Origin of the sequence: Micromonospora sp. NPDC000089 (genome assembly GCF_042899365.1) — a bacterium.
In the GTDB taxonomy this organism is placed as follows: Bacteria; Actinomycetota; Actinomycetes; order Mycobacteriales; family Micromonosporaceae; genus Micromonospora.
In genome coordinates this window covers 112,536-168,163 of sequence record NZ_JBIAZT010000002.1, presented here as the reverse complement: position 1 = coordinate 168,163, position 55,628 = coordinate 112,536, and the positions used below count along the sequence as shown (strand labels likewise).

Genomic DNA, 55,628 nt, shown 5'->3' with positions numbered 1-55,628 from the left:
TCCCGGGCCGCGCCCAGCGCCGTGTCGAACCGGGCCGCCGCGGCCCGCAGGTCCCCCTCGGCCAGGTCGAGAAGGCCGAGCGCGGTGCCGGCCACCGCCACCGGGTCGGCGTCCTCCCCGGCGCCCGAGCGCGGGTCGTCGTCGCCGGGGCCGGCCGGGCGGGTGTCCAGCAGTCGGGCGGCGGTCCGGCGTACCTCCGGGTGGTCGCCGGCCAGCCGGGCCAGGGTGAGCTCCACCGCGGTGGCCAGCCGGCGGAAGCGGTCCCGGCGCGGCGCGGGCAGTCCCGCGGCCAGGCCCACCGCCTGCCGCAGCAGCCCGGCCGCCGCGTCGGCGTCACCGGCGTACGCCCGCTCGGCCGCCGCGGCCAGCGCCAGCTCCGGATCGGCGCGGACCACCTCCGGCGGGGGCGCGGCCGGCGCCGGGCCGGGCGGTGCCTCCCGGTCGTACGGGGTCAGCTCCGGCCAGGCGGTGAGCAGCAGCTGGGTCGCCCGCTCCCACCGCCCGGCGGCGAGCGCGTGCCGCAGCGCCTCGGCCGGCCGGTCGTTTACGGCGTACCAGTCGGCGGCCCGTAGGTGCAGGTCGCGCCGCTGCGCCTCGGGCAGGTCGGTGAACTCCGCGCGCAGCAGGTCGGCCAGCAGCGGCTGGCAGCGGTACCACGGCGGGTCGCTGTCGTCCGGGTGCACCAGGCCGCTGTCCCGGACCAGCGCGGCCAGCACCGGGGTGCCGTCGCCGCGCCCGGTCAACGCGTCGGCCAGGTCGGCGCGGACGGCGGGCGCCACCGCGGTCCGTCGCAACAGGTCCCGGGTCGCCGCCGGCAGCCCGTCCAGCACCTCGGTCCGCAGGTACGCGGCGACCTCCGCCTGGTCCCCGCCGAACCGCTCGGCCCAGCGTTCCGGGTCGGGCCGGTCCCGGGCGGCCAGCGCGGCGAACCGCAGCGCCGCCGGCCAGCCCCCGGTCCGCTCCCCCAGTCGGGCCACCGCCGCGGCCGGCAGCGGCACCCCGTGCGCGACCAGCAGGTCGGCCACCTCGTCGGTGGTGAACGCCAACTCCCGCGGGCCGATCTCGGTCAGCCCGCCGGCCAGCCGCAGCCGGTGCAGCGCCATCGGCAGCTCGCTGCGGGCGCCGGCGACCAGCCGCAGCCGCTGGTCGGTGTGGCGCAGCAGGAACTCCAGCCCGGTGAGCGCCGCCGGGTCGGTGATCCGGTGCAGGTCGTCCAGGACCAGCAGCACCGGCCGCTCCCGGGCGGCCAGCCCGGCGGCGAGCAGCTCCAGCTGGTCGGGCCGGGGCGGGCCGGCGGGCAGCGGCGGGTCGTCCGCCGGCTCGCCGCCGGCCGGGTCGCGCAGCGCCGCCGCCAGGTACGCCCAGAGCCGCTCCCCGGTGTCACCCGCCTCCACCTGCACCCAGGACGGCCCGGGCTGCGCCGCCGCGCGCGCCCAGGAGGCGAGCAGCGTGGTCTTGCCCCAGCCGGCCGGGGCGCGGACCAGGGTGACCGGCCCGGTCACCCCGTCGTCCAGCCGACCCGCCAGCCGGGGGCGCAGCAGCACCGGCTCCGGCAGCGGAGGTGGCGCGAGCCGGGACGTCAGCAGCGGCGCCGGTCCGACCGCCGCCTCGGCGATCCCGTCGCGGCGCGGCTGCTGCGGCATCCACCCACCTCCGTCGGCGCGTCCTCCCCCGGACGCCGGCGGTTACCCGGCGGGAGCCCGTTCACCCCTTCGGGACGAGCCCACTTCACCCCGGCCGTGGCGAGGCTGGGCGGACGTGGTCCAGCGGGTGACGGCAGCCGAGGGGCAGGTGGTACGGATGCGACGCCCGAATGGCGGCGGGGTGACGCTCGCCCTGGCCGCGCGGGGTGCGGCCGCGCTGCGCGCGCGGGTCGTACCCCGGCGGGGTGGTTGGCCGCGCGCGGCCGGCGCCGACCCGCGGCCAGGGCGGTGGCAGGTGGTGACGGTGGCCCGGTCGCCCGCGGAGCTGCTGCCCGGCGGGGTGTGGCCGGAGCCGCTGCGGCCGCTGGACGGCGCGGTCGAGCTGTACCTGCGCCCGGCGCCCGGCGGGCGCGGCACCGAGCTGGCCGTCCGGCCGCTGGGTGGGGTGCAAACCCTGCCCGGAATGGCCGCCCACCTGGTCGGCGACGACCCCGGGCTGTTCCTGCGGGACGTGCTGCGCCAGGTCAAGACGCTCGCCGAGACCGGCGAGGTGCTGCGCGCCGACCGCTCGCCCGCGGACGGGCCGGCGGCATGAGGGCGCTGTGCTGGGCGGGCGCCGACACCCTGGAGGTACGCCAGGTGCCCGACCCGGAGCTGCGCAACGCGCACGACATGATCGTGCGGGTACGCCGCAGCGCCACCTGCGGCGCGGACCTGCCGCTGGTGGCGGGGCGGCTGCCGTTCCTGGCCGACGGGGACGTGCTCGGCCACGAGTTCCTCGGCGAGGTGGCCGAGGTCGGCCCGGCGGTACGCGGCCACCGGGTCGGCGACCGGGTGGTGGTCTCCGCCGTGGTCGCCTGCGGCAGCTGCTGGCACTGCGCGCAGGGACGGCACGGCTGCTGCGACAACTCCGGCACCGGCCCGGCGGTCACCGAGGCGGCCTGGGGCCAGCCCACCGGCGGCTGCTACGGCCACCCCCGGGCGATGGGCGGCTTCGCCGGCAGCCACGCGGAGTACGTGCGGGTGCCGTACGCGGACGTCGGCGCGTTCAGCGTCCCCGACCCGGTCAGCGACGACCGGGCGGTGTTCGCCTCGGACGCCGCCCCGGCCGGCTGGATGGGCGCCGAGCTGGGCGAGGTACGCCCCGGCGACGTGGTCGCGGTGTGGGGCGCCGGCGCGGTGGGCCAGCTGACCGCGCAGGCCGCGGCGCTGCTCGGCGCGGACCGGGTGATCGTGATCGACCGGCACGAGGAGCGGCTGCGGATGACCGAGCGGCACACCGGCGCGGAGACGCTCAACTTCGAGCGCACCGACGTCCCCGCCGAGCTGCGCGAGCGCAGCGGCGGCCGGGGGCCGGACGTCTGCGTGGAGGCGGTCGGCGCCACCGCCGAGCCACCGCCGCCGGTCGCCCGGTTCGCCGGGCGGCGCGGGCCGGCCGAGGACCCGTTCGCGGTACGCGAGGCGGTGCACGCCTGCCGTAAGGGCGGGACGGTCTTCGTCTCCGGCACCTTCACCGGCTTCGTCGACACCTTCCCGCTCGGCGCGATCATGAACAAGGGGCTGACCCTGCGCAGCGCCCGCCAACACGGCCGGCGGTGGATCCCGATGCTCCTGGACCGGATGGCCCGCGACGAGCTGCGCACCGAGCACCTGGCCACCCACCGGCTGCCGCTGGAGCAGGCGCCGGCCGGGTACGCGCTGTTCCGGGACCGCGCCGACGGCTGCGTACGGGCGGTCTTCACCCCGCACGGCTGAGGGGTGGCACACTCGGCGGATGCGCGACGACCGCCCGTACGACCTCGTCCTGTTCGGCGCCACCGGGTTCACCGGCGGGCTGACCGCCGAATACCTGGCCCGGCACGCCCCCACCGGGCTGCGCTGGGCGCTCGCCGGCCGCAACCCCGGCAAGCTGGCCGCCGTCCGCGACCGGCTGGCCGACATCGACCCCGCGCTGGCCGAGCTGCCGCTACTCACCGCCGACGTCACCGACGCCGCGTCGCTCCAGGCGGTCGCCGAGGCCGCCCGGGTGGTGGCCAGCACCGTCGGCCCGTACGTGCACCACGGGGAGCCGCTGGTCGCCGCCTGCGCCGCCGCCGGCACCGACTACCTGGACATCACCGGCGAGCCGGAGTTCGTCGACCTGATGTACGTCCGGCACCACGCCGAGGCCGTCCGCACCGGGGCGCGCCTGGTGCACACCTGCGGCTTCGACTCGATCCCGCACGACCTGGGCGCCTTCTACACGGTCAGGCAGCTGCCGGCGGACGGGCCGATCACCGTGGACGGTTTCGTCCGGGCCGGCGGGAAGTTCTCCGCCGGGACGTACCACTCGGCGCTGACCGCGTTCTCCCGTACCGGTGAGGCGGGCCGCGCCGCGAAGGCCCGCCGGGCGGTCGAACCCCGGCCGGAGGGCCGCCGGGTCCGCGCGGTGCCGGGCCGGGTGGAGCGCTCGAAGGAGCTGGGCCGCTGGGCCGTCCCGCTGCCGACCATCGACCCCCAGGTGGTACGCCGGTCGGCGGCGGCCCGCCCGGAGTACGGCCCGGACTTCCGCTACCGGCACTTCGCCGCGGTGAAGCGGCTGCCCACGGTGCTGGCCGCCGGGGCCGGCCTGGCCGGGATCGTGGGACTGGTGAAGCTGCCGCCGACCCGGCGGTGGCTGCTCGGCCGGCTCGCCTCCGGCCAGGGCCCGAGCGCCGAGCAGCGGGCGAAGTCCTGGTTCAAGGTCGTCTTCGTCGGCTCCGGCGGCGGCCGGACCGTGCTGACCGAGGTGTCCGGCGGCGACCCCGGCTACGACGAGACCGCCAAGATGCTCGCCGAGTCCGCGCTCTGTCTCGCGCTGGACGACCTGCCGGCCACCGCCGGCCAGGTCACCCCGGTGACCGCGATGGGCGACGCGCTGCTCGACCGGCTGGTCAGGGCCGGCATGACCTTCCGGGTGCTGCGCACCGACGGCGGGGTCGACGGTCACGCTTGACCCTCGACCTGGTTGAGGCGACACGATTCGAGCTGTGGAGAGCGAGCTGCGCAGCATCGGCGAGCTGGCCCGGGCCAGCGGGCTGACGGTCAGCGCCCTGCGGTTCTACGACCGCGCCGGGGTGCTGGCCCCGGCCCTGGTGGACCCGGCGACCGGCTACCGCTGGTACACCGACGACCAGGTGGCGCCGGCCCGGCTGGTGGCCGGCCTGCGCCGGGTCGGCATGCCGCTGGCCGGGATCACCGAGGCGCTGCGGCACCGCCGCGACCCTGCGGTGGTCGGTCGGCTGCTGGACGCGCACCAGCGCCGGCTGGAGGACGGCCTGGCCGACGCCCGTCGCGAACTCTCCCGGATCCGTGCCCTGATCGAGCCCGAGGAGTTCCCGATGTCGACCACCGTCCTGCTGTCCCGCGCCGACCTGGCCGCGGCCCTCGACGCCGTCCGCTTCGCCGTCGGCGCCGACCCCGAGCTACCCGCGCTCTCCGGCGTACTCGTCGCAGTGGACCCGGACCGCCCCGAGCCCGCCGGCACGGCTTCCGACGGTGCGCGGGACGGCGGCGTGGAGCTGGTGGCCACCGACCGGCACCGGATGGCGGTGGCCCGGGCGGCCGGGCGGGTGGACGGACCAGCCGTCCGCGTCCTGCTCCCGGTCGCGGCGGTCGACGACCTCCGTGCCCTGCTGACCGACCCCGACCCCGCCGCTGACGGTGTCGACGGCGACGCCGTTCGGCTGACGATCGACGGGTCGGCGGTGACCGTCACCGTGGGCGGGCGGGAGGTCCGGGCCACCGCGCTGCCGTACGACTTCCCCGACCACCGCCGGCTGCTCGGCCCGCTGACCGGGGACCGGCCGGTCCGCCGGATCCCGCTGGACGTGCCGGCCCTGCGCGCGGCGCTGCGGGACACCGGCCGCCCCACCCTCACCCGGGAGTACGCCGGGCAGCCGTACCCGGTGACCGTGCTCGGCGTGGACGACCGGGACGGGTTGCGGCTGGTCGCCGGGGAGGAGCCGGTCGCCGGCGAGCTGCACGTCGGGGTGAACGGCGACTACCTGCTCGACGCGCTGGACGCGGCCGGCGGCCCGCAGCTGGTCCTGGAGCTGGACGGGCCGATCGCCCCGCTGGCGATCCGCCGCCCGGACGACCCGGACGCCTTCTCGATCCTGATGCCGATCCGCCTCTGACAGCTCCGCCGCGCGGCCCGGCGCCCCTGACCCGACCCTCCGATCCCGACCCGGCCCAGCCTCCGACCTGGCCCCGGCCCAGCCTCCGACCTGGCCCCGGCCCCGGCTCCGGCCCCGGCCTGGCCCCGGCCTGGCCCCGGCCCCGGCCTGGGCCCGGCGTGGCCCTGCTCCTGATCGCTGGCGGCCGGCAGCTCGCCGGAGCAGGCCTGGGCCGCCCCCGCACGACCGTGGGGCTCGATGACCTCCACCGAGCCCATCACCGATCACTTTCCGTCATCTTGATGACTACGCCCATCCCACCTACTCGCACACTTTGCTCTGCTGCCACATAGGCGACAGTTACCCAACGTTGCTGTTGCGTCGGTGGCGGCAGAGCAAAGGGGGCGGCACACCGGTGGGCTGCCCCCTGGCACGATGCGACGTCTTCCCTGGTGAGAGCGGTGTCGGCCGATCGGCTGCCCGCCGACGGCTTGCCGGGTGCTCACCCTTCGCAACGTCATCGCCGTCGCTGGAGCAAGCGCGCGAATCTCACTGAGCGTGGTTGCCGGCCGAGAACGGCGCCGCCGCGACGAGCGGCGGCGCCGGCGGCTCAACCCTCGACGTCCCGCCGATGCCGGCCCGGGTCCGGGCGGCTCGGCGGGCGGGGCCGGGGCCGGGGGGCCGCGACGGTAGCATCTGGGGGTCTCACCTGACATCCCGGACGGAGGCGTACGGAGCAGCATGCTCGACATGGACTTGATCCGGAAGGATCGCGAGGCGGTCGCGACCGCGCTGGCGAAGCGACTGGATCCCGCCGAGGTCAACCGGGCGCTGGACGAGATCCAGCGGCTCGACCAGGAACGCCGCGCTCTGATCACCGGCATCGACGCCGAGCGGCAGCGCCGCAAGGCCGAGGCCCGGGCGTACGCGCAGGCGAAGCGGGCCGGCACCGCGCCGGAGTCCGGCTCCCCGCAGGACGAGCGTAAGCAGCTCGCCGAGCTGGAGTCCCAGCTGGACGAGGTGCAGGCGCGGCTGCGCACGGCGATGAGCGAGCTGCCCAACCTGCCCGCCGACGACATCGTGGCCGGCGGCAAGGAGGCCAACCGGGTGGTGAAGACCTTCGGCGAGCCACCGGCCATCGAGAAGGTCCGCGACCACGTCGAGCTGAGCCGGATGCTGGGCCTCGTCGACCACGAGCGCGGGGTGAAGCTCGGCGGCTCCGGCTTCTGGATGTACACCGGCATGGGCGCCCGGCTGGAGTGGGCGCTGATCAGCTGGTTCATCGAGGAGCACATCACCGCCGGGTACGAGTTCCTCCTCCCGCCGCACCTGCTGCTGGACACCGCCGGGTTCGCGGCCGGGCAGTTCCCCAAGTTCTACGACGACGTCTACCACCTCGACCGGGAGTCGGCCCCGCGCGGGCAGTTCCTGCTGCCCACCTCGGAGACGGCGATCCTCGGCGCGTACCAGGACGAGATCCTGGAGACAGCGAAGCTGCCGCTGAAGGCGTTCGCCTACACCCCGTGCTACCGGCGGGAGGCGGCCGGCTCGCACTCGGACGAGCGCGGCACGGTGCGCGGCCACCAGTTCAACAAGGTGGAGATCTTCCAATTCACCCTGCCGGAGCAGGCGGACGCGGCGCTGGAGGAGATGCTCGGCCACGCGGAGGGCCTGGTCGAGAAGCTCGGTCTGCACTACCAGCGCACCCTGCTGTCGGCCGGCGACGCCAGCGCCTCGATGAAGAAGACGCTGGACATCGAGGTGTTCATGCCGAGCACCGGCAAGTACAAGGAGGTGTCGTCGGTCTCCTGGGCCGGCGACTACCAGGCCCGCCGGGCGGCCATCCGCTACCGCGAGCCGGGCGGCAAGCAGACCCGCTTCGTGCACACCCTGAACGGCTCGGCGCTGGCCACCAGCCGGCTCTTCCCGGCCATCCTGGAGCAGTTCCAGCAGCCCGACGGCTCGGTCGTGCTGCCCGAGGTGCTGCGCGACCGGCTCGGCACCGACCGGCTCACCCCCCGCTGACCCGGCACTGCTCCGACGCCGAGCCGGCGCGGGAGCCCGACGCCGAGCCGGCGGGGGCGACCGCCCCCGGCCGGCGACCGCTTGTCGCAGAGGCCGCCGGCGACCGCTTGTCGCAGAGAGCGATATGACTCTCGGTCATAATTATGACCGAGAGTCATATCGCTCTCGGGAGTGAGCGCACCGAGCTACCTCACCCTGGGTGACCCGCCGACGGATGGGCTCGCGTCCATCCGCCGTCCGTCGCTCACCCCGAGAAAGCGGCCGGGACCGCGGCATCCCCCGAGGCCGCCGCACCCTCCGCCATCGGCGCACCCGCCGGGCTCACCGTGGCCGCCGGGCTCACCGTGGCCGCCGGGCTCACCGTGGCCGGCGCACCCGACGCGCTGTCTGGTCCCGCCGGGGCCGGACGGGGTGACGCCCGTAGCCGGAAGAGGGCCGCGCCGGCCAGCAGCAGCGCCAGCACCGCCGCGAGCACCGTCGGCCCGACCGTGTCCAGGCCGGTGGCGAGCGCCCGCTGGGCCCGGGCCGCGGCCACGATCACCGGATCGCCGAACGCCTCGTGCCGGCCCTCGGCGAGCCGGACCTCGTACCAGCCGTACCAGGCGACGTAACCGCCGGCGAGCAGCAGCACCAGACCGCTGAGCCGGGGCACCAGCGCGCCGGCGCCGCGCAGCAGGGCCACCACTGAGCCGCGCAGCAGGGCCACGCCGAGCGCGGTCACCGCGACCACCAGGCCCATCCCGATCGCGTACGCCACGAACAGCGCCACCCCGCGCGCCGCTGAGCCGGCCCGCAGGCTGGTCACCACGATCGCCAGGAACGGGCCGACGGTGCAGCTGAGCGAGGTCAGCGCGTACGCCATCCCGAACAGCGTCATGGACGGCCAGGACCGGGTCAGCCGGGGCGAGCGCAGGCCGAGGCCGGGCAGCACGAGCCGACGGCCGGCGAGCAGCCAGCAGCCCAGCGCCAGCAGGCCGAGCCCGAGGGTCACGGTGAGCCACGGCAGCCGGGGCCGCAGCCAGTCGGCCAGCGGCGCCACGGCCAGCCCGAACGCGCCGAAGACCAGCACGTAACCGGCGGTCAGCCCGGCGGTCGCGGTGAGCGCCCGGCGGACCGCGCCGCGACGCTCGGCCGGGCCGGCGACCAGCAGCGACAGGTACGCGGGCAGCATGGCGAAGCCGCACGGGTTGACCGCGCCGAGCATGCCGGCGGTCAGCGCCAGCAGCAGCGCCGTGGTCATCCGGCGGCCAGCGCGGCGACCCGGCGGGCAAGCTCGTCGCCGGCCAGGAAGCCCTGGTGGACGACCTTCCCGTCCCGGTCGATGATCAGGAAGGTGCTCTGCTCGACCACCTCGAAGCGGCGCCAGAGCGCCCCGGCGTGGTCGTCCAGTTGGGGCGTGCCGGTCAGCTCGAACTCGGTGACGAATTGCTTCATGGCCTTCCGGTCGCCGAGGCCGGCTACCCCGACGATGGGGACGGTGTCGCGGTACTTCGGGGCGATCTCGGCCACCGTCCACGCCTGACTCGCGCAGGTGGCGCACCAGGGCGCCCAGAACCACAGCACCACCGGCCGGCCGGCGAGCCCGGCGGCGGAGAACGCCCCGCCGTCGAGGGTCGTCCCGGTGAAGCGCAGCGCGTCCGGCACGGCCGCCGGGGGCGTACCCGGGGCGGCCGGAGCGCCCGCGGCGCCACCGGCGGGGGCAGCACCGGCGGGCGGCGTGGCGGCGGGGGACGTGGCGGTGAACGGCGGTCCGGTGGCCGCCGGGCCGACGGCGGCCGGGCCGCCCGGCGCGGGACCGACCGCGCAGGCCGCGCCGGTCAGCAGCACCACGCCGGACAGCGCCGCCCCGACCGCGGCCCGCCGCCGGCCGGCGGGCCCGCCTCCACTCTGTCCGGTCCTCCGGTACGACCGCATCGGCGCCTCCTCGAACGGTGGACGAGCTACTCGGCCTTGGCGAGCCGCAGGGCGAGCTCGGGGCAGACCTTGACCGCCTTCATCGCGCCCTCTCGCAGCCAGGTCGGCACGGGGGTGGGCGGGAAGGCGGGGAATCCGTTGGTGTCCAGCCGGATGAAGTCCGGTACGACGTGCGCGCAGAGCCCGTGCCCGTCGCAGCGGGACCAGTCCAGGGTGAGCTTCTGCGGGTTCGCGTCGGGCGCACCGGGCAGGCCCATCATGCCCTTGACCCGTCGCCCGCACCCGTCGCCGGTGGTGTGCAGCCGCAGGTCCTCGGCGAACACCTCCATCGCGGAGAGCGCGAACCGGGCCGTACCGTCGGGGTGGCTGCACGCGCCGCGACCCCGCACGTCGCCGGCGGCGGCCCGGACCACCTCCACCGGCGCGCTGCCGGCGACCGCCAGGTCGACGGCGCGGGCCAGGTCCGGCAGCCCCATCTTGCACGGGCCGCACTGGCCGGCGGACTCGCCGGCCAGGTAGCGGACCACCTGCGCGGCCTCGCCGAGCGGGCAGGTGTCGTCGCCGAGCGGGAGGACGATCCCGGCGCCCAGCGTGCCGCCGACCCGGGTGAGCCCCTGGCGGGACACGTCGGCGCGGTCCGCCGCCTCGGCGGTGATCCACTTGCCGTGGTAGCCGCCCATCAGGATGCCCGGCCCGGCCGGCACCTCGCACAGCTCGAGGACCTCGCGCAGCGGGGTGCCGGCGGCGCACTCCACCACGGCCGGCCGCCCGGCCGCGCCGGTCACGGTGAGCAGCAGCGTGCCGGGCTCCTCGTCGGTGCCGAGCGCCGCGTACTCGTACGGGCCGAGCCGGGCGGCGACCGCGAGCTGGGCGTACGTCTCGGCGTTGGACAGCAGGGTGGGCAGCCCGCCGACGCCGGAGTCGCTGGAGCGCTTCTTGGTGCCGGGCGGGATGTGCGGCAGGCCGTTGATCCCGTTGACCAGCGCGCCGCCCTCGCCGGAGATGAACCGGTGCGGCACGGTGACGATGCTGGTCGGCACGGGCATCCGGCGCTCCTGCAACGCCTCGGTGAGCGAGTCCCGGCCGACCATGTCGTCGGACACCCCGATCACGATCTCCTCGGCGTCCAGCGCGTACGCGGCCAGCGCGGCGCCGTCCAGGACCAGGTGCGGCGCCCGGGTGAGCAGCACCTTGTCCTTCCAGCTGGCCGGCTCGCCCTCGCTGGCGTTGACCACCACCACCGCGGCCAGGTCCTGCCGCTCGCAGGACTCCAGGACGGCGGTGAGCTTGCGGGCGAACGGGAAGCCCGCGCCGCCCTTGCCCTTGAGCTGGATGCTCTCGGCCAGCCGCAGCAGGTTGGCCGGCTCCATCGGGCCGATCGGGCCGTGCACCTCCTCGTGCGCGGCCAGGTCGAGCCGGCCGAACTCGGCGAAGCCGGCGGTGAGCCTCGGCTCGCCGACGCAGGCCACCGGGGGCACCTTGGTCCGCATCACTTCGCCTCACCCCGCAGCCCGGCCCAGTACGCCCCGTCAACCGCGTCCGCGTCGGCCCGCCGCCGCCGGCGCCGGCTGTCGCCGTTCGCCTTGAGCGCCCGGCGGGAGGCCAGGTCGACCAGGGTCGGGGTGTCGTCGACGGGCGCCCCGTCGGGGACGTACCGGGCCGGCGGCCGCCAGTAGTCCGGCTCCTCCGGCACCTCGTCCTCGACGCTGTGCCGGCCGGCGCCGCTGCGCGGGGTGGCGGAGATCGGCTCGGCGGAGACCGGCGACGCGGCCTGCCAGCGGCGCGGGCTGTCCCACGGCTCCTCGGGCTCGGCGAGCTGCGGCGGCGCGGAGTAGCGGGCCACGTCGGCGTCGTCGCGCCGGGCCCGCCGGCCGGCCGACACCGGCGCGACGTCCTCGTCCCGCCGGGCGCGGCGCCCGGTCGACACCGGCGCCACGTCCTCGTCCAGCCGGGCCCGCCGGCCGGCGGAGACCGGCGCGACGTCCTCGTCCCGGCGGCGGTCGACCCGCTCGGCGGCGGCCGCCACGTCCCGCTCGCGCGGCACCGGCACCGTGGCGCGGCGGCCGGCGCGGACCGGTTCCCGCAGCGTGCCGGGCTCGGGCACCACCGGCACGGTGAACCGTTCCGGGTCGCGCCGGCGGGCGGCGCCGGCCGGCGCGGTCCAGGACGCGGTCGCGGTGGTGGCCCAGCCGGCCCGCAGCTCCTTCTCCTCGTCGTCGGCCTTACGCCGACCGAACCCGCCGAGCAGCCGGCGGCCCCGGTCCTCCTCGCTGGTGCGCGCGGTCATCGCCTTGTTCATCGCGGCGGCCTGGTGCTGCTCGCGGCTGCGCTTGCCGAGGTACACCGACAGCCGCACCAGCAGGGCCAGCACCACCATCAGCACGCAGGCCAGGTAGCTCAGGGTCACCCAGGGCTTCGCGGTCCGCCCGGCGTTGAGCCCGTGGAACAGGGCGAACGGCCAGGACAGGTACGCCATCGAGTGCAGCGCCCGCCACACCCACTTCGGGCCGGCGCCGGCGAAGCGGGCCCGGATGATCCCGGTCCACAGCACGCTCACCATGAGGAAGGCGGCGACGGTGCCGAGCCCGACGTAGAGCCCCCGGCCACCGATGAACGGCACCACGGCGTCGGTGGGGGCGGCCCGGCCGATGGCCACCTTGGTGACGACGTGGAAGACCAGCCCGGCCACGCCGAGGATGCCGGTGGCCCGGTGCGCGGACTGCATCAGCACCCGGTGCGGGATCTTCAGCACCAGCCGGTCGGTGGCCAGCAGGCCCATCATCACGGTGAGGCTGAGCGAGACCAGGGCGATCACCCCGGCGAAGAACTCGGTGAAGAAGAAGCCGTAGGCGTACATCGGGCCGCCGACTCCGGAGATCTCCACGCCCGCCCAGACCAGGGCGAGCGCGGACGCGGTCAACAGTGCCATCGCGGGTTTCGACGGTGTCCGTACCCCACGGCTGGTGGTGGTGGTCCGGACCGTCGCCGCCTTCTGGTTCCGCTTTGCCCGGGCCATCTGCTCCTCGATCGTGTAACGGCGGCGCCACCACCGGCCGACCCTGCTCCCACCTCCAGTACGGACGTCCGGCGCGTACGGATCAGTGCCGGCGGTGAAAATTCCACCCGACGCGTCGAACCGGGGCGCCCGGTGACGCGTGTGGCGCTCCACGCAACGACAGATATCCATCCGTTGACAGCGCCTGCAACACGCTTGTAATCTTTCCGCAAATTTCAGCCCTGGTTGCAAGAAGCCAGCAGCTGGAATCCCTCCCCCGCACTGCCACCATCCCCCGAACACCAGGAGTCCCCATGCATCGACGTCGATGCCGCTCCGCCGTCCTCGCGGTCCTCGCCGCCGCGAGCCTGCTGTTGCCGAGCGCCGTGGCCGCACCCCCGGCCGCCGCGGCCACCTCCGGCGCCAAGAAGGTCATCGTCCAGCTCTTCGAGTGGAACTGGACCTCGGTGGCCAGCGAGTGCACCAATGTGCTCGGTCCCAAGGGGTACGGCTACGTCCAGGTCTCGCCCCCGCAGGAGCACGTCAACCTCGGCCCGTGGTGGGTGTCCTACCAGCCGGTCAGCTACCGGATCGAGTCCCGCAAGGGCACCCGGGCCCAGTTCCAGTCGATGGTGACCACCTGCCACAACGCCGGCGTGAAGGTGCTCGTCGACGCGGTGGTCAACCACATGTCCGGCCAGGAGAACGGCGGCACCGGCTGGGCCGGCACCAGCTACGGCCACTACAACTACCCGGGCACCTACGGCTCGCAGGACTTCCACTACTGCGGGCGCAACGGCAACAACGACATCGCCAACTACAACGACCGGTACGAGGTGCAGAACTGCGAGCTGGTCAACCTCGCCGACCTGAAGACCGAGTCGGACTACGTCCGCTCGACGATCGCCGGTTACCTGAACGACCTGCTCTCGCTCGGCGTGGACGGCTTCCGGATGGACGGCAGCAAGCACATGCCGGCCGCCGACATCGCCGCGATCAAGAGCAAGCTGTCCCGCCCGGCGTACATCGTGCAGGAGGTCATCTACGGCGCGGGTGAGCCGGTCCAGCCGACCGAGTACACCGGCAACGGCGACGTGCACGAGTTCCGGTACGGCAAGGACCTGGCCCGGATGTTCAACAGCGAGCGGCTGGCGTACCTGAAGAACTTCGGCGAGGCGTGGGGCTACCTGCCCAGCGGCTCGGCGGTGGCCTTCGTGGACAACCACGACACCCAGCGCGACGGCGGGGTGCTGACCTACAAGAACGGCAACGCGTACGCCCTGGCCAACGCGTTCATGCTGGCCTGGCCGTACGGCACCCCGGCGGTGATGTCGAGCTTCTCGTTCAGCAGCAAGGACCAGGGCCCGCCCTCGGACGCCAGCAACAAGATCACCAACACCACCTGCTACTCGGGCTGGGAGTGCGAGCACCGCTGGCGGGTGATCGCCAACATGGTCGGCTTCAACAACGCCACCCAGGGCGCGGCGGTCGCCAACTGGTACGACAACGGCTACCAGCACATCGCGTTCAGCCGCGCAGGCAAGGGGTTCCTCACCATCAACGACGAGGACTCCGCGATCAACGGCCGGTCGTACTACACCGGGCTGCCCGCCGGGCGGTACTGCGACGTGATCCACGGTGACTTCGCCAACGGCTCGTGCAGCGGGCCGGTGATCACGGTGGACGGCAGTGGTTGGTTCGCCGCCAACATCGCCGCGCACGACGCGGTCGCCATCCACGTCGGGGCGAAGCTGCCCTGACCCGTACCCGGGGCCCTCGTCCGCGCCGATCCGGCCGGGCGGGGGCCCCGCACCGCGTCCGTCCTTTACAGTCAGTTTGTGCTCTTTGACCGATTGACCTCCCGGTGGGGGCTCGGCTGGCTGGGCGCCGCCGTCGGCGTACCGGCGCTGCTGGCGCTGGTGCTGCTGGTCAACGCGGCGCTGCGCCACGACACGGCACCGGTCCGCCGGGCCGCGCCCGCGCCCGCCGCCCCGGCGACCCCGCAGAACCCGGACGAGTCGGTGCCGCCCGCCGCGCCCGCCCCCGCCGGCCTGCCCGTGATCGACTACGACCCGGCGCCTGGCGGCTTCCCGGCCGACCCCGCCCCGCGGGACACCGCCCCGCTGACCGAGGGACTCTCCCCTGACCGGCGGATCGCCGTGTACGACGCGCCGGGCGGCCGCCCCCGGGCTCTGCTCGCACCGACCATCAGCGACGTCCCGCTGACCATGCCGGTGGTGGCCCACCGGGTCGGCTGGACCGCCGTGCTGCTGCCCTCGGCGACCCGGCGGATCGGTTGGCTGCCGGCGGGCGGCTGGAGCACCACCGCGCTGCGCGACCAGGTCGTGGTGGAGCGCCGGCCGCACCGGCTGACCTGGTACCGGCACGGCCGGCCGGTGCACAGCTGGAAGGTCAGCCTCGGCATGCCCGGCCAGGACACCCCGCTGGGCCGCACCTTCGTGCTCGGCACCACCCCGCCGCCCGAGGAGGTCTACGGCGGGGTGGACATCTTCGCCCTCGGCGCGGTGCCGGACGACCCGGACGCCGTGCCGACCGGCCTCAGGGGCGCGCACATCGGCCTGCACAGCTGGCAGGACGACGACACCCTGGGCGAGGACGTGACCAACGGCTGCATCCGGCTGACCAGGACCGCCCAACGCCAACTGCTCGCCGAGCTGTCCCCCGGTACCCCACTGATCGTGGTCGACACCCTCCCCACCCCACCCCCCACCGCCTGAGACCCGGCGCCGGTCAGTCGCCGAGGAGCCAGCCGTTGCGTTCGGCGATGTGGACGGCCTCGGCGCGGTTGCGGGCGCCGGTCTTGCCGATCGCCGACGAGAGGTGGTTGCGGACGGTGCCCTCGGACAGGTGCAGCGTCCGGGCCAGGTCGGCGACCGTGCCGCCGCCCAGCGCCGCGCGCAGCACCTCGGTCTCCCGCTCGGTCAGCGGGCTGGCCCCGGTGGCCAGGGTCTCCGCCGCCAGGGTCGGGTCGACCACCCGCAGCCCGGCGTGCACCCGGCGCACCGCGTCGGCGAGCTGCCGAGCCGGGGTGTCCTTGACCACGAACCCGTTCGCGCCGGCCTCCATCGCCCGGCGCAGGTAGCCGGGCCGGCCGAAGGTGGTCACCACCAGCACCCGGCAGCCGGGCAGCGCGGCCCGCAGCGCCGCGGTCGCCGCGATACCGTCCAGCCCGGGCATCTCCACGTCCAGCAGGGCGACGTCGGGGCGGGTCCGCCGGGCGGCCTCCACCACCTCGTCACCCCGGCCCACCTCGGCCACCACGTCCAGGTCGGGCTCCAGCGAGAGCAGGGCGGCCAGCGCCCCGCGTACCAGGGCCTGGTCGTCGGCGAGCAGCAGCCGGATCGGCGCGTCGCTCACCGGTCGCCCGCCGTGGGCAGCGCGACGCGCAGCAGGAAGCCGGCGCCGTCCGGGCGGCGTCCCACGCTCACCGTGGCGTCCAGCCGGCGGGCCCGCTCGCGCAGCCCGGTCAGCCCGTGCCCGCCCGCGCCGTCGGACGGCCCCCGGCCGTCGTCGGCGACCTCCACCCGGTCCGGGTCGACCCGGATCACGCACCGGCGCGCGCCGCTGTGCCGTACCACGTTGGTCACTCCCTCCCGGACGGTCCAGCCGAACAGCTCGTCCTGGGCCGGCGGCAGCCGCGGCGGGTCGTCCGGCAGCTCGGCGACGATACCCGCCGCGGCCAGCGCCGACCGGGCGCCGGCCAGCTCGCCGGCCAGGCTGATCTCCCGGTACGCCCCGACGGTGTGCCGCACGTCGGCGAGCGCCTGCCGGGCGAGCCGCTCGACGTCGGCGATCTCGGCGGCCGCCCGGGCCGGGTCCAGCTCCAGCAGCCGGCCGGCCAGCTCGGCCTTGACCGCCACCACGGTCAACGAGTGGCCGAGGATGTCGTGCAGGTCCCGGGCGGTACGGGCGCGCTCCTCGGCGACGGCCAGCCGGCCGATCTCCGCCTGGGCGGCCTGCAGCTCGGTGTTGCGCCGGGCCAGCGCGCTCACCCCGAACATCCCGATCGAGGCGAGCACCACCGCGAAGACCACACTGCTCTCCGCCTCCCAGTCGGGCACCAGCGCCGAGCCGACCAACGGGGTCACCGCGCACACCGCCACCACGGCCAGCGCCTCCGGCCAGGGCAGCAGGAACACCCCGGCGGCGGCGACGAAGACCAGCGTGGTCATCCAGTCGCCGCCGGTGCCCGGGATGCCGGCGACGGCCAGCAGGATCAGCAGCCCGAGCAGGGCGCGGGCCCGGCCGCGGGGCACCGGACGGTTTCTCTGCCGGCGGTGCCGGGCCCACTCGAACAGCAGCACGTAGGCCACCCCGAAGGTGACCACCGAGCCCACCCCGACCACCCGCCGCCAGGGCTCGGCCCGGTGCAGGGCGGTCAGCAGCGGGACGTTGAGGAAGATCAGCCAGACGGCGGCCAGCAGCCAGCCGGCGAGCCGCCAGCGGCGGCTCGTCGGCGGGTACTGCGGCGGCGGGGTGGCCATGGAGCCCACGCTAACCCGGGCCGGCCCGGTCAGACCCGAGTGGTGTCCCGGCGGAACAGCCGGGCCGCGCCGAACCCGAAGACCGCCGTCCAGCCGATCACGTTGGCCACCGCCGTGTTGCTCACCCCGTTCCCGGTCAGCGGGGAGCGGGCCAGCTCGCCCACCCCGTAGACCGGGGTGAAGTGGGCGATCGTCTGGAACGCGTGCGGCAGCAGCTCCAGCGGAACGAACAGGCCGCCGAACATCGCCAGGATGGCCAGGATCGGGCCCATGAACTGCATGACGTTCTCGGCCGGCGCGAGGTAGCCGACGAACAGCCCGAAGGCGGCGAAGACCAGCGAGCCGAGCCAGGCCGCGAGGCCGGCCAGCAGCCAGACGTACGCCGGCACCCGCACCCCCGCCGCCGCGCCCACGGCGAACTCGACCAGCACGGCGGCCAGCCCGAGCACCATCGCGGTGACCACCTTGGTGGCCACGTACGCGGCCGGGCGCAGCGGGGTCAGCCGCAGCTGCCGGCTCCAGCCCAGCGCCCGTTCGGTGGCGACCGCCGCGCCGGCGCTGGTGGTGGCGACCATGGCCGCGTAGACGGCCAGGCTGATCATGATCCAGGCGGTCACCGGGCGGCCGTTGTCGAGGTTCTGCCCGCGCTGCGGCAGGCCGAAGAGCAGGAAGAACACCGCCGGCATGATCAGGGTGAACAGCAGCGTGCGGCGGTTGCGCAGCACCCGGCGGATCTCGATGGCGAGCACCGCCGGGGAGAAGCCGCCGAGGGCGGGCAGCCGCCGGTCGGCGTGGTGGACGGGCGTGCTGGTGGCGGGCGAGGTCACGGTCATCTCAGGCTCCGACGGTCTCGGCGGTGGTCAGGGCGAGGAAGGCGTCCTCGAGGTTCCGGGAGGTGATCTCCACGTCCCGGGCGGCGGTGCGGGTGAGCAGGTGCCGGGCCACCGCGTCGGAGTCGGCGGTGCGGATCAGCACCCCGTCCCCGCGTACCTCGACGGTCTCGACGCCCGGCAGGGCGGCCAGCCCGGCCTGGTCGGCGTCCGGCAGGGTGGCGCGGACGGTGCGCCCGGCGGCCAGGTTCTTGATCTCGGCGGTGGTGCCGTCGGCGACCACCCGGCCCTGCCGGACCAGCACGATCCGGTCCGCGTACGCGTCGGCCTCGTCCAGGTAGTGGGTGGCGAACACGACCGTCCGGCCGGCCCGCGCGTCGGCCCGGATGGCCTGCCAGAAGTCCCGCCGCCCCTCGACGTCCATCCCGGTGGTGGGCTCGTCGAGGATCATGATGTCCGGGTCGGAGAGCAGCGCCAGGGCGAAGCGCAGCCGCTGCTGCTGGCCGCCGGAGCACTTGCCGACCAGCCGGTCGGCGATGTCGGCGATGCCGGCCCGCTCCAGCACCTCGGCCACCGGCCGGGTCCGGCCGTGGAAGTGCGCGGTCATCCGTACCGTCTCGGCGACGGTGAGGTCCTTGAGCAGGCCGCCGGTCTGCAGCACGGCGGCGACCCGGCCGTGCCGGACGGCCTCGTCGGGGGTGCCGCCGAGCAGCCGGACGGTGCCGGCGTCCGGGCGGGCCAGGCCGAGCAGCATGTCGATGGTGGTGGTCTTGCCGGCGCCGTTGGGGCCGAGGAAGGCCACCACCTCACCGACCGGGATGCGCAGGTCGAGCCCGTCGACGGCGGTCACCGGCCCGAAGCTCTTGCGAAGGCCGGCGAGCTCGACGGCCGGATGCGTACTGGTCATGACATAGATGCTGGCGGCCGTGCGGCGTCCGTCCCCGGAGCGACCGTCACGTCCCGGGCATGACAAATGTCAGGGCCCCGGGCCGGGGTCCGGCCCGGGGCCCTGCGCGGTCAGTGGCCGCCGGCGCCCTCCCGGGCCTGCCGGGGCAGCAGGAACGCCGCGCCGAAGGTGACCACCAGCAGCCCGGCCTGTGCCCAGAGGGTGTACCGGACGGCGTCCTGCGAGCCACGCCGTACCGCCCGTTCGCCGGCCGCGGTCAGGGCCCGGCCGACCCGCTGGCCGGCGTCCGGCGTGGTCACCGCCGCCCCGGCGGACCGTTGCAGCTCCGCGCAGGAGCGCGGCGTCGCGGCCGGATCGTCGGCGGTCGCCCGGTCCCGGCCACAGGTGCGCAGGCCGGCCACGATCCGGTCGGCTGCCCCGGCCGGTACGCCGGCGGTGGCCAGTTCCGTGCGCAGCGCGGGAGTGTCGACGGCGGTGGCGACCTGCCCGCCGAAGGCGGAGAAGAAGACGGTGCCGAGCACGGCCACGCCGAGCGCTCCGCCGAGCTGTTGGATGCCGGTGAGGGTGCCGGAGGCGGAGCCCGACTCGGCCTCGTCCACCCCGGAGAGCACGATGTCGAAGAACGGCGCCATCACCAGCCCCATCCCGAAGCCGACGGCGAGCAGCGCGGGCGCGAGCCGCCACGGCGTGACGTCGAGACCGACCAGCCGCAGGGTGAGCAGCATGCCGAGCACGCCGGCCAGCACCACGGCCAGTCCGACATGGATCATGCGGCGGCCGTAGCGGGCGGCCAGGCCGGTGCCGGCCAGCACGAACGCGGCCACCATGCCGAGCGCCTGTGGCACGGCGGCCAGGCCGGTGCGCAGCGGCGAGTAGCCCAGCCCGAGCTGGAGGTAGAGGCTGAACACCAGCGAGAAGCCGGTCAGGCCGGTGAAGAACGCCAGCCCGGCGACCAGGCCGCCGGTGAACGCGCGCCGACGGAACAGCGCGGGCACCACCAGCGGGTCGCGCCCGGTGCGCTGCCGGCGTACCTCGTACCGGGCGAACGCGACGAAGACCACGACGGACGCGGCCATCATCGCGAACGTCCAGAGCGGCCAGTCTCTCTCGCGGCCCTGCACCAGCGGATAGACCAGCAGCAGGGCGGCGGCCGAGACCAGACCGACGCCGGGCAGGTCGAGCCGGGTGGCGTGGGTGGAGCGGGACTCGGGCAGGAAGCGCAGCGCGCCGAGCGCGGCGAGCAGCCCGAGCGGAACGTTGATCAGGAAGATCGCCCGCCAGCCGGTACCCCACAGGTCGGCGTCGACCAGCCAGCCGGCGAGGATCGGGCCGCCGACGGCGGAGATGCCCATCACCGGCCCGAACGCGCCGAAGGCCGCGGCCAGCTGGTGCGGCGGGAACACCTCCCGGATCAGGCCGAGCCCCTGCGGCAGCAGCACCGCGCCGAACAGCCCCTGGGCGATCCGGGAGCCGATCAGCATGCCGGGCGAGACGGCCAGCGCGCAGAGCGCCGAGGCGGCGGTGAAGCCGAGGACGCCGACCAGGAACATCCGGCGCCGGCCGTAGAGGTCGCCGAGGCGCCCGCCGGTGACCAGGCCGACCGCCATGGCCAGGGTGTAGCCGGCGCCGAGCCACTGGATCACGCTGACCGAGCCGCCGAGGTCGGCGCGGATCGCCGGGCCGGCCAGGTTGGTGATCAGGACGTCGAGCAGGTCCATCACCTCGGCGGCGAGGATCACCGCGAGGGCGAACCAGCGCCACCGGTGGCCGGCGGCCTCCGGCGGGGGTACGGGTGGGGCCTCCCCCGTGACGACATCTCCCATGACGACCTCCTCGCACATCGCTGTCGAACGGCGTTCGTTGTCGAACAACGTTCTATCAACGAACGGCGTTCGTGGCAAGTACGATGTTCGACAACCGATCGAAAGGCCGACCGTGAGCGAACCCCCCGCCCCGCCCTGGCGCACCCGACCCCGGGCGGCCCGCGCCGTACGCCAGCCGCTCAGCCAGGACGCGGTGGTGGACGCCGCGCTGGCGGTGCTCGGCCGGGAGGGGCTCGGCGGGCTGAGCATGCGGCGGGTGGCCCAGGAGCTGGACACCGGGCCGGCCTCCCTCTACGCCCACGTGTCGGGCAAGGAGGAGCTGCTGGAGCTGCTCGTCGACCGGGCCAGCGCCGGCATCACCGTGCCGCCACCCGACCCGGCCCGCTGGGGCGAGCAGGTCAAGGAGGTTGCCCGGCAGGCGTACCGGGTCTACGCCACCCACTCCCACCTGGCGCTCGCCTCGCTGGCCACCATCCCGACCGGCCCGAACGCGATGCGGGTCACCGACGGGCTGCTGGCCATCCTGCTGGCCGGCGGCGTGCCGCCTCAACCGGCGGCCTGGTTCCTCGACCGGCTCATGCTCTACATCGCCGGGGACGCCTACGAGGGGGCGCTGTTCGGGGAGAAGGTGCGGGCCACCGGGCAGGACCTGTCGACGTACTGGACGGGGATGCGCGAGCAGCTGCGCGGCTACTACCTGAGCCTGCCCAAGGAGGCGTACCCGAACGCGCTCGCGCACGTCGACGAGCTGATGGCCGGCGACGGCGAGGAGCGCTTCGAGTTCGGCCTCGACCTGATGGTCCAGGGCATCGCCCGGTACGCCCGCCCAGACGGGATTCCGGACGCCCCGACCGGGTAAGCCGCGCCGTCCGCGCCGCACCACGACCGGGAGGAACCCCATGGGCACCGCGCCGACCGGACGGGTCGACACGATCGTGTTGATCCACGGCCTCTGGATGACCCCGCGCAGCTGGGAGGGGTGGGCCCGGCGCTACCGGTCGTTCGGCTTCCGGGTCGAGACCCCCGCCTGGCCCGGCATGGAGGGCACCGTCGAGGCGCTGCGCGACGACCCCGCCCCGATCGCCGGGATCACCCTGGACCGGATCATCGAGCAGCACGCCGCACTGATCGGCTCGCTGCCGAACCCGCCGATCGTGATGGGCCACTCGTTCGGCGGCCTGGTCGCCCAGGTGCTGCTGGACCGGGGGTTCGGCGCCACCGCCGTCGCGGTCGCCCCCGCACCGGTACGCGGGGTGCTGCGGCTGCCGGTGAGCACCCTGCGGGCGGCGTATCCGGTGCTGCGCAACCCCGCCAACCGGCACCGCGCGGTGCCGATCACGCCCGACGAGTTCCGGTACGCCTTCGGCAACACCCTCAGCCGCGAGGACTCCGACCAGGCCTGGCAGCGGTACGCCGTACCGGCCGCCGGTCACGTGCTCTTCGAGGGCGCGTTCGCCAACCTCGACCCGCGCTCGGCCGCCACCGTCGACAACGGCAACGACGAGCGGGGGCCGCTGCTGTTGGTCTCCGGCGGTGCGGACCACGTCGCGCCCCCGCAGCTGGTGACCGCGAACGCCAACCTCTACCGGAAGTCGCGGGCGGTGACCGCGTACCACCAGTTCCCGGGGCGGTCGCATCTCACGGTGAGTGAGCCGGGGTGGGAGGAGGTGGCCGACCACGCGCTGCACTGGGCGGTGGAGATGGCCACCACCCGCGCGCCCGCGATCGTCGGCGACGCCCCGCACTGGTAGTCACCGGTGCCGGAACCGCCGGGAACACGGCCCGTCGTGGTCCGGCCGCAGCAGGCACCGCGGGCCGCCGGGCAGCGCCCGGTCGCAGAACACCCAGTGGCGTACGTTCTGGTCGTCCTCCGCCGACACGGTGGTGCCGCCCGGCTCGGTCTGCGGCAGGACGTGCGTCCAGTGCGCCACCACCCGGGCCAGCCGCTGGGCGGAGACCAGATCGTTCGCCGTCACCGGCAGGTGAATGACCCAGCGCTCGGTCACCGGTCGTATCCCCGCTCGTTGCGGGCCTCGGCCTGCTCGGACTGCCAGCGGCGCAGGGCGTCCTTGATCCGCCCGGTCTCCCGGCGGCTCTCGGCCAGCGCGTCGTAGACCATCGCCAGGTCACCGGCGACCCGGTCGAGGAACTCCCGCACCTCCCGCGGGTCGAGCCCGCGCCGACCGAGCGGGGTAGGCCGGAAGCCGCGCTCCCGCACCTGCCACGGCCGCAGCGGATGGTAGGCCGCCGAGCGGTAGCAGGTCGGCCGGAGGACCGACCGCTGGCGGCGCCGGGCACGCCGGAAGAAGACGCGCATGACAGGACCCTGCCTCTCACCGTCGATCGAGCTGTGGAAGGGGGGGCCCGCCGACCCGCCCCGCACCGGCGGACCCACCCCGGCACCTGCCACCGCAGCCTCGATCGGCGGTACGACAGCAGGGCACATCACGCTGTCCGATCCCGAGCGACGCTCGGTAGCTCAGCAGATCCGGCAGCTCACTCATCGTGCATCGGGTCCGACCCTTTGCGCAACTCCCGATTAGGGACTATATCGTTGCGAAGGTCGTCCGGTTCAGTCACACTGATCGCCATGACTGGAAGCCCCACCGTCCGAAGGCGACGGCTGGCCGCCGCACTCAAGCGTCTCCGCGAGCAGACCGGCATGACCGCCGACCAGGCCGCCAGAGAGGTCGGGATTTCCAAGTCGGCGATCAGCCGGGTGGAGAACGCCCAGGTCTCCGTGATGCCGCCGGTCGCCCGAGGGCTGCTGGAGCTGTACGGCGTGGAGGGCGACGAGGTGGACGCGCTCGTCCAGGTCGCCCGGGACGCGCGCAAGCGCGGCTGGTGGCAGGCGTACGACGACGTCCTGCCCGACTGGTTCGAGGTCTACGTCGGACTGGAAGCCGAAGCAGCGGAGATTCGCGCCTTCCAGCCGCAGCTGATCCCCGGCCTGCTCCAGACGGCCGACTACGCCCGCGCTGTCATCCGTGCCGAGCACCCGGACGCCCCTGGGGACGAGGTCGACCGGCGGGTCGAGCTGCGGATGCGCCGGCAGAACACCGACACCCCGCCGAAGCTCTGGGTGGTGCTGGACGAAGCAGCCCTGCGCCGCCCGGTCGGCGGGGCGGAGGCGTTCCACGGGCAGCTACGGCGGCTGGCCGAGGAGGCGGACCAGCCGGGCCGCACCGTGCAGATCCTGACCTTCGCTGCCGGCGAGTACGGGTCGATGGGCAGCGCCTTCAGCGTGCTGAGCTTCCCCGAGCCGGCCGATCCGGGGGTGGTCTACGTCGAGACGCGGGCGGGTAGCCTCTACCTGGAGGGCCAACAGGTCAGGGAGTACGGCCGCGTCTTCGAGCATCTGGTCGCCACGGCGGCCAGCGCCCGCGAGTCGCGCGACCTGATCCAGGGGGCGATCGACGAGCGGTGAGAGGACGGCGCGGGTGGACGAGGTCAACCAGGTGTCAGTGGCCTGGCGGAAGAGCACCCGCAGCAACGGCTCCGGAGACTGCGTCGAGGTCGCCGACGACCTGGCCGGCAAGGTCGGGCTCCGCGACAGCAAGGACCCGACGGGCCCGGTGCTGACCTTTGGCCAACCCGAGTGGTCGACCTTCATCGCCACCGTCAAGCTCGGGGAACTGCAGACCTGTCACAGCACCGGCGATCGCTCCCGGCCGTCGTGGACGTTGATGGCACGTTCGAAGAACGGCTCCAGCACGACGATGGTCTGAGTGCTGGTAACTCCGTCGATAGCGAAGAGACGCCTCAGTACGGCTTGCAGGTCTTCGGTAGTGGCGGTGCGGATCTTCGCCAGCACGCTCGCCGCGCCGGCGATGATGTGCGCCTCCTGGATCTCGGGAATGGCCGCGAGCGCGTCGCGGGTGGCTGCGTCGCCCATCCACGCGTTGGCGCCGAGCATCACGAAGGCGAGCACGCCCCGGCCGACGGCGGCGGGGTCGACGTCGACGGTGGTGCGACGGATCACGCCTCGCTCGCGCAGCTTGCGCACGCGTTCGTGCGCCGAGCCTGCGGACAGACCCACCGCCTCGCCCAGGGCCGCGTAGGACCGGGTCGCGTCGCGCTGCAGCTGCGACAGCAGGGCACGATCAACACCGTCAACCATCAGGCTCCGATCTCCATCTGGATAGTAAGCCTCTTGACCATATCAAGTTCTGCAACCATCCTTCTTGTCAGAACGTCATTCCGGACGGAGGCCGCATGCCTGACACTGTTCCTGCCGATTTCCGGTTACTCGATGAGAGGTTCCAGTACGTCGACGGTGACTTCGTCGTGGAAGTCCTGCACGGCGGCGCCCGCAAGACCGAAGGCCCGGCGTACTTCGCGGCCGGCCGCTATCTGGTGTGGAGCGACATCCCGAACGATCGGCTGCTGCGCTGGGACGAGACCACCGGCGCGGTCGGCGTGTTCCGCCAGCCCTCGGGCTACGCCAACGGCAACACCGTTGACCGGCAGGGCCGGCTGATCACCTGCGAGCAGGGAAACCGGCGGGTGACCCGTACCGAGCACGACGGCACGGTCACCGTGCTGGCAGACCGCTACGACGGCAAGCAGCTCAACAGCCCCAACGACGTCGTGGTGCGGGCCGATGGCACGATCTGGTTCACCGACCCGATATACGGCATCAACAGCGACTACGAGGGCAACAAGGCCGAGCCCGAGTTCGACGGCTCGTGCTACGTGTTCCGACTCGACCCCGCCACCGGGAACCTGCGTGTGGTCGCCGACGACTTCTGCCGCCCCAACGGCCTGGCCTTCTCACCGGACGAACAGCGGCTGTTCATCGCCGACACCCGGCAGGAGCCCAGCCACATCCGCGTCTTCGACGTAACCGTCGACGGGGCTCTCAGCGGCGGCAAGATCTTCGCCGAGTGCGACAACGGGCGCTTCGACGGCCTGCGCATCGACGACAACGGGCGGCTGTGGGCTGCCGCCTGGGACGGCGTGCACTGCTTCGACCCGGACGGCACCCTCATCGGGAAGCTGCTCCTGCCCGAACCGGTTGCCAACCTCACCTTCGGCGGACCGAAACGCAACCAGCTGTTCATCACCGCCGGCCGCTCCGTGTACACGCTGCGGGTCACCTTCAACGGCGCCCGCTACCCCAGACCCGCCGACAGCGGAGGGCGGTGAATCGCCGTCATCGAACAGGGCGGGAATTCCGCCGACGCAACCTCAGCCAACCGTGGTCGCGACGTCGAACAGGGACTCCTGCGTCGATCTGAGCCAGCGCCGCGCGGGCGGCAGCGACATCGGCTGCGTCCTCCGCGTCTTCGACAGGCCCGCCGCTCTCGCCGCGGAACTCCACCTCGGTGGGGCCGTCATCGGTGTAGTAGAACTTCCCCGCGCGCTCATGCACGCCCCCGATTCTATTTCGCCCGCCCCCACCGCCCTCTACGCCCGCTGAGCGTTTCGCCCCCTATCGCCTCCGCCCGGAGGCACCCAACTTCCTGGATGTAGTGGCCTCGTCGGCGCGGCGATGCCACTACATCCTTGTTCCAGCGCGATCTTGGCGGCAGCTCGATCTGCCGGGCCGGGAGGCCGAAGGCGCCCGACAGGTGATTCGTTTGCGTCATCAGGTCCGTAGCGTGTGGCGGACCAACCGGCCGGTCGGGGCGACACGCGCCATCACGTCTCACGAGCGGAGGAACCGCCGGGAAGCTGCGTAGCCGATGGCTTCGGCAGTCGGGCGGGAGCGGGCAGACTGGTGGCCGGTCATCGCGGAGGTGACGTCCGCCCCCGGGCATGGGACGCGGCAGCCGGGGTATGAACCCCCCATGAGGGCGAGTTTCCGGATCGGCCGCGTCGCGGGCGTACCCGTGGGGGTCAACTGGAGCGTCCTGTTCATCTTCCTGCTGATCGCCTGGGGCCTGTCGGCCAACCTGTTCCCCCGGTCCTACCCCGACCGGCCCACCTGGCAGTACGTGCTGGCCGGGCTGGCCGCCGCGGTGGTGTTCTTCGTCGGCCTGCTGGCCCACGAGGTGTCCCACGCGGTCGTCGCCAAGCGCAACGGCATCGAGGTCCAGGGGATCACCCTGTGGCTGTTCGGCGGGGTCGCCGAGCTCAAGGGCGAGGCGAAGAACCCGGGCGCGGAGCTGCGGATCGCCGGGATCGGTCCGCTGGTCAGCCTGATCCTGGGGCTGTTCTTCGCCGGCATCGCGCTGGTGGTGGCGCTGGCCGGGCACGAGGGGCTGCTGCTCGGCGCGCTGTCCTGGCTGGCCGGGATCAACGTACTGCTGGCGGTGTTCAACGTGCTGCCGGCCGCGCCGCTGGACGGCGGCCGGCTGCTGCGCGCCGCGGTCTGGAAGGCCACCGGCGACCGGACCCGCGCCGCGGTGGTCGCCGCCCGGGCCGGGCGGATCCTCGGCGTGCTGCTGATCGGCCTGGGGCTGTTCCAGTTCCTGCGCGGGGTCGGGTTCGGCGGGCTGTGGCTTGCGCTGATCGGGTGGTTCCTGATCGGCGCCGCGGGTGTCGAGGAGCGCCAGGCGAGGATGGGCAGCGCGCTGGCCGGGGTGCGGGTCGGCGACGTGATGACCCCGCAGCCGCAGACCGCCTCGGCGGACATGACGGTGGCCGACTTCGTCGACCACTACCTGTTCGCCTACCGGCACAGCGCCCTGCCGCTGACCGAGGACGGCCGGCCGATCGGCCTGGTCACCCTCGATCGGGTACGCGGTATTCCGGCCGACCGTCGCGCCGGGACCACGCTGGCCGAGGTGTCCTGCCGGGCCGAGGACCTGGTGCTGGCCCGGCCGGAGGAGCAGCTCAACGAGCTGCTCCCCCGGCTCAACGAGTGCGCCGACGGGCGCGCGCTGGTCGTGGTCGACCAGCAGCTGGTCGGCATCGTCTCGCCCAGCGACATCAGCCGCGCGGTGCAGCGCGGCAGCCTCCGCGACCAGCTGGCCGGCGACCGCCGCTAGGTCGCGGTCCGCTCGACCGGGATCCAGAGTTCGGCGTCCGCGCGGGCGCCGTCTTCGGAGATCCGGGTACGCAGCATCTCCGGCCCCGGCCGGCTGCGGTACGGGTTGGACGGGAACCACTGGGTGAACACGTCCCGCCACAGCTCCTGCACGGCGGCCGGGAACTCGCCGGAGCTTTCGAACACCGCCCAGCTGCCCGCCGCCACCGGCACCGAGTCGAGGTCGTCGGGCACGTCGGCGCCGGTGGCCACGCCGTGCCAGTAGTCCAGCTCGACCCCCTCGGAGCGGTCCTCGCCCAGCTGGTCGCTGACGCTGACCAGGCCGGCCGGCTCCTGGTCGGACAGCGCCTCGATCCGGGCCACGGTCTCCTTCGGAATGCTCCGGATGAACTCCACGATGGCCGGGTTCATCCCCCGGTGCACCAACGGCACCCGGGCCCGCCGGCCGGCCAGCCGGAACGCCTGCTTCTCCACCACGCGGTAACGCATGCTGCCACTCCCTTCGACGACGAGCCGGAAGGTGAGCCGTTGCTGGGACCGCAGCGCGGCGCCGGTGCGCCGGGCCTCGCCGGGGCCGACCCCGTGCACCGCCCGGAACGCCCGGGTGAACGCCTCGGTCGAGCCGTACCCGTAGCGGACGGCGACCTCCAGCAGGGTCCGCTCCCCGGCCAGCACCTCGGCCGCGGCGACGGTGAGCCGCCGGCGGCGCAGGTACTCCGACAGCGGCATCCCGGCCAGTGCGGAGAACAGCCGCCGCAGGTGGTGCTCCGAGGTGGCCGCGATCCGGGCCAGCTCGATCACCTCGGTCGGCTCGTCGAGGTGCTCCTCGGCGTACGCCATCGCCTCGTTCAGCCGTTCCAGCACCGGCTCCCCCTTCCGTTTTCCGAGGTCGACGTTAGGCAGCCGGGAGCGGGCCGACCCGACCGTGCCGGGTCGGATCCGGTCGGGTCAGGCGCGGGGGAAGTACCGGTCGAGCTGCTCGGTACGGAAGGTGCCGGTCGGGTCCAGCTCGGTCAGCAGGGCGACGAAGTCGGCGTACCGGGGGTAGGTGGCGGCGAGCGCGGCCGGCTCCACGGTGTGCACCTTGCCCCAGTGCGGGCGGGGCGTGAACGGCATCAGCCGTCGCTCCACCTCGGCCACCACCGGCAGCACCTGCGCCGCGTCGGCGATCCAGGTGAAGTGCACGGCCAGGGTGTCCCGGCCCTGGTTGGGGCTCAACCACAGCTCGTCGGCGGCGACCGTACGCAGCTCGCTGATCTGCAGCACGGCGGCGATCCGGTCGGCGATCGGGTCCAGCGCGGCGAGCGCGTCGGCCGCCGCCCAGCGCGGCAGGTGGTACTCGGACTGCAGCTCGTCGCCGCTGCTCGGGGTGAAGCCGAGCCGGAAGTGCGGCAGCCGCTCGTGCCAGGGGCCGGGCTCGCCGAGCTGCGGGGTGCAGTGCACCGGGTCCATGCCCGGCACCGGGTGCTCCGGCACGTCGGCCGGGACGGTGCCCAGCCAGTCGTCGGCGGGCGGCGGCTGGTCGGCGTACTGCTTGCGCCAGACCCGGTCGATGGTCGCGGGCGACCGCCAGGTGGTGAAACCACTGACGCTGTACGCCGAGTCGAGCGCGACGTCCAGCGCATCGCGGGGCAGGTCGCGGCGGACGTACTGACTGATGGTGAAGGTCGGCAGCACGTCCAGGGTGACCCGGGTGACCACACCGAGCGCGCCGAGGGAGACCACCATGCCGGCGAACCGGCTGTCGGCGCGGTCCACGGTGAGCAGGTCGCCGCCGGCGGTGACCAGCTCCAGGCCGGCGACCGCGGCGGCCAGGTTGCGGTTGCCCGGGCCGGAGCCGTGGGTGCCGGTGGACACCGCCCCGGCGACCGAGATGTGCGGCAGCGACGCGAGGTTGGCCAGCGCCAGGCCGTCGGCGTGCAGCCGGGTGGCCAGGTCGCCGTAGCGCAGCCCGGCGGCGACGGTGACCGTGCCGCGCTCCCGGTCGACCTCGACGGTGGGCGGCAGGCCGGCCAGCGAGATCAGGTCGCCGGTGGTGTCGCCGAGCCGGTTGAACGAGTGCCCGGTGCCCAGGGCGCGGGCCCGCTCGGCGCCGGCGACCAGCTTGCGCAGCTCGTCCAGGCTGGTCGGGCGATGCACGGCGCGCGCCGCGTAGCTGACGTTGCCGGCCCAGTTGCGTCGCACGTCGTACTCTCCTCGCCGACGGTTGTCGATGCCGTCTCCGGGGAACGATACGTCGATGAGCAGCTACCGCGACCCCACCCTGCACGGTGACGTCTACCCGTCGGAGGAGGAGATCGACCCGACCGGCGTCGGGCCCGAGCCGCCGTCGGTCCGACCCGAGCTGACCACGCCGATCCCGGCGCCCACGCCCGAGCCCGAGCCGGCGCCCGAGCCCGGGCCCGGGCCGGCGCCGCGCACCGGTTCGCTGTCGATCGTCACCCACCACGTGGACGGCTCGACCGAGATCGTCACCGACCTGGACGGTGACGGCGTCGCCGACGTGGTGCAGTTCGACCTGGACGGCGACGGCGTACCGGACATCACCTACCTGGACAGCGACCGGGACGGCCGGCTGGACACCGTGCGGCGCGGCCCGGGCGCCGCCGGTCGCTGACCGGGGTCACAGCTGCGGCATCACCTCGGCGGCGACCAGCTCCAGGTGGTCCAGGTCGGTCAGGTCCAGCAGCTGGAGGTAGAGCCGCTGGCTGCCCGCCTCGGCGTACCGGCCGATCTTCTCGACCACCTCGGCCGGCGTGCCGGCCAGGCCGTTCTCGCGCAGCTCGGCCGGCTCCCGGCCGATCGCCGCGGCCCGCCGGGCGATCTCGGCCTCGTCCCGCCCGCAGCACAGCACCATGGCGTTGGACCAGGTCATCGTGGCCGGGTCGCGGTCGATCGCGGCGCACGCCTCGCGGACCCGGTCGAACTGGGCGACGGAGTCCTCGACCGAGACGAACGGCAGGTTGAACTCGTCGGCGTACCGGGCGGCCAGCCGCGGGGTGCGCTTCGGGCCCATCCCGCCGAGCAGGATCGGCGGTCGCGGCTGCTGCACCGGCTTGGGCAGCGCCGGCGAGTCGCTGACCGGGTAGTACGTCCCGGCGAAGTCGAACGTCTGGCCCTCCGGCGTCGACCAGAGGCCGGTGATCACCGCGAGCTGCTCCTCCAGCCGGGCGAAGCGCTCCCCGAGGCCGGGGAACGGGATTCCGTACGCGGTGTGCTCCTGCTCGTACCAGCCGGTGCCGATGCCCAGCTCGACCCGGCCGCCGCTCATCTGGTCGACCTGCGCGACGGTGATCGCCAGCGGGCCGGGCAGCCGGAAGGTGGCCGCGGTCATCAGCGTGCCGAGCCGGATCCGGGAGGTGTCCCGGGCCAGGCCGGCCAGGGTGGTCCAGGCGTCGGTGGGGCCGGGGGCGCCGCTGCCGTCGCCCATCCGCAGGTAGTGGTCGGAGCGGAAGAACGCGCCGTAGCCGGCGTCCTCGGCCGCGCGGGCCACGGCGAGCAGCTGGTCGTAGCTCGCACCCTGCTGGGGCTCGGTGAAGATCCGCAGTTCCATGCCCCGAGCATAGGGAGCGCACCGGGCCCGCATGCGGAGACCGCGGACCAGCGCCAGACCGCTCACCGACCAGCGGTACGCCCGACTCACCCGCCGATCGGCGCCGGCGCGTCCGGCAGGGTGATCGCCGTGGCGGCCCGTCGCATCGGCTCGGTGACCCGCCGGATCATCGCCTCTCGGCCGGGCAGGTGCGGCATCAGCCGCAGCATCAGCAGCTGGAAGCGGATCTGCGCCGCCGAGCCGAGCACCATGCCCTTCAGGTTGCGCGCGGCGAGGGCCTGGTTCGCCGCGACGAAGGGACGCATCCGCCGCTCGTACTCCTCGAACGCGCCCACCGGGTCGCCGCCCGCCCGGGCCAGGGCGGTGGCCAGCACGTACGCGCCGACCAGGCTCAGGCTGGTGCCCTGCCCCGAGGCCGGGGACGGGCCGTAGCCGGCGTCGCCGACCAGCGCGACCCGGCCGGTGTGCCAGCGGTCCATCCGCACCTGGCTGATCGGGTCGAGGTAGAGATCCGGCCCGTCGGCCAGCGCGGCGAGCAGCCGGGGCACCTGCCAGCCCAGGTCGCCGAACGCCGCCGCCAGCACGGCCCGCCGACCGGCCGCGTCGCGCTGCTCGGGGCTCTCGGCCGGCGACCGGAACAGGAACATCGCCCGGGCGTCGGGCGCCCCGGCGGTCCGGTAGACGCCGACGCTGCGCCCGGGCGCCACGTGCATCAGCTCGGTGCGGTCGACGCCGAACTCCGCGGGCACGGTGGCGATCGCGATGTGGTGCCCGAGGTGGCGCAGTGGCGACGGCTGCCCGGTGAAGGCGAGCCGGCGCACCGTGGAGTGCAGTCCGTCCGCGCCGATCACCAGGTCGAAGACGCGGCGGGGCGAGCGCTCGAAGCTGACCTCGACCCGGTCGCCGACCGGGGTCAGCGCGGTGACCGAGTCGTCGAAGAGGTGCTCCACGTCGCCGGTCGCGTCGGCGAGCACGCGCATCAGGTCACCGCGCATGATCTCCAGGTCGTCGCCCTCCCGGCCGCCGAAGAGCTGGGCGTCCATGGTGGCCCGCTGCCGGCCTCGGGAGTCGACGAAGCGTGCCAGCCGCATGTCGGTGTCGTGTCGCCGGGCCTGCTCGGCCAGCCCCATCCGGTGCAGCACGGTCAGGGCGGCACCCCGGACGTCCACCTTGTAGCCGCCGGTGCGCCGCGCCGGGGCGCGCTCGACGACGGTGGGCCGGAACCCGTAGCGGCGCAGCCACCAGGCCAGCGTGGGGCCGGCGATGCCGGCGCCGGAGATCAGTACGTCAGTCATGCCACTCACTGTACGAACGTGTTAGACGTTTGTGCAAGACGTTTGTGTCAGCAGTCCGGTACGCTGCCGGGCATGGGAAATCGGGAGGACCTGCTCGCCGGCGCCCGCCGCTGCCTGGTCGAGAAGGGCTACGCCGGCACCACCGCCCGGGACGTCGCCGCGGCAGCCGGCACCAGCCTCGCCGCGATCGGCTACCACTTCCGCACCACCCGGGCGCTGCTCGACGAGGCGCTCGCCGAGGCGATGAAGGAGTGGGGCGAGGAGCTGGAGCGCACCCTCGACCTGGACGGCGACCTCACCGGAGCGGAGCGGTTCGAGGCGGCGTGGAGCCGGATCATCGACTCGTTCGACCGGCTGCGGCCACTGTGGGCGGTGCAGTTCGAGCTGATCGGCTCGATGGACCGCTCCCCCGAGCTGCGCACCGCGTTCGCCGCCGCCAACCACCAGGCCTGGCTGGGGCTCGCGGCGATCTTCCACGGGCTCGACCCGGAGACCGACCAGGCGCGGGCGCTCCGCCTCGGCGCGTTCTACCAGGCACTGCTCGGTGGCCTCGCCGCCCAGTCCCTGGTCGACCCGGCCGCCGTCCCGTCCGCACCCGAGCTGACCGCCGCGCTGCGGGCGGCCGCGACCGAGGTCGGCGCCGGCGCGGGCGAGTAACTAACGGTCGGCCGCCGCGAATCCGGCGGCCGGATCGCGGTCGGTCCGCCCCGGCGTGGTGGCCGGCTCAGGGTCGGTCCACCCCGGCATGGTGGCCGGTTCGCGGGCCACCCACCCTTCGGCCGTCACTCAGGGTGACTCCAATGCGGTCACTCTCGGTGAGCGAGCGCGCCACGCGGCCGCGCACCCGCTAACCCGCTTTGCTCTGCTGCCTTATCGGCGACACCCGCCTTGAACTGGCACTTACCGCCGAATTTCGAAATGCCCGATTGACGCCAGCAGCAACGCTCGGTGACCGTCGCGTCGGTGGCAGCAGAGCAAAGCGAAGGGCTGGCGGGCTGGCGGCACCCCCGGCCCTCACTCTCAGCCACAGGCACCGCCGGAGCCCGCCGGGTACCGCCGGAACCAGCCCGGCACCGCCGGAACCAGCCGGGCGCCACCGGTCAGGGGTCCGGCCAGCTCGACGTGGGCTCCGGCCGCGATGCCGGGGCCGCCGGCCCGCCTAGACGTACGGCCGGGTGGTGTACGCCGACCGCAGCGCGGCCAGGCCGGCGGCCTTCGGCGTCAACGTGCCCCAGCCGGAGTTGAAGTAGTTCGTCCGCACGAACCGTGGGCCGCGCTCGGCGTTGAGCTGGGCGATCACCGGCGGCACGGTGGCGATCCAGGCGGCCTGGTCGGGGAACTCGGCCACCCGCACTCCCCACTCGGCGACGATCACCGGGCGGGACAGCGCCACCGGGCCGAGGTCGGCGACCGCCCAGTCCTTCGTCCGGCGGAACCGGGCCAGCGCGGTGTGGCTCGGGTCGGTGGCGTAGACGTTCCACTGCAGGAAGTTGAGCTTGGCCATCAGCGCCTCCGGGTGGGTGCGCTGGTAGGCGGCCCGGTCGAAGCCGCCCGAGCCGACCGAGAAGGTGGTGCCGGCGGGCACGCCCCGGGCCCGGAACCAGTCCACGACGTACGTCATCGCCTGCACCGCCCGGGCGTCGGAGGTCGCCCAGTCGTACGTCGCCCCGGCCTCGGTGGTGCCGAACTCGTGGTCGGTGTCCAGCTCGGAGGCGAGCTGGATGTTCACCCCGAACCCCATGGTGCGGTACTGCGACAGCGCCCTGGCGAACAGCCCGTCGCACCGGCCGGCGAGCACCTGGCCGTACCCGTACGCGACGGGCCAGGTCGTGCCCGGACGCTGCTGGATGGTCATCGCCGGGGCCGGCACCGTCCAGCTGACCCCGTCGACGGTGAACGTCTGCGGGCCGGTGTTCGGGGCGCCGTAGTGCTTCAGCTCCAGCACCATGTTCAGCGCGAACCCGTTCTGCCCGAGGGTGATCAGCCAGGGCTTCTGGTAGCCCGGGAAGACGTACCCGTCGGCGAAGCTGCGGTACTGGGTGAGCGAGCGGAAGTTGCCGCCGGCCAGGTCGGCGGTCGGTTCGCCGTTGCCGGCCAGGTAGTAGCCGCCCAGCACCGGCGGGGCGACGGTGTAGTCGGCGGTCGCGGTGGCGGTGTGCCCGCCGTTGTCCCGCACGGTGACGGTGACCCGGGGCATCACGCCACCGCCCGGTGGACGGCGACGGCGCCGGTGTCCGAGACCTTGGTCCAGGCCCGACCGGAGTCGTCGGTGACCGTGACGGTCAGCGGGTCGATCACCACGCCGACCTTCGCCGGTGCGCTGCTGTTGCCCTGCGCGTCGGTCACCACGATCGTGACGGTGACGGGTCGGGTGTCCGGGTCGCCGTAGCTGACCGTGAGCGTCATCTGGTCGCCGGGTGAGTAGGTTGCCGCGTTGAGGCTCGCGGTCACGGTGGGAGCGGCCATCACGGCCCCTCCTTCCTGCTTGGCTGCCGGACGAGGGCGGCGGGTCGTCCCGGCGCGATCGACCGACGGGTGGTGACGGTCCTGTCCCGGCGAGGGCGATGGCGCCGCTCGCCGAGCCGGAGGGGTGCGACGTGGCCCGCCGCCCGCGACCTCTCCACCTGTGTGAAGCGTGCTCCTCGGAGCGCATCCGCCGCCTGTCGGCTTTCGGCAGGGCACCCCCCGCCGACCGGCCGGCGCGCCGGGCCCGCCGGGGTGGCGGCCCCGGCACGGGCGTGATTGGGTGCATCGACGGGCGCGACGATCGCGCCACCGACGACGAACCGGGGGACGATCATGACCGAGGTGCTGCTGTTCCACCACGCGCAGGGGCTGACGCCGGGGCTGTCCACGATCGCCGACGAGCTGCGGGCCGCCGGGCACACCGTGCACACCCCCGACCTGTTCGAGGGGCGCACCTTCGACACCGTCGCCGAGGGGGTGGGCCACGCGCGGGAGATCGGCTTCGACACGGTCATCCAGCGGGGCGTACGCGTCGCCGACGACCTCCCGGCCGAGCTGGTCTACGTCGGCATCTCGCTCGGCGTGCTGCCCGCGCAGCACCTCGCCCAGAACCGGCCCGGCGCCCTGGGCGCCGTGCTGCTCGAGGCGTGCCTGCCGCCGGACGAGTTCGGCAGCGCCTGGCCGGCCGGCGTGCCGGTGCAGGTCCACGGCATGGACGCCGATCCGTCGTTCGCCGTCGAGGGCGACCTGGACGCCGCGCGCGAGCTGGTCGCCTCGACCGACCGGGCCGAGCTGTTCCTCTACCCGGGCGACAAGCACCTGTTCACCGACCCCGGCCTGCCGTCGTACGACAAGGCGGCCGCGGAGCTGGTACGCGAGCGGGTGCTCGCCTTCCTCGCCGCCGCGGGGTAGCCCCGGTCCACATCGCCCGGGCCCGGAGTGACCGATCTAGGACAGATCGCCTCCGGGCCCGCTGTTGTCGCCCGACAACTGACGACTTCCCGAGCGGATTCCACCTCTCAAACCCCTGTTGACCTGGGAAAAGTGGTAGAACGGGAACGCGGCTAAATCGATCTTCGCGAATGATTTTCCGATTCCCACCGGGCCCTCGTCCGGCGGTCGGCCGCGCCCTGTGGCGGGCGCCATCGATGTCGTTCGCCTGCTCGTCCTCCGCGCCTTGACGCCAGGAGAGGTAGGAACCACATGTCCCATCTGCACCGTCTGCGCACTCTGGTGGCAGTGGCGGTCAGCGGCGTGCTCGTCGCGTCGGCGCTCACCGCGCCCGCGAGCGCCGCGCCCCGCGCCCCGGGCCAGCTCCGCGGCCCCACCGCGACCGCCGGTCAGCAGCCGACCACCGCCCAGTTCGCCTCCGCACGACAGCTGATCCGGGCGGCCCCGGTGCCGAAGCCGGCCGCCCCCGCCGCCCCCCGGGCGGCCAAGAAGGGCACCACCGCCGTGGTGACCTGGAAGGCCCCCAAGGACAACGGCAACCCCATCACCGGGTACGTCGTGACGTCCTACCGGGACGGCCGGAAGGCCACCACCGCGTCGTACGACGCCAGCACGACCAGCCGGCGGCTGAAGCTGGCCTCGGCGAAGGGCACCTGGACGTTCACCGTCGCGGCGAAGAACGCCGGCGGCACCGGGCCGGCCAGCAAGCGCTCAGGGGCACCGGTGATCCTCGCGCTGCCCAGCGCGCCGACCATCATCGCGGTCTACGCCAACAGCACCGCCGCGACGCTGAGCTGGACCCCGGGCCCGGACGGCGGGTCCCCGGTCACCAACTGGGTGATCACCCCGTACGTCGGCGGGGTGCCGCAGGCCACCCAGACCATCGGCCCGGCCACCACCGGTGAGGTCACCGGGCTCACGGCCGGGGTCACCTACCGGTTCACCGTAGCGGCCCGCACCGCACAGGGCACCGGGCCGGCGTCGCCGCTGTCCCCGCCGGTGACCACGAACGTGTCGCCCACGCTGTCGTTCGGCACACCCGGGCCGGCCGCGGTCGGTGTCGCCTACGTGGCCAACCTCAGCGTCGTCCGGGGCGTGCCGCCGTTCGTCTGGAGCGTCGCCTCCGGCGTACTGCCGCCCGGGCTGACCCTCAACGCCAACACGGGCACCCTCTCCGGCGTGCCGACCACCGCGGGCAGCTACCCGTTCGTGGTCCTGGTGACCGACTCCGCCGGCAACACCGGCTCCCGGCTGGTGGTGCTGGTGGTCAACCAGGCCCCCCAGCTGCAGAACACCCCCCTGCCACTCGGCGAGGTGGGCGCCGCCTACTCCTTCCAGCTCCTGGTGGTCGGCGGGACCGCGCCGTTCAGCTGGTCGCTGGCGTCCGGCTCGCTGCCGACGGGGCTCACCCTCGACCCGGCCACCGGCCTGATATCCGGCCGGCCCACGGCCAGCGGCGCGTTCCCGTTCAGCATCCGGGTCACCGACGCGTTCGGCCTGAGCGACACCCAGAGCTTCCGGACGCTCATCCAGCCCAAGAGCGTCGTCACGCTCTCCGCCGAGGCGGCCGTGACCAACTTCGGCACCCCGGTCACCTTCGACGTCACCATCGGCCCCGGCGTGGCCGAGGGCACCGTCACCCTGATCGACGTGCTGCCCAACGGCACCGACAACCCGATCGGCACCTTCCCGGTGACGTTGAACGCGGCCCAGTTCCAGGTGCAGATGCCGGCGTTCGGGCTGAACAACTTCCGAGTGGAGTACAGCGCCACCAACACCAACGGGGTCTCCGAGTCGAACACCGTCACCATCGACGTCCGGGGCGTGCCCGGGCAGCTGCTGATCGACCAGTTCGCCCTCTCCGGGGTGGGCGGCCTCGCCGACCAGTTCGTCGAGCTGCGCAACACCACGGGCATCAACCTGCCGATCGCCGGCTTCACGATCCAGACGGCGGGCGGCCCGACCGTCACCATCCCGGCCAGCGCCCGGCCGCTGCCGCCCAACCGTGGCTACCTGGTCGCGGCCACCGACTACTCGCTCACCAACATCCTGCCCGACCTGATCACGCCCAGCCTCGGCACCGGCGGTGGCCTGCGGTTGATCACCCCGGACGTGCCGCACACGGTCATGGACCGGGCCGGCTCCGCGCCGGGCTACTTCGACGGGTCACCGCTGCCGGCGTTCAGCAGCCCGCCGTTCGTCTACTACGGCTGGGTGCGGCTGCGCGTCAACGGCGCTCCCCTGGACACCAACAACAACCTGAACGACTTCCGGCTGGTGGCCACGGTGCTCGGCCCGATCAACGGGGTGCCGTCCGCGCTCGGCTCGCCGTCGCCGCAGAACAGCCTCGGCACCTACCAGCAGAACGCGGTGATGCAGACCACCCGGCTCGACCCGGGGGTGGCCAGCTCGGCGTTCCCCAACCGCGAGATCGTCGGCAACCGGCTGATCCTGCGCGACACCATCACCAACCGGTCCGCCACACCGATCACCCAGGCCCGGCTGAAGATCACCTCGCTCAGCCAGGTCAACGGCGCGCCGAAGCCCGGCGGACCGACCCCGTCGCCGCAGGGCAACCTGCGGCTGGTCAACCCGACCACGCCCACCAGCAGCATCACGCTGAGCAGCGGGCAGACGGTGACGGTCAACAACCTGCGGATGGACGCTCCGGCCACCGACCCACCGGGCGGCGGCCTGAACACCACGCTGAACATTCCGATCGACCTCGGTGGCCTCGGCCCCGGTAAGTCGGTCTTCATCGCGTTGACCTTCGTGATCGACACCCCCGGCCCGTTCTGGGTCGGTTGGAACATCGACGCGCTCGGCGGGCCGTCGACACCGACCCTCGCCAAGGCCTCGCTCAGCAAGGTGAAGGGCAAGAAGATCACCCTGCCCAAGGCCGGCCCCGGCTCGGCACCCTCCGGCAAGGGGTACGTGGTCGGCGGCACGCTGCGCTGACCTTCGCCACGACCGTGCGGGTGGTGTCCGACCGACACCACCCGCACGACCGCGTCTCCTCCACGAAACGGGGATCGAGAATGAGCTCAACCGGACGCTTCGCCTACGGCCTGCGGGTGCACGGCCTGGACGACGTCACCGAACTGCTGCCCGTCCGGCCCGGCGACGAGCTGCCCGAGATCCGGGTCGCCCAGGTCGCCACCGGCCCCGTGCCCGAGCCCGTGCCGGTCGACGAGCGGGGTGGGGTGCACCTGCTCCCCGACGGCCGGCACCTGGCCATGGACCGGTCCCGCGGCACCGCCGTCTTCCACGGCCCACCGCTGAGCACCGACCTGCTCGCCCACCCGTACCTCGCCCCGGTCGCCACCACCTTCAACCGCTGGGCCGGCCGGGAGACGTTCCACGCCGGCGGGTTCGTCCGGGACGGTCGGGCGTACGCGGTGAGCGGGCCGCGTACCGCCGGCAAGAGCAGCCTGCTCGCGGCCCTCGCGGCCCGGGCGGTGCCGGTGGTCGCCGACGACGTGCTGGCCGTCGACGGCCCGGACGTGTTCGCCGGGCCGCGCTGCATCGACCTGCGGGAGCCGGTGCCCGGGGCGCCGATGTCCACCCGGCCGGCGCGGCAGCACACCCGGGCCCGGATGCCGCTGCCGCCGCTGGCGCACCGGATCCCGCTCGGCGGCTGGTTCTTCCTGCACTGGGGCGACGCCCTCGGCCTGACCCGGGTGCCGGTGGTCGACCTGCTGGCCCGGCTGGCCGCCGCCCGGTCCTGGCGGCAGCTGCCCAGCGACCCGGCCGTCCTGCTCACCCTGGCCGCCCTGCCCGCCTGGGACCTCACCCGCCCGCGCGACTGGGCCGCCCTGGACGAGACCTGCCGGCTGCTCGAGGACGTCACCGCGGGCGTCCGGGGCTGACGAATGCCGCCCGTAGGGCGCGCGTGTCCCGCCTGCCGGGCGGGTCCGTCCCCCAGCCGGCGGTGGGCCGCGCCCGAATGCTCAGGCGCGTTGCAGCAGGCCGTAGCCGTCGAGCTCGGCGAGGAACCGGTCCACGTCGGCGGCGACCCGCTCGGGCGTCTCGTCGGTGTCGGCCGCCAGCGCCTCGGCCAGCTCCGCCGAGGTCGCCCCGTCGGCCAGCCGGCGCCACAACCGGGCGGCGGCCGGGTCGAGCCCGTAGTAGACGGAGGTCGCGGTGTCCAGCACCACGATCTCCTCGCCCGCCTGCCGCCAGGCGGCCCCCTGCGGGGCGATCCGGTACACGGTGGCCTGTCGACCGGTCACGATGACACCTCCACGACTGTCGACCCCGCCGCGCCCTGCGCCGGCGGAGGGTTCTGCTGTAACCACAACTGCTGGACGAGCGCGGCGGTGCACTCCGGGATCGGCCAGCGGGACCAGGCCGCCCGCAACGCGACCGGGTCGACGATGTCGGTGTCCAGGCCGCGCCCGTCCCAGCCGCGGGTGAACTCCCGGGTGGGCGTGCGCAGGTAGACCTCGAGGAAGTGCGCCTTGCGCCGGGGGGCGGTCACCACCGGCGGCAGGGCGTCGCCGAGCACCGCGGCGAGCAGCTCGTCCCGGCCCGGCCGCTGCCGGTGGCCATGGGCCGCCACCAGCGCGTCGAGGAAGCCGGGGGCCAGCAACGGGTGGCCGACCGTCACGTCGTGGTCCGCGCCGACCTCGGCGAAGTTCGCGAGGTTGAGCCGCAGGTCGCGGCGGCGCAGGTGCCAGTCGATCCGCCGGTCGAGCCGCTCCGGCTCGGTGCGCCGCTCCGCCTCGTACGCCCGGAGGAACGCCCGGGCCGCGTCGGGCCGCAACCACGGGAACACCTCGGTGGCGCGGCGGCGGCGCAGGATCGCGCGCGCCCGCCCGTACCGCTGGCGCAGCCGGCCGGCGAACGACCCGGACCGCGGCCGGTGCCAGCCGGCGAGGATCTGGTCGCCGCCCACCCCGGTGAGCAGCGAGCCGCCCGCCGCCAGCGCGATGAGCGGCAGGTGCAGGTGCAGGTTCAGCGGGTGGCGCAGGCCGTACCGGTGCAGGAACTCGCCGGCCACCGGGCCGACCAGGTCCAGGTCGTCGTCGGCGGTCAGCCGCTGCCACCCGGCGCCCAGGTCGAGCGCCCGGACGACCTCGTCCTGCCAGGACGACTCCTCCGCCTTCGGCGCCCCGACGAACCGCCAGGTGACCGGGACCGGATCGGGCAGCCCCTCCCGGCGGGCGACCCGCGCGGCGACGGCGAGCACCACCGACGAGTCCAGCCCGCCGGAGAAGCTGACCGCGCAGGGCGGCCGACGCAGCGCCGGCAGCACCGCCGCCTCCAGCGCGGCCAGGGGTCCCACCGGCGCCCGGACGGCGCCGCCCGTGGATTCCGCCGGAGCCACCCCGAGCACGATTCCGGTCCCCAGGTCGTACGGTGTCGGCCAGTCCATCGTCAGCTCACTCCCGGCTCAGCTCGCCGCGGCGACGGGCCCGGCGCAGCGACAGTTCGAACAGGCACAGCGCCAGCGGCAGCGTCAGCACCGCCGAGCCGGCCAGCAGCAACAGGTCCCTGCCCCACGGCTCACCGGCCAACGCCCGCCGCAGGCCGTCGAGCGCCACCCGGGTGGGCAGCACCGCGGTCAGCCACGGCGGCAGCCCCGGCACCGCCGACACCGGGACGTAGGCGCCGGAGACGAAGGTGATGGCGATGATCAGCAGCCGGGCGACCAGGTCGCCGTGCCCGACGGCGACCGTGAACGCCATCAGCGCGACGCCCAGCGCGAGCATGGCCACGGCGGCCACCAGCAGGATCAGGCACACCCCCCACCAGTCCGCCCGGCCCACCCGCAGGCCGAAGAGCGCGCCGAGGACGGCCAGGTAGACCGCGGACCGCAGCAGGGCGAGGGCGAACGGGTAGCCGGCCAGCCCCACCGCGAGCAGCGGGCCCGGGACCGGCTGGGTGAGCAGCATCTCCAACGTGCCGTCCCGCTGCTCCTGGCCGATCCGGGCGGTGACCTGGCTGGTCGCCGCCTGCACCACCAGCATGAAGGTGATGCCGACCGCGACGAAGTCGAAGTAGCTGGCCGCGCCGTCCAACGCGGACCGGCCCGGCGTGCCGAGCACCCGGGAGATGAGCAGGAAGATCGTCAGGTTGACCAGGCCGAAGGCGAGGTCCAGGGCGAGCGGCGCGAGCAGCCGGCGGCGGGGCGCCAGATCCCGCGCGACCAGGGCGCGGACGACACCCGCCGCGCCGGCCGGTCGTACCGCCGGGACGGTCGTCGGTGGACGCCGCACCCGCGGCGCCGGGCGGACGGTCACCGCCGCACCGGAAACTCGATCGTCTGCTGACACCGGGCACTGTCCTCCGGTTGGTGGGACACCAGCACGCAGGCGAGGTCGGGCCGCCGGTCGAGCGCGGCCCAGAGCAGCGCGCGGGCCGACCCGTCGAGGGAGCGGCCCGGCTCGTCGAGCACCAGCGCCGCCGGGTCGCCGAGCAGGGCCCGGGCGATCGTCACCCGGGCCCGCATGCCCGACGAGCACCTCCGCACCGGCATCCGGGCGTACGGGCCGATGTCGAACTCCTCGGTCAGCTCCGTCACCGCCCGGCGGGCGTCCCGGTCGGCCAGCCGGAGCCGGGCGGCCAGCAGCAGGTTGTCGAGCGCGCCGAGCGCGCCGTAGAGGCCGTGCTCCGGGGTCAGGCCGGCGCCGAGCACCCGGCGGGCGGCCATCGAGCCCACCGGGTGGCCGGCGACCGTGGCTTCCCCGCCGGTCAGCGTCAGCGTCCCGGCGAGGCAGCGCAGCAGGGTGGTCTTGCCCGATCCGTTGCCGCCGGTGACCAGCAGCCGGGTTCCCGCCGGCACGTCCAGGTCGAGCCCGGAGAAGACCGGCTGCCGGCCGAACCAGCGGGAGACGCCACGCAGACGGATCACGGCTCGACGACGCTCAGAACGAGGCGCCGGCTCCCCCGTTGCCGTCACCGACGGGCTGGTCGCCGCCCTGGGTCAGCTCGGCCAGCGTGCCGAGACGGGTGATCCGGGGCCGCCGGTAGCCGCGGTCCTGCCGGCCGGCTGCGTGGTCCGTGCGGCTCTCAGGAATTTCGCTCACTTCATCACCTCACGTGTCATTTCAGCACTTGAGGCCATGCTAGCTGGGTTACTTCCCGGATGACATGGAATGCGCCAGAAGTCCGAAAGTCACCAGCCAGCTCACCGGGTCGCGCTGAGCCGGGCCAGCCGGTCGGGCGTCGGCCACCGCACGTCGTACGCCAGGCCGGCCTTCTCCAGCAGCCAGATCACCCGGGCGGAGACGTCGACCTGGCCCCGGCGCACCCCGTGCCGGGCGGACGTCGGGTCGGCGTGGTGCAGGTTGTGCCAGGACTCCCCCATGCTGAGGATCGCCAGCGGCCAGAAGTTCGCCGACCGGTCCCGGGCGGCGAACGGACGCTCGCCGATCAGGTGGCAGATCGAGTTCACCGACCAGGTGACGTGGTGCAGCAGGGCCACCCGCACCAGCCCGGCCCAGAAGAACGCGGTCACCGCGCCCCACCACGACCAGGAGAGCAGCCCACCCATCACCGCGGGCGCGAGCAGCGTGACCAGCGTGCACGGGCCGAACAACCGGTGCACCAGGCGGATGTCCCGGTCGGCCAGCAGGTCCGGGATGAACCGCTGCTGGTTGGTCAGCTTTCGGTCCAGCACCCAGCCCAGGTGGGCGTGCCAGAAGCCGCGCGCCAACGCGGCCGGCGAGGTGCCGAACAACCACGGCGAGTGCGGGTCACCCTCCCGGTCGGAGAAGGCGTGGTGCCGGCGGTGGTCGGCCACCCAGTGCAGGATCGGCCCCTGCACCGCCATGCTGCCGGCCAGCGCCAGCGCGACCCGGGTGCCGCGCCCGGCCTTGAACGCGCCGTGGGTGAAGTAGCGGTGGAAACCGACCGTGGCGCCCAGGCAGGTGAACACGTACCAGCCGGCGGCCAGCGCGACGTCCAGCCAGGTGAGGCCCCACCCCCAGGCGAACGGCACCGCGGCCACCAGCGCGACGAACGGCACCACGACGAAGAGGTACACCGACACGTGCGCCGGCAGCGGCCGCCGCCCGGCGAACAGGCTCTTCGGCGTACGGCCGGCGGGTGGGGTCGGCGGTCCTCCGACGGCGGTAGCGGTCATGGCATCCTCGCTTCGGTCGGGTCGCGACGGGGTCCGGGCACCCGCGCGACAGCCTGGGCAGGACGCTAGCCCCGGCGGCGTACCGGCATCCCGACGACGGACGAACCGTCGCCGCACACCGGATTAACCCGACACGTCGATTTCCGGGTACGGCATGATCGGGGCGACCGTCCGACCGGGCGTCCTGGCGAATGGCGAGGTCCTTCCGGAGCGGCGGCTCCACCGCGGGGGCCCCTTCGGGTACGTCGATGTCGCCCGCTGCGAGCAGGTGCGAACGGTGCGGCGCGGCCGAGTCGCGTACCAGACACAAGTGGGGCCCTGGAGTTACCTGGAGCAACGGCTGGACACCCCGCAGACACGCACCTGCCGACGGTGTCACCTGGTCGAACGGACCAGGTACACCCTTCGCTGACTGCCCGCAACCGGCCCGCCCGCGGGAATCCGGGCCGCTGGCCGGCCCATGGCATCGCGGTCCCCTTGTTCGTAGGGTGTGCGAGTCATGCGCCTCACCCGACAGCTCGCCGTCCTACCGGTCGATCGCGTCCTCCGGCTTGACGGGCCGCCGATCGGGGTGATCGCGGCCGCCGCCACGGCGGACCTCGACGAGGTGGCCGTGGTGGTCCTCGCGCCGGGCCCGCACAGCACCCCGGCCGCGGTGGTGGGAGCGGTGCTGGACGAGCTGGCCCGGGTGGCTGCCGCGTTGCTGCCCGGCTGGCTCCCGGAGGCGACGGACCTGCCCGGCGACCCGTACGGCCTGGCGGCCGTCCGGGCCGCCGCGACCTCTCGGGCCCGCACCTCGCCGCGTCTCGGGCCGTTGTACCGCGAGCTGGCCACCGCCGCGCTCGCCGGACGGGCACCGCGGCTGACCCGGTTCCCGCCGGAGCTGCGCTGTCGCGGGCTCGGCCGGATCGTGGCGAACGGCTTCGACCGCCCGGGTCTGGTGCTGTTGCTGGAGGTGCCCCCCGGCCTGCCGGAAGCCGGTGAGCGGGCCCTGGTCGCGGCGGCGGAGTGGTTGGCGCAGCACGGCCGGATCGGTGTCTGGCTGGCGGGCGCGCCGCTGGAGTGGGTCGACCGGTTGACGCGCGTGCGGCTCGCCACTGCCGAGGAGGGATCGGGCGCCGGGACCGCGGCGCCGGTGGCCCCTGTGGAACACGACGAGGCCTCGGCACAACCGCTTGCCGTCCCGGTGGCCGGCGTGACCGGAAGGCCGCACCCCGCCAGCGCGGCCGAAACATCGTTGGAGGCGGCACTCGCGGGCGAGCCCTGGGCCGCCGGGCGGTGCTGGAACCAGACGTACCAGTCGCACCGGCTCACCGCGCCGGTCCGGCTGGACCTGCTCTGGCCGACCGAACGCTGTGTGGTCGAGGTCGACGGCCCGGAACACTGCCACCCGGTCCGGTTCGAGGCGGACCGGCAGCGGGACGTGCGACTACAACTGGACGGTCACGCCGTCCTGCGTTTCACCAACACTCAGATCAGTTACGACGTCGGTTCGGTGGTGCACCAGATCGGCACCTTCATCCGAGCCCGGCGCCGTGCCATTGCGGAAGGACGATTCCATGCCCGGTGACCACCTCACCCCCTCCGAGAGCGCGATCCTGGTCGTGCTGATGGCCGAGGCGCGCGAGATGTCCAACACCGAACTGAAGGAGCGCTACGGGGTGGACATCCGCAAGCCCGCCCGGGACAAGCTCAACAAGCTCGGTTACCTGGAGAGCAGCCAGAGCGGTCGTACCTGGCTGCACCAGCTCGCCGACGGCGGTTGGGCACACGTCCAGGACGGTCTCGACCTCAGCGCGGCCCGACCCCGGATCATCGGTGGGGCGCTCTCGGCTCTGCTGGTGAACCTGCGGGACCGGGTCGCGCCGCGGGACGACTACGGCTCCTTCGGCGAACTGTTCGCCCGCAGCGAACTCCGCGCCACCGCCGGGTCCGGTGAGCCCCGCGCGGACCGGCGCACCGCCCAGCCGGAAGCGCTGCGGGCCCGGGTGCGGGACGCGTACGCGGCCCTGGCCACCGAGCCCGGCGACTGGATCAGCCTGACTCGGTTGCGGCCCCTCTTCCCCGACGTGGCCGCCGCCGACCTGGACGACGCGTTGCGGGCGCTGGAGCGGGAGCCGGACGTGAACATCGTGCCCGAATCCAATGCCAAGACGCTCACCGATGCGGACGACCGGGCCGCGATCCGCATCGGCGGGCAGGACAAGCACCTGCTGGCGATCGGAGTCTGATGACCGAAGCGGAACGCGACGCGCTGGCGGTCCTGCGGTTCGACTGGGCACCGGTACCCGACGACGTGTGGCGACCCTCCCCCTTCCACGTCGAGGGCCTGCACCGGGCGGTGGCACGGGACGTCCTGGACGGCATGGCAGACGCCCGGTCAAGCGCCGACGCCAGCCCGCTCGGCCTGGTGCTGCAGGGCCAGCGCGGGTCGGGCAAGACCCACCTGCTCGGCTGGGTACGCCAACAGGTGCAGCGGCAGGACGGCTGGTTCTTCCTGGTCAGCCTGCTCGACGCCCACGGCTTCTGGGACAGCGTGCTCGTCTCGATGCTCGACGGGCTGGCCCGGCCGACGAGTGGTGGCGACACCCAGTTGACGCTGTTGCTGCGTCGGCTGGCGTCCACGGTGGGCGCGCCCCGTACGGTGCGACGGGCCGTGTCGGGCGAGACCGAGCTGACCCCGGAGGCGCTCGGCGTGTTCGTCGAGGCGCTCGGCCGGCACGACCGGCACGTGGCGCGCGCCGCTCAGGAGACGGCACGAGCACTGGCGCTGTACGCCGCGGAGGACCCCGCCCTCCGGGACGTAGCCGAGAGCTACCTCGTCGCGGCGGAGGAGGCCGTCCCGGGAGAACGGGCCGGATGGGGCATCCGCCGGGCGGCACGGCCGGCGCAGCAGCTCGTGCGCGACCTGTCCTGGCTGCTCGCCCTCACCGGGCACAGCGTCATCGCGATCGACCAGATCGACACGCTGATCGCGCAGTCGGTCGTCTCCTCCGACCTACAGGTCGGGCCGGGCGACGACCCCGAGCAGACGGCGGTGCACGCCCGGATCGCCGACGGGCTGATGGCGCTGCGGCAGCTGACCCGCCGGACCCTCACCCTCGTGGCCTGCCTGCCGGCCTCCTGGACGATCATCAGGAGCCGCACGGTGGACACGGTCGCCGACCGGTTCCGCCAGCCGCCGCACCTGAAGACCATCGACGACACCGACCTGGGCAGGGCGATCATCGAGAAGCGCTTCCAGGCGCGCTTCGCGGATCTCGGGTTCACCCCGCCGTACCCGTCCTGGCCGGTACGACCGGAAGCCTTCGCGCACGCCGCCGGCATGACCCCGCGGCAGCTGCTGATCGACATCGACACGCACATCCGGGCCTGCCTCGCCGACGGTGAGGTGCGAGAACTGACCCGGCTCGGCGACTCGCCCGCGCCGACCCCGCCACCGGGTCCGGGGCCGGTCGACGGCCGACGGGTGGACCTGGCCCACTTCGACGAGTGGTTCCGCCGGCTCAAGGCCGAGGCACAGGTCACCGGGGTGCTCACCCCGGCCACCGAGGACGGCGCCGTGCCCGCCCTGCTGGCGGCGGGCCTGACCGCCTGGATCCGGGAGCACGGCGAAGCCGGCGCGGCGTTCACCGTGGACCCACCGCCCAGTGCCAACCCGCCGCTGCACGCCCGGCTCCGGCTCACCCTGGACGAGGCGACCGAGAACCAGGTCCACTGGTGCTTCCGGGCGGTCAGCGACCAGCACCACGCCATCGCCGCGTTGAACCGGGTCCGCAAGGCGTGCACGGCGGCCGGCCTCGATCGGCGGGTACCCAAGCGCCGGCTGATCCTGCTGCGCAACGCTCCCTGGTCGGCCGGGGTGAAGACGCGCGAGGCGATCGAGGCGTTCACGGCGGCGGGCGGAACGGTGCTGCGGCTGGACGAGGCGGACCTGCGCTCCCTGGTGGCGCTGCGGACGCTGCTCGCCGAGGCGCCCGGCGACGTCCAGGGGTGGCTGACCGCCCGCCGCCCGACCCGCGACATCTCCGTGCTGCGACAGGCGCTCGACGACGTTCCCGGCTGGCAGGGTGCCGCCGCACCACCACCCGCCCCGGTGGACCCGACCCCGGAACCGACCATCCGGGAGCGCGCCGTCACGGCCCCGTCCACCGGCCACCGGGAGCCGGCTTCGCCGGTGGGCGGGGCAGGAGGCGTACCCGAGCCGGTGGCGACACCGCGGCCGCCGGCCGGCGCGGCGGACGACCGGACCGGCACCCGGCGTGGGTCCGGGCCCGGCGACCCGGCGCTCACCATCGGCCTCGACCACCGCGACGGTACGGCCATCCGGCTGCCGTTGGAGGCGCTGCGCAAGCACACCACCGTGTTCGCCGGTTCCGGCTCGGGCAAGACGGTGCTGATCCGGCGGATCCTGGAGGAGTGTGCCCTGCAGGGCGTCTCCGCGATCGTGCTGGACCCGAACAACGACCTGGCCCGGCTCGGTGACGAGTGGCCGACTCCCCCACCGGCCTGGGGGCCGGGGGACGCGGAGCGGGCCCGGGACTACCTGGCCGGCACGGACGTCGTGGTGTGGACGCCACGCCGGGCCGCCGGCCGCCCGTTGAGCTTCCAGCCGCTGCCGGACTTCCGCGGAGTACGCGACGACCCGGACGAGTTCGGTGAGGCGGTCGACGCCGCCGTCGCGGCCCTGGCACCGCGCGCCCAGCTCACCGGCCGCACCGCCAGGGCGCACCTCGGCCTGGCCGTGCTGCGCAAGGCGGTCGAGCACTACGGCCGGCGGGGCGGCAGCCGGGTGCAAGGGCTGGTCGACACCCTCGCCGCGTTGCCGGACGGGCTGGTGGAGATCGACGGCGCGGAGAAGATCGGTGCCGAGCTGGCCAAGTCGCTGGCCGCGGCGATGGTCAACGATCCGCTGTTCGGCGGGGACGGGACCCCGGTGGACCCCGGCGTGTTGCTCACCCCCGCGCCGGGTCGACGGGCCCGCATCTCGGTGGTCAATCTCGTGGGCCTGCCCGCGGACGAGGCGCGACAGAGCTTCGTCAACCAGCTCCAGCTGGCGCTCTTCTCCTGGATCAAGCGCCACCCGGCGGCGGACCGGCCGCTGCTCGGGCTGCTGGTGATGGACGAGGCGCAGACGTTCGCGCCGTCCGGGGCGATGACGGCGTGCACACACAGCACGCTCGCGTTGGCCGCCCAGGCCCGCAAGTACGGGCTCGGTCTGATCTTCGCCACCCAGTCGCCCAAGGGGTTGCACAACCGGATCCCGGGCAACGCGGCCACCCAGCTCTACGGCCGGCTGAACAGCCCGATCCAGATCGAGGCGGCCCGGGAGATGGCCAAGGCCAAGGGGGGCGACGTGCCGGACATCTCGCGGTTGACCACCGGCGAGTTCTATCTGGCGGCCGAGGGGGCGACGCCGGTGAAGATCCGGACGCCGTTGTCGCTGAGTCACCACCCGTCCGCCCCACTGACCACCGAGGAGGTGCTGTTGCGCGCGGCGGTGCCGCGAGGTGCGGCATGATCGGGCCATGAGCGCGCCCCGGTCGGTCTGGTTCCTCGGTGTCTCGACCGGGGGTTCGCTGATCCACCGGGCGCTGCCGCGCTGGGGCGAACTGCTGGGACGCGAGCTGACCTGCCGCAGCGTCGACCTGCCGCTGACCGCGACCGATGCCGAGTACGCCGAGTTCTGCGACCGACTGCGCGCCGTGCCCGACGCGCTGGGGGCGGTGGTCACCTCGCACAAGGCGGCGCTGTACCGGTCGGCCCGCTCCCGGTTCACCCGGCTGGACCCGGTCGCCGAGCTGACCGGGGAGGTCAACGCCATCCGCCGTACGCCGTCCGGCCTGATCGGCTGGGCCCGCGACCCGGTGTCGGTGGGTCGGGTCGTGGACGCGATCTGGCCTGCGGCGGGGCGGGACGTGGTCTGCCTCGGTGGCGGCGGCACGGCGGTCGCCCTGCTGGCCCACCTCGCCGCCCGGCCGGCCCGACCTGGGTCGGTGACGGTCTGCGAGCCCGACCGGCGGCGCGCGGACGAGCTGCGACACCTCCTGCGGGCACTCGACACCGATGTTCCGGTCACCGTGCGCGAGGACGCCGCGGGGCGGCAGTGGGACGCCGTGGTGGCGCAGGCCGGGCCGGGCGCGCTGGTGGTGAACGCGTCCGGGTTGGGTAAGGACCGGCCCGGGTCACCGGTCGGCGACGGCTGCCTGTTCCCCGAGCGGGCCACCGTATGGGAGCTGAACTACCGCGGCGACCTGCGTTTCCTCGGGCTCGCCCGGGCCCAGGCGGAGGCCCGTGAGCTGGCCGTCCACGACGGGTGGGCGCTGTTCTGCCACGGCTGGGCGGCGGCGCTGACGCCCGTACTGGAGTTGGCGGACGATCCGGCGCTGGGTGACCGGTTCGCGGAGGCCGTCGCCGACCTGGCGCCGTCGTACGACGGGCCCCGACCGCGCTGACGACGGACGTATATCGCGGGCGTATCGAGAAGCGCATACGCCGTCGCAACGGTCGTCCGGCTTGAGTACAGCCATGACGCATCACGCATCTCCATCAGCGCCGGATACGCCGACCGGGGAAGACTCCGTGAGAGGGCACTCCGGAAATGGCATCGATCGACGGCGGGTCATCGGATGGGGCGGACTGGCGGCCGTCACGGCGGTGGCCGGCACCGCCCTGGCAGCCGCCCTACCCGGCCACGCCGCGGCGGCCGAGTCGTCCCCACGGCACCGGCTCCCCCCGGACGCCCTGCCCGGGGGCGGCTACGACAGGTACGTGGCGGGCTTGGCCGCCGAGGGCAGGTTCTCCGGGGTGGTGCTGCTGGCCCACCACGGCCGGACGGTGCTGTCCCGCAGCTACGGCATGGCCGACCGGGAACGCGGGATCCGCAATCAGCCGGGCACCGCGTTCACCCTCAGCTCGGCGGGCAAGCCGTTCTGCGCGACGGCCATCCTGCAGCTGGCCCAGCAGGGCAGGCTGCGGCTGACCGACCCGGTCGGCACGCACCTGACCGGCTTCACCCAGGAGATCGCCGAGCGGGTGACCATCCACCACGTGCTGTCCGGCCTCTCCGGGCTGGACATCCCGGACGAGGACATCCGCCGGATCTTCCGGAGCCGCGAGGAGGTGCACGAGTATCAGGAGCGGTGGGCCCGGCAGGCGAAGCTGGTCGGCACCCCGGGCCTGCCCAACGGCTTCCATGCCGGCGCCGAGACCGTCATCTCCGCGCTGATCGTCGAGGCCGTCAGCGGCCAGACCTACTGGGACTACGTCGAGGAGCACATCTTCCGGCGCTGCGGGATGACCGGCTCGGCGTTCTACACCAGGCCGCGGTGGCTCACCGACCGGCACATCGCGCACCCGTACCTGCGGCTGGCCGACGGCAGCGAGGTGGACGGCGTCCGGCATCTCGATCAGGGCAGCCCGTACCCGCAGGTCCTGGGCCGGAATCCGGGCCGCGCCTTCATCGACGCACTCGGGGACGGCGGCTTCGCCACCGCCGGGGACCTGGTGCGGTTCGTCCGGGCACTGGGCGACGGGACGCTGCTGGACCGGCCCTGGGCCGACGTCCTCACCGCGGCGAAGGTGCCGCTGGGCCCGGCGTCGTTCGGCACGTACGGGCCCTCGGCCGAGATCGTCGGCGGCCAGTGGGCGATCCAGCGCGCCGGCGGCAATCCCGGGGTCGGCGCCAACTGGAGCAGCTACCCGGACACCGGCTGGGTCGGCGTCATCCTCGCCAACCACGACGACGTGCCGCTGGTGGAGATGATCGGCCGGGAGACGCAGGCCGTCACCGGCGCCTCACCCGGTGACGGCGGCGGTGGCTGAGCGGATAGTGGTTACATGACGCTGAGCTGGAAGCTGGTTATCGACAGTACGAACGCACCCGCGCTGGCCGACTTCTGGGCCGAGGCGCTGGGCTACCAGGTGGAGGATCCGGGCCCGCTCATCGCCCACCTGCTGGCCGCCGGCCAGCTCGGCGAGGAGGCGATCGCCGAGCACCGGGGCAACCGGATCTTCCGTGGCTTCGCCGCGATCCGTCACCCGGAGGACCCGTTCGACGAGGTCAGCGGCGTCGGGCGCGGGCGCCGCCTGCTCTTCCAGGACGTGCCCGAGGGCAAGAGCGGAAAGAACCGGCTGCACATCGACGTGCACGGCGAGCCGGGCGGCCTCGACGCGCTGGTGACCCGGTTGGAGGGGCTGGGCGCGCGCCGCGTCCGCGAGCTGGACAAGGGCCCCGCCGGGCACTGGTGGATCATGCAGGACCCGGAGGGCAACGAGTTCTGCGCCGCGTAGGCGTACCGGGAAAGCCATACGCCGGCGATACGGCCCGGCGGCTCTACTGAGGGCATGCACAGCGCACCTCCGACGGCGCCGCCCCGCCGCACCCGCCGGTTCCCCGTCGTCGGCCTGCTGACCCTCGGGCTGGTGGGTGCCGCGTACGTCGTGCGGCGACCGCTCACCATGGCCGCCCCGGCGTGCCTGACCGGGCGGTGGCACGGCTGCTACGACACCGAGAACGGCGTGGTGCTGATGACCCTGGTCGGGCTGCCGGCGGCCGCGCTGGCGGCCTGGGCCCTGACGCTGGCGCGGCGGGCCGCCGACGCCCCACGGGCGTGGCGGTCGTCGCTGGCCGAGGTGGGCATGGCGTACGGCACGGTGCCGTTCGTCTGGATGACCCTGCTGCCCGGGCCGGGGGCCGGTGTCGTGCCCGGCCGGCTGAGCCTGGTCCCGCTGCGCGACCTGGTCACCATGGGGCCGATCGGGATCGGCGGCAACCTGCTGGTCTTCGCGGCGCTGGGGTTCTTCGCGCCGCTGCGGTTCGCGGCGCTGGCGTCCGTGCCGCGCGTCCTGGCCCTCGGGGCCGGCTGCTCGATCCTGGTGGAGACCGCACAGTACGTGTTCCGGCTGGACCGGGTGTCGTCGGTGGACGACGTGCTGGTCAACGCCGTCGGGGCGGCGCTGGCCGCGCTCGCGTCGCGCCGCTGGTGGCGTACGCCCGAGGGCCCCGCCCGACCGCTGCCGGCCGGCGACGCCTGCTCCCGCTCGTAGGCTTCCGGCATGCGCGTACTGATCGTGGAGGACGAGCCGCACCTGGCCGAGGCCGTCCGCGACGGCCTGCGGCTGGAGGCGATCGCCGCCGACATCGCCGCCGACGGCGACACCGCCCTGGAGCTGCTCGGCGTCAACTCCTACGACCTCGCCGTCCTGGACCGGGACATCCCCGGCCCGTCCGGCGACGAGGTGGCCCGGCACATCGTCGCCTCCGGCAGCGGCACGCCGATCCTCCTGCTCACCGCCGCCCACCGGATCGACGACAAGGCCTCCGGGTTCGAGCTGGGTGCCGACGACTACCTCACCAAGCCGTTCGAGCTGCGCGAGCTGGTGCTGCGGCTCCGAGCGCTCGACCGCCGACGAGCGCACCTGCGGCCCCCGGTCCGCGAGCTCGCCGGCCTGCGGCTGGACCCGTTCCGGCGGGAGGTCTTCCGGGACGGCCGCCACGTCGCGCTCACCCGCAAGCAGTTCGCCGTGCTGGAGGTGCTGGTCGCCGCCGAGGGCGGCGTGGTCAGCGCCGAGGAGCTGCTGGAACGGGCCTGGGACGCGCACGCCGACCCGTTCACCAACGCCGTCCGGATCACCGTCTCCGCGCTGCGCAAGCGGCTCGGCGAGCCGTGGCTGATCACCACCGTGCCCGGCGTCGGCTACCGCGTGCAGGGGTGACGCGACCGTGTCCAGCGCCCGGGTCAAGCTCACCCTCAGCTACGCCGGTTTCCTCATGCTCGCCGGGGTGCTGCTGCTGGCGACGGTGTGGGTGTTCCTGCTGCGGTACGTCCCCGACCGGGCGCTCCTCGTCCCCGCCTCCACCGACCTACCGGTCACCGGCGTCTTCCCGGTACGGTCCGAGCTGCTGCGCGCGTTCGCGCCGCGGGCGGCCGCGGTGCTGGCGTTACTGCTGGTGTTCGGCCTGGTCGGTGGGTGGATCCTCGCCGGCCGGATGCTCGCACCGCTGGCCAGGATCACGGCGGCGGCGCGGGTGGCCGGTGACGGGTCGCTGTCGCACCGGATCCGGATGCGGGACCGCCGGGACGAGTTCCGTGAACTGTCCGACGCGTTCGACTCGATGCTGGACCGGCTCGAATCGCACGTCGCCGAGCAGCAGCGGTTCGCCGCGAACGCCTCCCACGAGCTGCGCACCCCGCTGGCCATCTCCCGGACGCTGCTCGACGTCGCCCGCCACGACCCGGGGCGGGACCCCGCCGAGCTCGTCGAACGCCTGCACGCCGCCAACACCAGGGCGATCAACCTGACCGAGGCCCTGCTGCTGCTCAGCCGGGCCGACCACGGCGGCCTCACCCGCGAGCGCGTCGACCTGTCCCTCCTCGCCGAGGAGGCCGCCGAGACGCTGCTCCCCCTCGCCGAGCAGCGCAAGATCACCCTGGACGTCACCGGCGGCCCGGCCCGCACCAGCGGCTCCGCCGAGCTCCTGCTGCGGCTGGTGACGAACCTGGTCCAGAACGCGATCGTGCACAACCTGCCCGCCGACGGCACCGTGTCGGTGCACACCGCGGCGCTCGGCGACACCAGCGTGCTGCGGGTCGAGAACACCGGTCGGCCGCTCCCGGCGGAGGTCGTAACGACCCTCACCGAGCCGTTCCAGCGCGGGACCGAGCGGGTACGCACCGACGAACACGCCGGCGTCGGGCTCGGCCTGGCCATCGTGCGGAGCATCGTGCGTACCCACGGGGGGACCCTCGACCTGGCCGCCCGGGCCGGCGGCGGCCTGCGGGTCACCGTCCGGCTTCCCGGTACGCCGGAGGACAGTCGTCGGGCGGCGGGGGCGGTCCCCTCGACCCGGTTGCCGGGCGGGCGACCCGGGTAGCGGCGGGGCCATGGATGGGCCGGGGTCACCGGGCGGCGGCGAGCTGGGCGACCAGGAGGTCGCCCCGCTCCTGCTGCCCTTCCGGGGGGATGCGTCCGCTGTCCGCCAGGACGATGATGCCGTGCAGCGCGCTCCAGAGGACCTCGGCGGCCAGTTCACGTCGCTCGTCGTCCGGGCGGAAGCAGCTGACGAACTCGTCGAAGCAGGCCCGCAGCGGCGGTCGCGTCTCGGCGCTGGCGAACTTCAGGTCGGTGGGCAGGATGAACATGGCCTGGTACAGCGCGGGCCGCTCGGCGGCGAAGGCCAGGTACGCCCGGCAGACGGCGCGCAGGGCCGCCCCGGGCTCGGCGGCGGCCTGGCGCGCGCCGCGCAGGTGGCCGGCGAGCTCACCGAACCCGTCCAGGGCGACGGCACTGACGATGGCGTCCTTGCCGGTGAAGTGGCTGTAGAGGACCGGCTGGCTGTACTCGACGCGGTCGGCCAGCCGTCGGGTCGTCACCGCCTCCCAGCCCTCGGTCTCGGCGAGCTCGCGGGCGGCCGTGACGATCAGCTGGTGACGCTGGGCCCGCTCACGTTCGCGGCGCTCACTGATGGCGGACATGGCGTCATCATAGCGACGCTAGACGTGCTGTCGCCGCTACGGTACCGTCGCTATTGTCGCTAGCGCCGCTAGATGCGACGCCGTC

At 74.2% G+C, this 55,628-nt stretch carries 52 protein-coding genes and 2 pseudogenes (1 of these 54 only partly in view); 27 read left to right on the top strand and 27 right to left on the bottom strand.

What is annotated here, in order from left to right:
- Window positions 1-1,708, bottom strand: a pseudogene (locus ACFY3U_RS04195) (LuxR C-terminal-related transcriptional regulator); it reaches 1,051 nt to the left of the window's first position.
- Window positions 1,709-1,800: 92 nt separating this feature from the next.
- Between ACFY3U_RS04195 and ACFY3U_RS04190 the strand changes: the two are divergent.
- From ACFY3U_RS04190 to serS, 5 genes are all read left to right on the top strand, one after another.
- Window positions 1,801-2,238, top strand: a complete 438-nt coding sequence (locus tag ACFY3U_RS04190; protein ID WP_387194598.1) for a hypothetical protein — start codon at window positions 1,801-1,803, stop codon at window positions 2,236-2,238.
- The gene (locus ACFY3U_RS04185) at window positions 2,235-3,398 is read left to right on the top strand and encodes a zinc-dependent alcohol dehydrogenase (protein WP_387194595.1); all 1,164 of its coding nucleotides are present in this window, start codon (window positions 2,235-2,237) and stop codon (window positions 3,396-3,398) included. The genes ACFY3U_RS04190 and ACFY3U_RS04185 overlap by 4 nt, the downstream gene beginning before the upstream one ends.
- A gap of 19 nt (window positions 3,399-3,417) precedes the next feature.
- Window positions 3,418-4,617 (top strand): saccharopine dehydrogenase family protein, encoded by a 1,200-nt coding sequence (locus ACFY3U_RS04180; RefSeq protein WP_387194592.1) that lies wholly within the window; start codon window positions 3,418-3,420, stop codon window positions 4,615-4,617.
- A 46-nt stretch (window positions 4,618-4,663) separates the two neighbouring features.
- Window positions 4,664-5,800: a MerR family transcriptional regulator gene (locus ACFY3U_RS04175; protein WP_387195935.1), complete on the top strand. Its 1,137-nt coding sequence runs from the start codon at window positions 4,664-4,666 to the stop codon at window positions 5,798-5,800.
- A 720-nt stretch (window positions 5,801-6,520) separates the two neighbouring features.
- Window positions 6,521-7,804: a serine--tRNA ligase gene (serS, locus tag ACFY3U_RS04170; RefSeq protein ID WP_387194589.1), complete on the top strand. Its 1,284-nt coding sequence runs from the start codon at window positions 6,521-6,523 to the stop codon at window positions 7,802-7,804.
- Between the two features lie 244 nt (window positions 7,805-8,048).
- On the opposite strand, the gene ACFY3U_RS04165 is transcribed toward serS, so the two are convergent.
- The 4 genes from ACFY3U_RS04165 to ACFY3U_RS04150 are packed head-to-tail and all read right to left on the bottom strand — an operon-like array spanning window position 8,049 to window position 12,647.
- Window positions 8,049-9,044, bottom strand: coding sequence for a cytochrome c biogenesis protein CcdA (locus ACFY3U_RS04165; protein WP_387194586.1), 996 nt, complete (start codon window positions 9,042-9,044; stop codon window positions 8,049-8,051).
- Complete coding sequence (locus ACFY3U_RS04160; RefSeq protein ID WP_387194583.1) at window positions 9,041-9,718, bottom strand: TlpA family protein disulfide reductase; 678 nt, start codon at window positions 9,716-9,718, stop codon at window positions 9,041-9,043. The genes ACFY3U_RS04165 and ACFY3U_RS04160 overlap by 4 nt, the downstream gene beginning before the upstream one ends.
- 26 nt (window positions 9,719-9,744) lie before the next feature.
- On the bottom strand, window positions 9,745-11,211 hold the full coding sequence (locus ACFY3U_RS04155; protein WP_387194581.1) for an NADH-ubiquinone oxidoreductase-F iron-sulfur binding region domain-containing protein: 1,467 nt from the start codon (window positions 11,209-11,211) through the stop codon (window positions 9,745-9,747).
- On the bottom strand, window positions 11,208-12,647 hold the full coding sequence (locus tag ACFY3U_RS04150) for a hypothetical protein (RefSeq protein WP_387194578.1): 1,440 nt from the start codon (window positions 12,645-12,647) through the stop codon (window positions 11,208-11,210). Before ACFY3U_RS04150 ends, ACFY3U_RS04155 begins: the two co-directional genes overlap by 4 nt.
- A 380-nt stretch (window positions 12,648-13,027) precedes the next feature.
- On the opposite strand from ACFY3U_RS04150, the gene ACFY3U_RS04145 reads away from it, so the two are divergent.
- Window positions 13,028-14,473 (top strand): alpha-amylase family protein, encoded by a 1,446-nt coding sequence (locus tag ACFY3U_RS04145; RefSeq protein ID WP_387194575.1) that lies wholly within the window; start codon window positions 13,028-13,030, stop codon window positions 14,471-14,473.
- A 78-nt stretch (window positions 14,474-14,551) separates the two neighbouring features.
- A complete protein-coding gene (locus ACFY3U_RS04140; protein ID WP_387194572.1) occupies window positions 14,552-15,451 on the top strand; it encodes a L,D-transpeptidase in 900 nt (299 codons plus the stop codon).
- Between the two features lie 13 nt (window positions 15,452-15,464).
- Here the strand turns inward: ACFY3U_RS04140 and ACFY3U_RS04135 are convergent, their stop codons facing one another.
- The 5 genes from ACFY3U_RS04135 to ACFY3U_RS04115 form a co-directional block, all read right to left on the bottom strand.
- Entirely contained in the window at window positions 15,465-16,091 is a 627-nt protein-coding gene (locus ACFY3U_RS04135; RefSeq protein ID WP_387194569.1) for a response regulator, read from the bottom strand.
- Window positions 16,088-17,218 carry a sensor histidine kinase gene (locus ACFY3U_RS04130; RefSeq protein WP_387194566.1) on the bottom strand — a complete coding sequence of 377 codons (1,131 nt, stop codon included), beginning with the start codon at window positions 17,216-17,218 and terminating at the stop codon, window positions 16,088-16,090. The genes ACFY3U_RS04135 and ACFY3U_RS04130 overlap by 4 nt, the downstream gene beginning before the upstream one ends.
- A 29-nt stretch (window positions 17,219-17,247) precedes the next feature.
- On the bottom strand, window positions 17,248-18,051 hold the full coding sequence (locus ACFY3U_RS04125; protein WP_387194563.1) for an ABC transporter permease: 804 nt from the start codon (window positions 18,049-18,051) through the stop codon (window positions 17,248-17,250).
- Between the two features lies 1 nt (window position 18,052).
- Window positions 18,053-18,955 carry an ABC transporter ATP-binding protein gene (locus ACFY3U_RS04120; protein WP_387194560.1) on the bottom strand — a complete coding sequence of 301 codons (903 nt, stop codon included), beginning with the start codon at window positions 18,953-18,955 and terminating at the stop codon, window positions 18,053-18,055.
- A 110-nt stretch (window positions 18,956-19,065) separates the two neighbouring features.
- A complete protein-coding gene (locus ACFY3U_RS04115) occupies window positions 19,066-20,778 on the bottom strand; it encodes an MFS transporter (protein ID WP_387194557.1) in 1,713 nt (570 codons plus the stop codon).
- 112 nt (window positions 20,779-20,890) lie between these two features.
- Between ACFY3U_RS04115 and ACFY3U_RS04110 the strand changes: the two genes are divergently transcribed.
- Complete coding sequence (locus tag ACFY3U_RS04110) at window positions 20,891-21,637, top strand: TetR/AcrR family transcriptional regulator (RefSeq protein WP_387194554.1); 747 nt, start codon at window positions 20,891-20,893, stop codon at window positions 21,635-21,637.
- A gap of 40 nt (window positions 21,638-21,677) precedes the next feature.
- Window positions 21,678-22,529, top strand: coding sequence for an alpha/beta hydrolase (locus ACFY3U_RS04105; protein WP_387194551.1), 852 nt, complete (start codon window positions 21,678-21,680; stop codon window positions 22,527-22,529).
- Here the strand turns inward: ACFY3U_RS04105 and ACFY3U_RS04100 are convergent, their stop codons facing one another.
- Together ACFY3U_RS04100 and ACFY3U_RS04095 are read right to left on the bottom strand one after the other, a co-directional pair.
- Window positions 22,530-22,784: a hypothetical protein gene (locus ACFY3U_RS04100; protein WP_387194547.1), complete on the bottom strand. Its 255-nt coding sequence runs from the start codon at window positions 22,782-22,784 to the stop codon at window positions 22,530-22,532. It lies immediately after the preceding gene.
- Window positions 22,781-23,095, bottom strand: coding sequence for a DivIVA domain-containing protein (locus ACFY3U_RS04095; protein ID WP_387194544.1), 315 nt, complete (start codon window positions 23,093-23,095; stop codon window positions 22,781-22,783). Before ACFY3U_RS04095 ends, ACFY3U_RS04100 begins: the two co-directional genes overlap by 4 nt.
- A 273-nt stretch (window positions 23,096-23,368) precedes the next feature.
- On the opposite strand from ACFY3U_RS04095, the gene ACFY3U_RS04090 reads away from it, so the two are divergent.
- Entirely contained in the window at window positions 23,369-24,205 is an 837-nt protein-coding gene (locus ACFY3U_RS04090) for a helix-turn-helix domain-containing protein (RefSeq protein WP_387194541.1), read from the top strand.
- A 13-nt stretch (window positions 24,206-24,218) separates the two neighbouring features.
- A pseudogene (locus ACFY3U_RS04085) lies at window positions 24,219-24,404 on the top strand (DUF397 domain-containing protein); the annotation flags it as partial.
- 20 nt (window positions 24,405-24,424) lie between these two features.
- Here the strand turns inward: ACFY3U_RS04085 and ACFY3U_RS04080 are convergent.
- On the bottom strand, window positions 24,425-24,898 hold the full coding sequence (locus ACFY3U_RS04080) for an Lrp/AsnC family transcriptional regulator (protein WP_387194538.1): 474 nt from the start codon (window positions 24,896-24,898) through the stop codon (window positions 24,425-24,427).
- A gap of 95 nt (window positions 24,899-24,993) precedes the next feature.
- Between ACFY3U_RS04080 and ACFY3U_RS04075 the strand changes: the two genes are divergently transcribed.
- Window positions 24,994-25,926 (top strand): SMP-30/gluconolactonase/LRE family protein, encoded by a 933-nt coding sequence (locus ACFY3U_RS04075; RefSeq protein WP_387194535.1) that lies wholly within the window; start codon window positions 24,994-24,996, stop codon window positions 25,924-25,926.
- Between the two features lie 7 nt (window positions 25,927-25,933).
- Here the strand turns inward: ACFY3U_RS04075 and ACFY3U_RS04070 are convergent, their stop codons facing one another.
- Window positions 25,934-26,152: a hypothetical protein gene (locus tag ACFY3U_RS04070; RefSeq protein WP_387194532.1), complete on the bottom strand. Its 219-nt coding sequence runs from the start codon at window positions 26,150-26,152 to the stop codon at window positions 25,934-25,936.
- A 418-nt stretch (window positions 26,153-26,570) separates the two neighbouring features.
- Here ACFY3U_RS04070 and ACFY3U_RS04065 point away from each other — a divergent pair, with 418 nt between their 5' ends.
- A complete protein-coding gene (locus ACFY3U_RS04065; protein ID WP_387194529.1) occupies window positions 26,571-27,713 on the top strand; it encodes a site-2 protease family protein in 1,143 nt (380 codons plus the stop codon).
- Here the strand turns inward: ACFY3U_RS04065 and ACFY3U_RS04060 are convergent.
- Both ACFY3U_RS04060 and ACFY3U_RS04055 read right to left on the bottom strand, forming a co-directional pair.
- Complete coding sequence (locus tag ACFY3U_RS04060) at window positions 27,710-28,576, bottom strand: helix-turn-helix domain-containing protein (RefSeq protein ID WP_387194526.1); 867 nt, start codon at window positions 28,574-28,576, stop codon at window positions 27,710-27,712. The two genes, ACFY3U_RS04065 and ACFY3U_RS04060, sit on opposite strands and share 4 nt — an antisense overlap.
- Before the next feature lie 84 nt (window positions 28,577-28,660).
- Window positions 28,661-29,896, bottom strand: a complete 1,236-nt coding sequence (locus ACFY3U_RS04055) for an FAD-binding protein (protein ID WP_387194523.1) — start codon at window positions 29,894-29,896, stop codon at window positions 28,661-28,663.
- A gap of 55 nt (window positions 29,897-29,951) precedes the next feature.
- On the opposite strand from ACFY3U_RS04055, the gene ACFY3U_RS04050 reads away from it, so the two are divergent.
- Entirely contained in the window at window positions 29,952-30,329 is a 378-nt protein-coding gene (locus tag ACFY3U_RS04050) for a hypothetical protein (protein WP_387194520.1), read from the top strand.
- Between the two features lie 6 nt (window positions 30,330-30,335).
- On the opposite strand, the gene ACFY3U_RS04045 is transcribed toward ACFY3U_RS04050, so the two are convergent.
- Entirely contained in the window at window positions 30,336-31,265 is a 930-nt protein-coding gene (locus ACFY3U_RS04045; protein ID WP_387194517.1) for an LLM class F420-dependent oxidoreductase, read from the bottom strand.
- An 86-nt stretch (window positions 31,266-31,351) separates the two neighbouring features.
- Window positions 31,352-32,560, bottom strand: coding sequence for an FAD-dependent monooxygenase (locus tag ACFY3U_RS04040; protein ID WP_387194514.1), 1,209 nt, complete (start codon window positions 32,558-32,560; stop codon window positions 31,352-31,354).
- 72 nt (window positions 32,561-32,632) lie between these two features.
- On the opposite strand from ACFY3U_RS04040, the gene ACFY3U_RS04035 reads away from it, so the two are divergent.
- Window positions 32,633-33,217: a TetR family transcriptional regulator gene (locus ACFY3U_RS04035; protein ID WP_387194511.1), complete on the top strand. Its 585-nt coding sequence runs from the start codon at window positions 32,633-32,635 to the stop codon at window positions 33,215-33,217.
- Between the two features lie 502 nt (window positions 33,218-33,719).
- On the opposite strand, the gene ACFY3U_RS04030 is transcribed toward ACFY3U_RS04035, so the two are convergent.
- Window positions 33,720-34,757, bottom strand: coding sequence for a hypothetical protein (locus tag ACFY3U_RS04030; RefSeq protein WP_387194508.1), 1,038 nt, complete (start codon window positions 34,755-34,757; stop codon window positions 33,720-33,722).
- Complete coding sequence (locus ACFY3U_RS04025) at window positions 34,757-35,026, bottom strand: hypothetical protein (protein WP_387194506.1); 270 nt, start codon at window positions 35,024-35,026, stop codon at window positions 34,757-34,759. The genes ACFY3U_RS04030 and ACFY3U_RS04025 overlap by 1 nt, the downstream gene beginning before the upstream one ends.
- Window positions 35,027-35,359: 333 nt before the next feature.
- Here ACFY3U_RS04025 and ACFY3U_RS04020 point away from each other — a divergent pair, with 333 nt between their 5' ends.
- The 3 genes from ACFY3U_RS04020 (at window position 35,360) to ACFY3U_RS04010 (ending at window position 39,846) form a co-directional block, all read left to right on the top strand.
- Window positions 35,360-35,938 carry a dienelactone hydrolase family protein gene (locus ACFY3U_RS04020; protein ID WP_387194503.1) on the top strand — a complete coding sequence of 193 codons (579 nt, stop codon included), beginning with the start codon at window positions 35,360-35,362 and terminating at the stop codon, window positions 35,936-35,938.
- A gap of 291 nt (window positions 35,939-36,229) precedes the next feature.
- Entirely contained in the window at window positions 36,230-38,935 is a 2,706-nt protein-coding gene (locus ACFY3U_RS04015; RefSeq protein ID WP_387194500.1) for a putative Ig domain-containing protein, read from the top strand.
- Window positions 38,936-39,015: 80 nt separating this feature from the next.
- The gene (locus ACFY3U_RS04010) at window positions 39,016-39,846 is read left to right on the top strand and encodes a hypothetical protein (protein ID WP_387194497.1); all 831 of its coding nucleotides are present in this window, start codon (window positions 39,016-39,018) and stop codon (window positions 39,844-39,846) included.
- A gap of 81 nt (window positions 39,847-39,927) precedes the next feature.
- Here the strand turns inward: ACFY3U_RS04010 and ACFY3U_RS04005 are convergent, their stop codons facing one another.
- The 6 genes from ACFY3U_RS04005 to ACFY3U_RS03980 all read right to left on the bottom strand — a co-directional run bounded on the left by ACFY3U_RS04005 (window position 39,928) and on the right by ACFY3U_RS03980 (window position 44,066).
- A complete protein-coding gene (locus ACFY3U_RS04005; protein ID WP_387194494.1) occupies window positions 39,928-40,209 on the bottom strand; it encodes a PqqD family protein in 282 nt (93 codons plus the stop codon).
- Window positions 40,206-41,354, bottom strand: coding sequence for an asparagine synthase-related protein (locus ACFY3U_RS04000; protein WP_387194491.1), 1,149 nt, complete (start codon window positions 41,352-41,354; stop codon window positions 40,206-40,208). The genes ACFY3U_RS04005 and ACFY3U_RS04000 overlap by 4 nt, the downstream gene beginning before the upstream one ends.
- A gap of 7 nt (window positions 41,355-41,361) precedes the next feature.
- Window positions 41,362-42,222 (bottom strand): ABC transporter permease, encoded by an 861-nt coding sequence (locus ACFY3U_RS03995; protein ID WP_387194488.1) that lies wholly within the window; start codon window positions 42,220-42,222, stop codon window positions 41,362-41,364.
- Window positions 42,219-42,833, bottom strand: coding sequence for an ATP-binding cassette domain-containing protein (locus ACFY3U_RS03990; protein ID WP_387194485.1), 615 nt, complete (start codon window positions 42,831-42,833; stop codon window positions 42,219-42,221). Before ACFY3U_RS03990 ends, ACFY3U_RS03995 begins: the two co-directional genes overlap by 4 nt.
- A gap of 13 nt (window positions 42,834-42,846) precedes the next feature.
- The gene (locus ACFY3U_RS03985; RefSeq protein WP_387194482.1) at window positions 42,847-43,008 is read right to left on the bottom strand and encodes a lasso RiPP family leader peptide-containing protein; all 162 of its coding nucleotides are present in this window, start codon (window positions 43,006-43,008) and stop codon (window positions 42,847-42,849) included.
- A gap of 101 nt (window positions 43,009-43,109) precedes the next feature.
- The gene (locus ACFY3U_RS03980) at window positions 43,110-44,066 is read right to left on the bottom strand and encodes an acyl-CoA desaturase (protein ID WP_387194479.1); all 957 of its coding nucleotides are present in this window, start codon (window positions 44,064-44,066) and stop codon (window positions 43,110-43,112) included.
- 499 nt (window positions 44,067-44,565) lie between these two features.
- Between ACFY3U_RS03980 and ACFY3U_RS03975 the strand changes: the two genes are divergently transcribed.
- The 9 genes from ACFY3U_RS03975 to ACFY3U_RS03935 all read left to right on the top strand — a co-directional run bounded on the left by ACFY3U_RS03975 (window position 44,566) and on the right by ACFY3U_RS03935 (window position 54,942).
- Complete coding sequence (locus ACFY3U_RS03975) at window positions 44,566-45,636, top strand: DUF559 domain-containing protein (RefSeq protein ID WP_387194476.1); 1,071 nt, start codon at window positions 44,566-44,568, stop codon at window positions 45,634-45,636.
- Window positions 45,626-46,297, top strand: coding sequence for a hypothetical protein (locus tag ACFY3U_RS03970; RefSeq protein ID WP_387194473.1), 672 nt, complete (start codon window positions 45,626-45,628; stop codon window positions 46,295-46,297). The genes ACFY3U_RS03975 and ACFY3U_RS03970 overlap by 11 nt, the downstream gene beginning before the upstream one ends.
- Entirely contained in the window at window positions 46,297-49,587 is a 3,291-nt protein-coding gene (locus ACFY3U_RS03965) for an ATP-binding protein (RefSeq protein WP_387194470.1), read from the top strand. The genes ACFY3U_RS03970 and ACFY3U_RS03965 overlap by 1 nt, the downstream gene beginning before the upstream one ends.
- A 7-nt stretch (window positions 49,588-49,594) precedes the next feature.
- The gene (locus ACFY3U_RS03960) at window positions 49,595-50,521 is read left to right on the top strand and encodes a hypothetical protein (protein ID WP_387194467.1); all 927 of its coding nucleotides are present in this window, start codon (window positions 49,595-49,597) and stop codon (window positions 50,519-50,521) included.
- 127 nt (window positions 50,522-50,648) lie between these two features.
- A complete protein-coding gene (locus tag ACFY3U_RS03955) occupies window positions 50,649-51,890 on the top strand; it encodes a serine hydrolase domain-containing protein (protein ID WP_387194464.1) in 1,242 nt (413 codons plus the stop codon).
- A gap of 15 nt (window positions 51,891-51,905) precedes the next feature.
- A complete protein-coding gene (locus tag ACFY3U_RS03950) occupies window positions 51,906-52,358 on the top strand; it encodes a VOC family protein (protein ID WP_387194461.1) in 453 nt (150 codons plus the stop codon).
- A gap of 54 nt (window positions 52,359-52,412) precedes the next feature.
- Window positions 52,413-53,114, top strand: a complete 702-nt coding sequence (locus ACFY3U_RS03945) for a VanZ family protein (RefSeq protein WP_387194459.1) — start codon at window positions 52,413-52,415, stop codon at window positions 53,112-53,114.
- A gap of 9 nt (window positions 53,115-53,123) precedes the next feature.
- A complete protein-coding gene (locus ACFY3U_RS03940; RefSeq protein ID WP_387194457.1) occupies window positions 53,124-53,783 on the top strand; it encodes a response regulator transcription factor in 660 nt (219 codons plus the stop codon).
- A gap of 7 nt (window positions 53,784-53,790) precedes the next feature.
- On the top strand, window positions 53,791-54,942 hold the full coding sequence (locus ACFY3U_RS03935) for a sensor histidine kinase (RefSeq protein ID WP_387194453.1): 1,152 nt from the start codon (window positions 53,791-53,793) through the stop codon (window positions 54,940-54,942).
- A gap of 25 nt (window positions 54,943-54,967) precedes the next feature.
- Here ACFY3U_RS03935 and ACFY3U_RS03930 read toward each other — a convergent pair whose 3' ends face one another.
- Complete coding sequence (locus ACFY3U_RS03930) at window positions 54,968-55,543, bottom strand: TetR/AcrR family transcriptional regulator (RefSeq protein ID WP_387194450.1); 576 nt, start codon at window positions 55,541-55,543, stop codon at window positions 54,968-54,970.
- Between the last annotated feature and the right edge of the window lie 85 nt (window positions 55,544-55,628).

Coding starts and splice junctions, on each gene's coding strand:
- ACFY3U_RS04115 (WP_387194557.1), bottom strand. CDS start 20,778: ATGGGAGATGTCGTCACGGGGGAGGCCCCACCCGTACCCCCGCCGGAG.
- ACFY3U_RS04130 (WP_387194566.1), bottom strand. CDS start 17,218: ATGGCCACCCCGCCGCCGCAGTACCCGCCGACGAGCCGCCGCTGGCGG.
- ACFY3U_RS03970 (WP_387194473.1), top strand. CDS start 45,626: ATGCCCGGTGACCACCTCACCCCCTCCGAGAGCGCGATCCTGGTCGTG.
- ACFY3U_RS04185 (WP_387194595.1), top strand. CDS start 2,235: ATGAGGGCGCTGTGCTGGGCGGGCGCCGACACCCTGGAGGTACGCCAG.
- ACFY3U_RS04040 (WP_387194514.1), bottom strand. CDS start 32,560: ATGACTGACGTACTGATCTCCGGCGCCGGCATCGCCGGCCCCACGCTG.
- ACFY3U_RS03945 (WP_387194459.1), top strand. CDS start 52,413: ATGCACAGCGCACCTCCGACGGCGCCGCCCCGCCGCACCCGCCGGTTC.
- ACFY3U_RS03940 (WP_387194457.1), top strand. CDS start 53,124: ATGCGCGTACTGATCGTGGAGGACGAGCCGCACCTGGCCGAGGCCGTC.
- ACFY3U_RS04120 (WP_387194560.1), bottom strand. CDS start 18,955: ATGACCAGTACGCATCCGGCCGTCGAGCTCGCCGGCCTTCGCAAGAGC.
- ACFY3U_RS04165 (WP_387194586.1), bottom strand. CDS start 9,044: ATGACCACGGCGCTGCTGCTGGCGCTGACCGCCGGCATGCTCGGCGCG.
- ACFY3U_RS04105 (WP_387194551.1), top strand. CDS start 21,678: ATGGGCACCGCGCCGACCGGACGGGTCGACACGATCGTGTTGATCCAC.
- serS (WP_387194589.1), top strand. CDS start 6,521: ATGCTCGACATGGACTTGATCCGGAAGGATCGCGAGGCGGTCGCGACC.
- ACFY3U_RS04000 (WP_387194491.1), bottom strand. CDS start 41,354: ATGGACTGGCCGACACCGTACGACCTGGGGACCGGAATCGTGCTCGGG.
- ACFY3U_RS04180 (WP_387194592.1), top strand. CDS start 3,418: ATGCGCGACGACCGCCCGTACGACCTCGTCCTGTTCGGCGCCACCGGG.
- ACFY3U_RS04020 (WP_387194503.1), top strand. CDS start 35,360: ATGACCGAGGTGCTGCTGTTCCACCACGCGCAGGGGCTGACGCCGGGG.
- ACFY3U_RS04050 (WP_387194520.1), top strand. CDS start 29,952: ATGAGCAGCTACCGCGACCCCACCCTGCACGGTGACGTCTACCCGTCG.
- ACFY3U_RS03960 (WP_387194467.1), top strand. CDS start 49,595: ATGAGCGCGCCCCGGTCGGTCTGGTTCCTCGGTGTCTCGACCGGGGGT.
- ACFY3U_RS04160 (WP_387194583.1), bottom strand. CDS start 9,718: ATGCGGTCGTACCGGAGGACCGGACAGAGTGGAGGCGGGCCCGCCGGC.
- ACFY3U_RS04080 (WP_387194538.1), bottom strand. CDS start 24,898: ATGGTTGACGGTGTTGATCGTGCCCTGCTGTCGCAGCTGCAGCGCGAC.
- ACFY3U_RS04030 (WP_387194508.1), bottom strand. CDS start 34,757: ATGCCCCGGGTCACCGTCACCGTGCGGGACAACGGCGGGCACACCGCC.
- ACFY3U_RS03975 (WP_387194476.1), top strand. CDS start 44,566: ATGCGCCTCACCCGACAGCTCGCCGTCCTACCGGTCGATCGCGTCCTC.
- ACFY3U_RS04190 (WP_387194598.1), top strand. CDS start 1,801: ATGCGACGCCCGAATGGCGGCGGGGTGACGCTCGCCCTGGCCGCGCGG.
- ACFY3U_RS04145 (WP_387194575.1), top strand. CDS start 13,028: ATGCATCGACGTCGATGCCGCTCCGCCGTCCTCGCGGTCCTCGCCGCC.
- ACFY3U_RS04015 (WP_387194500.1), top strand. CDS start 36,230: ATGTCCCATCTGCACCGTCTGCGCACTCTGGTGGCAGTGGCGGTCAGC.
- ACFY3U_RS04075 (WP_387194535.1), top strand. CDS start 24,994: ATGCCTGACACTGTTCCTGCCGATTTCCGGTTACTCGATGAGAGGTTC.
- ACFY3U_RS04035 (WP_387194511.1), top strand. CDS start 32,633: ATGGGAAATCGGGAGGACCTGCTCGCCGGCGCCCGCCGCTGCCTGGTC.
- ACFY3U_RS04125 (WP_387194563.1), bottom strand. CDS start 18,051: ATGACCGTGACCTCGCCCGCCACCAGCACGCCCGTCCACCACGCCGAC.
- ACFY3U_RS03930 (WP_387194450.1), bottom strand. CDS start 55,543: ATGTCCGCCATCAGTGAGCGCCGCGAACGTGAGCGGGCCCAGCGTCAC.
- ACFY3U_RS04095 (WP_387194544.1), bottom strand. CDS start 23,095: ATGCGCGTCTTCTTCCGGCGTGCCCGGCGCCGCCAGCGGTCGGTCCTC.
- ACFY3U_RS03950 (WP_387194461.1), top strand. CDS start 51,906: ATGACGCTGAGCTGGAAGCTGGTTATCGACAGTACGAACGCACCCGCG.
- ACFY3U_RS03980 (WP_387194479.1), bottom strand. CDS start 44,066: ATGACCGCTACCGCCGTCGGAGGACCGCCGACCCCACCCGCCGGCCGT.
- ACFY3U_RS04025 (WP_387194506.1), bottom strand. CDS start 35,026: ATGGCCGCTCCCACCGTGACCGCGAGCCTCAACGCGGCAACCTACTCA.
- ACFY3U_RS04090 (WP_387194541.1), top strand. CDS start 23,369: ATGACTGGAAGCCCCACCGTCCGAAGGCGACGGCTGGCCGCCGCACTC.
- ACFY3U_RS03965 (WP_387194470.1), top strand. CDS start 46,297: ATGACCGAAGCGGAACGCGACGCGCTGGCGGTCCTGCGGTTCGACTGG.
- ACFY3U_RS04150 (WP_387194578.1), bottom strand. CDS start 12,647: ATGGCACTGTTGACCGCGTCCGCGCTCGCCCTGGTCTGGGCGGGCGTG.
- ACFY3U_RS04045 (WP_387194517.1), bottom strand. CDS start 31,265: ATGGAACTGCGGATCTTCACCGAGCCCCAGCAGGGTGCGAGCTACGAC.
- ACFY3U_RS04010 (WP_387194497.1), top strand. CDS start 39,016: ATGAGCTCAACCGGACGCTTCGCCTACGGCCTGCGGGTGCACGGCCTG.
- ACFY3U_RS04065 (WP_387194529.1), top strand. CDS start 26,571: ATGAGGGCGAGTTTCCGGATCGGCCGCGTCGCGGGCGTACCCGTGGGG.